This window comes from Streptomyces sp. NPDC005706 (genome assembly GCF_040631045.1).
Lineage (GTDB): Bacteria > Actinomycetota > Actinomycetes > Streptomycetales > Streptomycetaceae > Streptomyces.
Window position 1 is genome coordinate 514458 of record NZ_JBEXYS010000003.1, and the last position, 56379, is coordinate 570836.

Below are 56379 nucleotides of genomic sequence, written 5' to 3' on the forward strand. Positions count from 1 at the left end.
GGGCTCCGCCCACATCGGCTCGGCGACCTCCTCCTCGTAGCCGTCCCAGGCGACGAGGTTCGGGGAGAGGGAGACCGCCGGGACGCCCCAGCGGTGGGCGAGCACGCGGGCCGGGTAGGAGGTGATGTCGTGGAGCACCAGGTCCGGTTCGTCGCCCTCGTAGGCCGCGATGAGCTGCGGGAGCGCCTGGACGGCGTCGTTCAGGAAGGGCTCCACGTTGTCCAGCAGGGTGCTCCCCCAGGCCTCGGGATCGGCGTCGGGGCCGGGCAGCGTGGAGGTGTAGAGCACGGGCCGGGCACCGGTCGCGGCCACCTTCTCGGCGAAGACCGGCGGAATGGCGTACGTGACCCGGTGGCCGCGGGCGACGAGTTCACGGATCACTTCGAGGCTCGGGTTCACATGGCCGTGGGCGGCGATGGAGAACATGGCGATATGGGCGGGAGCGGTCATGACGACGAGGCTAAACGAGACGAGACGTCTCGTTCAAACGAATTACGCCCGCCGGCTCAGCGCTGGTAGCGGGCCAGCACCAGGTTGCCGTCCCGTTCCAGGCGTTCCCGCAGGCCGGCCAGGCCGATGGAGCCGCTGTAGTACTCCTGGAAGGCGGGGGTGGCGACCTTGTCCTTCCACTCCGGGTAGCCGCGCACGGACTGGGCGGGAGCCGGGCGCAGGTGGGCCGCGAGTGCGGTGCCGGTGGCCCAGCCGTTCTCCGCGGTGTGCAGGGCGGGGTCCTTCAGGGCCTCGGTGCCGGTGGGCAGCATCCAGTCGCCGAGGGCGAGGCGGACCATGTTCCGCGGCCGCAGCAGGAAGTCGATGAACTCGGCGGCCTCCTTCTTGTGCGGGCAGTCGGCGGCGACGGACAGGGTCTGCGGGCTGACGCCCTGGGTGAGCCCGCCGGCGCCGGCCGGCGCGGGCAGCACCTGCCAGTCGAAGCCCTTCGGCGCCTGCTGCGCGATCTGCTGGCGGTAGGAGAAGCCCAGCGGGACCATCGCGTACCGGCCGCCGAAGAAGCCGGGCAGGGTGTCGGAGCCGCCGCTGCCCAGCGTCGAGGCAGGAGCGCTGTGGTCGACGGCGACCTGGTCGTGGACCGTGCGCGGTACGACCGCGTCACCGGCGCCGAACCGGACGGTCACCTTTCCGTCGGCGCCCCGGTGGAAGAGCCGCCCGCCCGCCGCGAGCGAGAGGTTGAGCGTGGCGGAGACGGGTTCCTTCAGCGGCCAGGCCACGCCGTACTTGCCGGCTCCGCTGAGCCGCTCGGCGACCTGCCGGAACTCGGTCCAGCTCCAGGGGTGCCCGGCGGTCGGGATGCGCACTCCCGCCGAGCGCAGCCAGGCGGCGTTGGCGATCAGCACCCGGGGCTCCTGGAGGAAGGGCACTCCGTAGACGCCGTCCCCGAAGGTGGCCGCCCGCCAACTGCGGCGCGGGATGTCCGACTTGAGCCTGGCCGGCAGCAGGCCGGTGAGATCGGCGAGGTAGCCGCCGTACGCGAAGTCGGCGAGGTCGTCGGAGGCGTCGTGGATGACGTCCGGGGCCTCACCGCCCTCGAAGGAGGTGAGGAGCTGGTCGTGCACACTGTCCCAACTGCCCTGGACGTACTCGACCTTGATGTCCGGATGGGCGGCGTTCCACTCCTTCACCAGCTCCTTGTTGGCGGCCACGGACTCCTGCTGCCAGGCCAGGGACTGGAAGCGCAGGGTGACCGGGCCGCCCCGCCCGTGGCCCGTCCCGGAACAGCCCGCGAGGAGGAGCAGCAGGACGAGGAGTGCCGTGGCCGTCCTTCCCCGGCCGGCTCCGCGCGGTTGCCGCATCAGTTCTTCACCGCCCCTTCGAGCAGACCGCCCGTGATCCGGCGCTGGACGAGGGCGAAGACGAGCAGGGAGGGCAGCGTGGCCAGGAACGCGGCGGCGGCCAGCGGACCGAGGTCGGCGACGCCCTCCGCGCCGATGAAGTGGGTGAGGACGACCGGGAGGGTCTGCCTGCCGGGGCTCTTCAGCAGGACCAGCGCGAAGAAGAACTCGTTCCAGGCGGTGACGAACGCGAACAGCGCCGTCGCCGCGATCCCGGGCGCCAGCAGCGGCGCGGTCACCGACACCAGCGTCCGCAGTCGGCCGGCGCCGTCGACGGCCGCCGCCTCCTCCAGCTCGGCGGGCACGGCCCGGACGTGTCCGACGAGCATCCACAGCGCGAACGGCAGCGCCCACACCACGTACACCAGGACCAGCCCCACCAGCGAGTCGATCAGCCGCAGGTGCTTCAGCAGCAGGAACAGCGGGATGATCACCAGCACGAACGGGAACGCCTGGCTGACCACCACCCATCCGGTGGCCGCCCGGGACAGCGCCGAGCGGTGCCGCGCCATGACGTACGCCATCGGGGTCGCGATCAGCACGGCGACGACGGCGGCCCCGAGCGCCACCAGCAGGGAGTTCAGCGCGGCGTGCAGCAACGGCTGCTCGTCGAAGGCCTGCCGGAAGTTGGCCAGGGTGGGGTGGCGCGGGATCCAGGTGGGATGGAGACTGCCCAGCTCGCGGGGCGGCTTGAAGGCGGTGGACAGCAGCCACAGCAGCGGGAAGGCGAGGAAGACGAGATAGGCGAGCAGAGCGGCGTACTGACCGGCGCGGGCCGCGGGACGGGTCCTCATGCGTCCTCGCCTCCCCGCAGCCTGCCCACGAGGAACACCGCGAGCAGGACGGAGACGACCGCGACCAGGACGCATCCCATCGCCGCCGCGTAGCCGAACTGGCCGTAGCGGAAGGCCTCCTCGTAGGCGAACAGCATGGGCAGCCGGGTCTTTCCGCCGGGTCCGCCACTGGTGAGGACGTACACCAGGGCGAAGGAGTTGAGGTTCCAGATGAGGTTGAGCGCGGTGATCGCGAGGGCCACCGGTCTCAGGGCGGGCCAGGTGACCGCGCGGAACCGGCGCCAGGCGCCGGCGCCGTCCACCGCCGCGGCCTCGCGCAGTTCGCGCGGGGTGTTCTGGAGACCGGCGAGGAGGGCCACCGTGGTCTGCGGCATGCCCGCCCAGACGCCGACGACGATGACGGCGGGCAGCGCGGTGGCCAGCCCGCTCAGCCAGTCCCGGCCGCCGCCGAGGCCGAGGTCGCGCAGGGTCTCGTTGAGGACGCCGGCGTCTGGGTTGTAGACCAGCCGCCACATGATGCCGACGACGACCTCGGGCATGGCCCAGGGGACGATCGCGAGCGCCCGGGCGAACCGGCGCAGCCGCAGGTCCTGATCGAGCAGCAGGGCGAGGCCGAGCGCCAGCAGGAACTGCGGCACGGTCACCCCGGCCGCCCACACCAGCCCGATCCGGAACGACTCCCAGAACAGCGTGTCGTGCAGCAGGTCCCGGAAGTTGAGGGCGCCGATCCAGGCGGTGGCCGTCGTCCGGCCGGACTGGGCGTCGGTGAACGCCAGCGCGATGCCGTAGAGCAGCGGGCCCACGCTCAGCAGGAGGATCGGGATCAGGGCGGGCAGGACCAGGAACCAGGCGCCGTGGTCGCGGGTGGCGGCACGACCGGCCGGCCGCCGTGCCTCGGCCACTGCTGTCATGCGATCAGCCCCTCTGCCCGATCTCATTGGCGTGTTCATGTTCGTAAAGGCGCGGAACTCCGTCAAGGCACCGCGCACCTGGCCCGACCTGTGCGAATGGGAGACTGGCCGCGGGCCATGACGGCCGGGACGGTACGGAGAGGGCACGGAGGCGGACGATGGACGAGGCACGGGCGCGGGACGTACTGGCCGCGGCGAAGGTACTGCCGGGCCCTGCCGGAGACGCACGGCTCATCGCCCTCGGCGAGAACGCGGTGTTCGCGGCCGGTGAGCTGGTGGTCAAGGTGGGCCGTGACGCCGAGCTGCTGGACCGGGCCCGGCGCGAGCTGGACATCGCCGGCTGGCTGGCCGGGGCGGGCGTGCCCGCGGTGCGGGCGGCCGAGCCCGAGCCCCTGCTGGTGGACGGGCACCCGGTGACCGTGTGGCACCGGCTGCCGGATGCCGTGCGGCCCGCCGAGCCCCGTGATCTGGCCGGGCTGCTGCGCACCGTGCACGCGCTGCCCGCGCCGCCCTTCGCGCTGCCGCCCCGGGAACTGCTGGGCGGTGTGGAGCGCTGGCTGCGGCTCGCGGGCGGGGCGATCGACCCGGAGGACGCGGCCTATCTGCGCGAGCGCAGGGACGGGTTCGCGGCCGCGGCGGCGGCGCTGACGCCCCGTCTGACTCCGGGGCCGATCCACGGGGACGCGCTGACCCGCAATGTGCACGTGGGGCCCGACGGGCCGGTGCTGGTCGACCTGGAGACCTTCTCCGCGGATCTGCGTGAGCACGATCTGGTGGTGATGGCCCTGTCCCGGGACCGCTACGGGCTGCCCGCGCAGGCGTACGACTCCTTCGTCTCGGCGTACGGCTGGGATGTGCGCGAGTGGGAGGGGTGCTCGGTGCTGCGGGGCGCCCGGGAGACGGCGAGCTGCGCGTGGGTGGCCCAGCACGCGGCCGGCAACCCGAAGGCGCTGGCGGAGTTCCGGCGCCGGGTGGGGTCGTTGCGCGACGGGGACGAGGCTGTGCGGTGGTATCCGTTCTGAGGGGGCGGGTGTTGACGCCCCTGTCACGGGGGCGCGGTGGCCCGGCGTTCGTCGGTGCCCGGTGCTGGTGCTGAGGTCACGGTGTCGCGCGGCCCGGCGCTTACGGGGTGCCGCCGCGCCTAGCCGTGCCGCCCTGGGGGTCCCCCCAGGCCCTTGAGGCACTGGGGGAGGCACGCATGCCCGCAGCCGGGCGGGTCCAGTACCCACGGTTGCGCGAGCCCGGCCGTCCGCGGCCGGGTGACATGGCTGCCCGCGGCTACGCCGGCAGGTTGTCCGGGAGGTGGCGGATCGGCCAGGTGCCGTCGATCACCGCTGTCTCGTCACCCTTGCGGCGCAGGAAGGACTGGAAGTCGGCTGCCCATGCGGCGTACCAGTCGATCTGGCGGGTGTGGAGTTCCGCCGGGCCGAGGGCGGCGATCTTGGGGTGGCGGGTGGCTATCGCGGAGGCGAGGCGGGCCGCGGCCAAGGCGTCGGCGCAGGCGTTGTGGGCCGCGTCGAGGACTACGCCGTACTCCGCGCAGACCGCCTCCAGGTTCCGTTTGCCACGGCGGTACCGGTCGACCCAGCGGTCGATGGTGTAGGGGTCGATCACCGGGGCGGGGAACGCGCCGCCCAGTCGGTCGGAGAGGGACGGCAGGCCGTGGCGGCGCAGTTCGGCGGAGAGCAGGGTGAGGTCGAAGGCCGCGTTGTAGGCGACCACCGGAACACCCGTCTGCCAGTACGACACCAGCACGTCCGCGATGGCGTCGGCCACCTGGTCGGCCGGGCGGCCCTCGGCCGTCGCCCGTTCGTTGCTGATGCCGTGCACCGCGACCGCGTCGGCCGGGATCTCCACGCCCGGATCCGCCAGCCATTCCCGGCGCCCCAAGGGCTCACCGGCCCTGACCTCTATGACCGCGCCGGTGACGATGCGCGCCTCGTGCGGGTCCGTGCCCGTGGTTTCCAGGTCGAAGCCGATCAGCGGCTCCCGGTGCCAGCCCATGGGCGGCCCCCCTTCTTGTGGTGCTTTCCCCCAGTGGCTCCCACCATCGCACGCGGCACTGACAATCCGAGGACCGCGTTCCGCTTGCCCGCACGGACAGTTCAGGACACGGGGCGCGAATCGGCCCAGGACAGCTCGAATTCCTCACGGTACGTGGGGAAGATACCGGCATCACCCATGTCGTCCGACTTGAGCACCTTGCCACCGCCTCGCAGCACCAGCACCGGCGACTCCATCCCGCGGGCCCCGCGCAGATAGGACTGCACCACGGCGATGCCGTCCGCGCCGTCGCCGTCCACGAGGTAGGCGGTGAAGCGGGGCGTCTCGTCGTAGACCTGGATCTCGAAGGCCCCGGGGTCGCGCAGCCGGGACCGCACCCGGCGCATGTGCAGGATGTTCATCTCGACGGACCGGCTCAGTTCACCCCGCTTCATCCCGAGTTCGCGCTCCCGGCGCTTGACCGCGCTGGATGCCGGGTTGAGGAAGAGCAGCCGCACCCGGCAGCCGGACTCGGCGAGCCGGACCAGCCGGCGGCCGGAGAAGTTCTGCACCAGCAGGTTGAGCCCTATGCCGATGGCGTCGAGCCGGCGGGCGCCCCCGAACAGGTCCTCGGCCGGGAACTGGCGCATGAGCCGCACCCGGTCGGGGTGGACGGCGACGACGTCCGCGTACCGGTCGCCGACCAGGTCCTCCACCGCGTCGACCGGCAGCCGCCGCGCGGAGGGCACGTCACCGCCCGTGCCGAGCATCTCCAGCAGCCGGGCCGAGGCCCGCTCGGCCTGGTTCAGCACCGCCTCGGACAGGGCCCGGTTACGGGAGACGACGTTGCGGGTCACCTCCAGCTCGTCCAGGGCGAGTTCGACGTCCCGGCGCTCGTCGAAGTACGGCGCGAAGCACGGCCAGTGCTGCACCATCAGCTCCCGCAGCTGCGGCAGTGTGAGGAAGCTGAGCACGTTGTCGTCGGCCGGGTCGAGCAGGTAGCCCTTGCGGCGGCTGACCTCGCGGACGGCGGCCGCCCGCTGCACCCACTCCTGCCCGGCGGGACCGGCCGCGGCCACCACCCAGTCGTCGCCGTGGACGGGTTCGTAGATGGGCCGCAGCACGGCGGCCACGACCGCGCGCAGCCGCTGCTCGACCAGGTTCAGCCAGATGTAGGCCCGGCCCGCCCGCTGGGCGCGGACGCGCACCTCGAGCCAGGCGTCGGTGTCCCAGTCCAGCTCCGGCCCGATGGACCCCGTGGCGTCCATCGGGCGGGCCAGGGACACCGCGCCGGGCGGGACGTCTGTGGAGTTCCCCTCGTGACCCTCGTCACCAGGGGGCAGCTCCAGCCCTCCCGAGCCCACCCGCGCACCGCCTTCCGCCACCCCGGGCCTTCCCCACGTCAACGATCAAGGAAGGGTACTCCGGGAGCGGTCGGCGATGCAGCCGGATGGACAGGTCGGTTTCTCAACTACGCGGGCGCCAGTGGCCGTTCTGCCATGAGAGCTCGTCCGGAGTGAGCGGATTCATAGCAGTGACGTCACGTGGTGCGATGGCGAAGCCCTGCCAGTGGATCGGCATGGGCTGCTGGTCCTCGTCCCGGGCTATGTGGTGGAAGCCCACGTTCATCCAGACGACCGGGTGAGTGAGCGTCTGGCCGTTGACCCACTTGTCCACGGTCTTCGGGTAACCACGGGCGCAGTTCGGGTTGTTGCTCGCGAACTGCTCGCACTTGTTGTACTCGGTGAAGTACACGTCGTGCTTGGTGAAGCTGCGGCCCGGGTACCTCGTGGTCGGGCCGGGGACGATCTCGTACGAACGCGCGTGCCCGTCCTTGTTCTTGCCGGTCGCGCTGACCACCCGCCACCAGCGGTAGGTCTTGGAGTCGCCCGCGAGTTCCTTGGTGACCTTGGTGCGGGTGGTCTTGGCGGTGGGCGCCTGCCGGCCGGGGGCGGGCGCGGTGACGGCCGAGTCGTACTGCTCGACCTTGGTCTTCGAGGAACCGTCGAGCCCGAAGTCCAGCCGCCAGAAGACGTTGTGGCTGTGGCTGGTGGCGTAGGCCTTGGCGCCCTTGCCGATGGGCCAGCCGCGGCCGTCGCCGGCGTCGTAGTCCTCGTAGGAGAGGCTGCCGGTGGCGCCGACGTTCATGTTGACGGTGCCGTCGTCCTGGAAGCGCCACTCGGTCATGTACTCGTACCAGCCGACCTGGTTGACCGTGTAGACGAGCAGGTCCTTGCCCTGTGCCTGGAAGACCTTGTTGGCCGTGTCGCCCTGCATGCGGTAGGCGTGGCCGCGCGAACGCGTGGTGGTGCACAGGCCCTTGACGTCCGGGTGGTCCGGGTCCCAGGAGTCGGGGACGCGGACGGTCCTGATGGTGCCGCCGGGGCACTCGCCGGGCGCCAGGTTCACCAGGCCCTGGGCGAAGCCGAAGCCGGTCAGGTCGTCGTACTCGACACTGCCGTCGTCGTAGGGGACGTCGATCTGGGCGAGGCGGGCGCTGTTGAGGACCTTGATCGGCTTGGGCTCGCCCTTGGGCTGGTAGGAGACGTTCTCCAGGACCAGGCCGGCCTTGCTGTCGTAGCGCCAGCACATCCGCCAGGTGGTGCCGCTGGAGAGCTTCTGCTCGATCTTGTAGGCGGCGCTGCAGTCCGCGGCGGCGGCCGGGGCGGCCTGCGGCCGGGCGGCGGCCGGTCCGGCGCCGGCCGTCACGCCGGCGGCCAGGGCGGCCACGGTGAGGCCGACGGCCGCGCGCGTGCGGGCATGACTGATTCTGTTCTCACGCATGAAGAAGTGGCTCCCTTGCAGGAGATGCGAGTCGGAAAGGTGGACGGGCTGCCAGGCTCAGTGGCGTGCGAGCCGGCCGACCTTGCGGGCGCTGAGGTCGACGACCAGCCACCTGGCGTCGATCCAGGGGCCGTTCTTGACCTTCGGGAACAGCCGCACGCAGCGGTGCTCGCCGCACTTGTCGAGCACGGCCGGCTGCCCGCCCGGGGTGGCGCGGTAGACGGCGCCGTTGAGCCGGAGCTGGTCCGGGGAGGTCAGCTCGTGGCCGGTGGCGTCCCGGTAGTCCGCCTTGAGGCCCGCGCCGAGCGGGTCGGCGATCAGCAGCCTGGCCGCCTCGGCGTTCTCGTCCCGGCTCAGCGGCGGCTGGACGCCCTGGCTGGTGACACTGCTGACGACCTTGCCGGTCCCCAGGTCCACCGTCCTGGTGATGAGCGCGTCGCTCTTGTAGTCGTAGAAGCTCACGTCGGCCCGGCGCGGCGCTCCCGGGTCGTCGAGTTCGTCCGCCTCCGGGTCGGCCAGGTCGACGCTCAGGCGCTGCGGGCCCCGCTGCCCGTCGACGTTCTCACCGGCGCTGAGCATCCGCCCGCTCAGGGCGATGCTCTCGACCCGCCGGATCTCGTCGTCGGTCAGCGGGTCGCGGCCCGTGCCCTTCTTCCCCTCGGCCGGCGCCTGCTTCACGACGCCCGGCGGGACCTCGCCCGGTCCCTGCCCCGCCTGCTGGGCGGCCGGTGTGCCGCCGCCGCCCTTGTTCCCTCCCGTTTCGTCGGCCCCCGCCGTGCCAGGAAGGGTGACCGCCACCATCACAGCGGTCCCGGCCACCGCCAGGGCCGCGCCGGCCACCACCTTGCCGAGATGTCGGTGCACTGTCTCGCGCACATCTGCCCCCTACTCCCCCAAGATCCCCGGGAGTACGTGTATCCCCACTGATTCGGCACACGGCGGGTACACGAGTCGCCGTATGCACTGGTCGGCCCGTAAGAGGGCAGTAAGTCTCGGGAGGTTCCCTCACTTTCGGGGAGACTCGCAGCCAACGCGCCCCCAGCGGGGCCGCACACCTGGAAGAGTCGTGGTCATGCAGGTCTGGCCTGGAGAGGCGTATCCGCTCGGCGCCACGTACGACGGCGCCGGAACCAACTTCGCGGTCTTCACGGAGGCCGCGCACCGAGTAGAGCTGTGTCTGCTGCACGACGACGGCTCGGAGACGGCGGTGGAACTGCGCGAGAGCGACGCGTTCGTGCGGCACGCGTACCTGCCGGGAGTGATGCCGGGACAGCGGTACGGGTTCCGGATGCACGGCCCGTACGACCCCGCGCGCGGGCTGCGCTGCAACTCGGCGAAGCTGCTGCTCGATCCGTACGCGAAGGCGGTCAGCGGGGCCGTGTCGTGGGGCGAGGAGGTGTACGGCTACCACTTCGGGGCCCCGGACGAACGCAACGACCTCGACTCGGCGCCGCACACCATGACCTCGGTGGTGATCAACCCGTACTTCGACTGGGGCGACGACCGGCCGCCGCGCACCGACTACCACCACACGGTGATCTACGAGGCCCATGTGAAGGGCCTGACGATGACCCATCCCGGGCTGCCGGAGGAGCTGCGCGGCACGTACGCGGCGCTCGCCCATCCGGCGATCATCGAACACCTGACCAAGCTCGGGGTGACGGCGCTCGAGCTGATGCCCGTACACCAGTTCGTGAACGACCACCGGCTGGTCGACATGGGCCTGAACAACTACTGGGGCTACAACACCATCGGCTTCTTCGCCCCGCACAACGCCTACGCGTCCTGGGGCGACCGCGGCCAGCAGGTGCTGGAGTTCAAGTCGGCGGTGCGGGCGCTGCACGAGGCCGGGATCGAGGTGATCCTGGACGTCGTCTACAACCACACGGCCGAGGGCAACCACCTGGGCCCGACGCTGTCCTTCAAGGGCATCGACAACCCGTCGTACTACCGCCTCACGGACGATCCGCGCTACTACATGGACACCACGGGCACCGGGAACTCGCTGCTCATGCGGTCCCCGCACGTGCTCCAGCTCATCATGGACTCGCTGCGGTACTGGGTCACCGAGATGCACGTGGACGGCTTCCGCTTCGACCTGGCCGCCACCCTGGCGCGGCAGTTCCACGAGGTGGACCGGCTGTCGTCGTTCTTCGACCTGGTGCAGCAGGACCCGGTGGTCTCCCAGGTGAAGCTGATCGCCGAGCCGTGGGACGTGGGCGAGGGCGGCTACCAGGTGGGCAACTTCCCGCCGCTGTGGACCGAGTGGAACGGCAAGTACCGCGACACCGTCCGGGACCTTTGGCGGGGTGAGCCGCGGGCGCTCGCGGAGTTCGCCTCCCGGCTGACCGGCTCCTCCGACCTCTACCAGGACGACGGCCGCCGCCCGCTCGCCTCGATCAACTTCGTGACCTGCCACGACGGGTTCACCCTGCACGACCTCGTCGCCTACAACGACAAGCACAACGAGGCCAACGGGGAGGAGAACCGGGACGGTGAGAGCCACAACCGGTCCTGGAACTGCGGGGCGGAGGGCGAGACCGAGGACCCGGGGGTACTGGGGCTGCGCGCCCGCCAGATGCGCAACTTCCTCGCCACGCTGATGCTGTCCCAGGGCGTGCCGATGATCAGCCACGGGGACGAGTTCGCCCGCACCCAGCGCGGCAACAACAACGCCTACTGCCAGGACAACGAGGTGTCCTGGCTCCGGTGGCCGGAGCCCGTGGAGAAGGCGCCCGCGCAGGACGCGTCCGCCGAGGAGGACCTGCTGGAGTTCGTCCGCGCGATGGTGTGGCTGCGCCGGGACCACCCGGTGTTCCGGCGGCGGCGCTTCTTCCACGGGCGGCCGGTGGAGGGCACCCGCGACGAGCTGTCCGACGTGGCCTGGTTCACCCCCGAGGGCAGCGAGATGACCCAGCGGGACTGGGACTCGGCGCCCGCGTCCGCGCTGACGGTATTCCTGAACGGCAACGCCATCTCCGAGCCCGGTCCGCGTGGCGAGCGGATCACCGACGACTCCTTCCTGCTGATGTTCAACGCCTCGCCCGAGGCGCTGGAGTTCCAGGTGCCGGTCGACCACGGCCGGCAGTGGCAGGTGGTCGTCGACACGGCCCGCCCGGACGGCGTGCCGCCGGGCACGGGCCCGAAGGTGGCGGCCGGCGACCGCGTCACCCTGCCGGACCGCAGCCTGACCGTGCTGCAGCGGCCCACCTAGACCGTGCCCGTGGGGGGCGCGCGCACTCCGGCGTGCGCCCCCCACGTGCGCAGGGGATGACACGAAATCCGGCGCGCTGGGTACGTAGGGTTCCATGACTGCTGCGCGACCCGGACCCGAGGTACCCACCGCCACCTACCGGCTGCAACTGCAGCCCTCGTTCCCGTTCGCCGCCGCCGCGGCGGCGGTCCCGTACCTGGCGTCGCTGGGCGTCTCGCACCTGCATCTGTCCCCCGTCCTGGAGTCCGTCCCCGGATCCACGCACGGATACGACGTCGTGGACCACGCGCGCGTGCGCGGGGAACTGGGCGGCGAGGACGGGCTGCGCGCGCTGGCGTGGACCGCGCGCGAGCACGGGCTGGGCCTGGTGGTGGACATCGTGCCGAACCACATGGCCATGGCGCCCCGGCACAACCGGGCCCTGTGGGAGGTGCTGCGCGAGGGGCCCGAGTCGCCGTACGCGCGCTGGTTCGACATCGACTGGGCGGCGCAGGGCGGCCGGGTTCTGCTGCCGGTGCTCGGCGGGCCGGCCGGCTCCGAGCTGGACGGGCTGGTGGTCGACGGGGACGTGCTGCGCTACCACGACCACGCCTTCCCGCTCCGCGAGGGCACCGCGGACCTCCCGCTGCCCCGGCTGCTGGACGCGCAGTGGTACCGCCCGGTGTGGTGGCGGCTGGCCCGCACCGAGCTGAACTACCGGCGTTTCTTCAGCATCTCCGAGCTGATCGGGGTGCGCGTGGAGGACCCGGAGGTGTTCGACGCCACCCACGCCAAGATCCTCCAGCTCCTCCACAAGGGCGTGGTCGACGGGCTGCGCGTCGACCACCCCGACGGGCTCGCGGACCCCGACGCCTATCTGCGGCGGCTGCACGAGGCCACCGGCGGGCGCTGGACCGTGGTGGAGAAGATCCTCGCCGACGGCGAGCACCTGCCCGCCTCCTGGCCGGTGGCGGGCACCACGGGCTACGACGCCCTGCGCCACGTCGACGGCCTGTTCACGGACCGTACCGGGGCCTACGAGCTGCTCGGCCGCTACCGGGCGTTCGCGGCTCCGCAGACGGACCGGGGCGGCAACTGGGACGCCACCGTCCGGCGGGCCGCCTACAAGGTGCTCACGCACGAACTGGCCACCGAGACCGACCGGCTCACCCGGGTGGCCGCCCGGCTGTGCGCCGCCTCGCCGGACCTGTCGCTGCGCGACCGGGCGCCGTGGGCGCTGCGCACGGCCGTGGAGGAGCTGCTGGTGCGGATGCGGGTCTACCGGCCCTACGTCTCCCAGGACGCCTCCGCCGTCATCACCGAGCAGGCCGCCGAGGAGGCCCGGCTGGCCTTCGTGGTGCCCGAGGAGGCTGACGCGGTCGGCATCGTGCGGCGGCTGCTCGTCGGGGACCCGGGCGACGCCTCGGCCCCGGACCACGCCGACCGGGTGGAGTTCCGCACCCGGTTCGCGCAGACCGCGTCGGCACTGCGCGCCAAGGCCGTGGAGGACACCGCGTTCTACCGCTACGTGCCCCTGCTGTCGGCGGCCGAGGTGGGCGGCGATCCGGGCTCGCCCGGGGTCTCCCCGGAGGACTTCCACGCGTACTGCGCGCGCGTGCAGCGCGACTGGCCCGCCACCGGCACGGTCGTCACCACCCATGACACCAAGCGCAGCGCGGACGTGCGCGCCGCGCTGGCCGTGCTCACCGAGTGCCCGGGCAGCTGGGCGAAGGTGCTCGCCGAGGTGTCCCGGGCCGAGGAGGGCGCCCCCGACGGGCAGCTCGCCTGGGCGGCCTGGCAGACGGTGTTCGGGCTCGGCCCGGCGGAGGAGGAGCGGGTCCGGGAGGCGCTGCTGAAGCACGTCCGCGAGGCCGGGATGTACACGAGCTGGACCGAGCAGGAGCCGCCGTACGAGGAGGCGGTGGCTACCTTCCTCACGGCGGGGCCGTGCGGGCCGCCCGGCGAGCGGGTGGCCGCCCTGCGCAAGGCGCTGGAGCCGCACATCCGGGCGAACGTCCTGGGCACCGCGCTGGTCCAGCTCACGATGCCGGGGGTGCCGGACCTGTACCAGGGCACGGAGAGCGAGTACCGGGCGCTGGTCGACCCGGACAACCGGCGGCCGGTGCCGTTCCCGCCTCCGGTGCCCGGCGAGAAGGACGCGCTGACGGCGGCGGCGCTGCGGCTGCGCGCCCGCCGGCCCGGCGCGTTCGGCACGGCGGCGACGTACGCCCCGCTGGCGGCGGACGGACCGGCCGCGGAGCACTGCCTGGCGTTCACTCGTTCGGGTGAGGTGGTCACGGCGGTGACCCGGCTGTCGCTGCGGCTGGCGGAGTCGGGCGGCTGGCGGGAGACGCGGCTGGAGCTGCCGCCGGGGCGGTGGGCGGACGCGCTCGGCCCGGGGCGTGAGTTCACCGGGCACGTGCCGGTGGCGGACCTTCTCGGCCCGTTCCCGGTGGCCCTGCTGGAGCGGACCGGCGAGGGCTGAGGCGCGGCGGTGAACGCGTCCGGGCGCCCCCGGGAGGCTCCCGGCGCCGTTCTTGACAGTTCACCCACGCCGTGCGGCACTGGGAGGGCGAAGCCGGTTGGACAAGTCGGGGGTGAGTCTCCTGCCGGAGCTGCGCTATCCCAGCGTTCCCCAATTGGTCGCCTCCGCCCGGGCGCTGGCCGCCACGGAGCCCCGGCTGTGTGCGCTCAGGCAGGTGGGCGCCTCGCGGGCCGGCCGGCCCCTGCACCTGTTGTCGGTGGGGCACGCCCGCCGGGCGGTGCTGGTGGTGGCGGGCGCCCACGCCAACGAACCGACGGGCGGCTGCACCCTGCGGACGCTGGCCGAACGGGTGCTGGACGCACCGGAGTTGCGGGCGGGCACCTCCTGGCACTTCCTGCTGTGCGCGGACCCGGACGGCGCGAGCCTGCATGTCACCCCGGCGCCGCGCAGCCTGCTCGACTACCACCGTGGGTTCTACCGGCCCACGGGCGCGGAGCAGCCCGAGTGGTCGCCCGCGGTGCTGCCGCCGGACCTGCTGCCGCCCGAGACGCGGGCCCTGACCGGGGTGATCGACGAGGTGCGCCCGTACCTCCAGGTGACGCTGCACGGCACCGATCTCGGCGGCAGCTGGGTGCAGTTGACGAGGGACGTGCCGGGACTCGCCGAGCCGTTCGCCAAGTCGGCGGCCGAGCTGCACATACCGGTGGAGACGGGCGCCTCGGACGCGGCGGGCTGGCCCGCCTCGGGGCCCGGGGTGCACGTGATGCCCGGCCCCGACAGCGGCGTCGCCTACCCGAGCCTGCCGGACGACGCCCGGCGCAGCACCTGGTACCACGCCCACCGCTACGGCGGCCTGACGGCGGTGGTGGAGGTCCCGATGTGGGCCAGCGACCTGGTGGGTGACCCCGCTCCGCACCCGGCACCGGCGGCGGCGATACGGCGGCTGGCGGCGCGGCTGCTGCGGGACGCGCTGGAGGTCGAGCGGGTGTTCGACGACGCGCTGCCCCGGCTGGGGGACACGGACGGGCCGCTGCTGCGGGCCGCGCGCTGGGTGCTCGACCTGATACCGGGCCTGGCCCGGGACTGGGTCCAGACCCCGCCGGCCGCCACGACGATGGCCTACGTCGGCAGTGTGGACGCCTTCGGGCGGCGGCTGCCGCTGCGGGCGGCGGCGATGCTGCTGCGGGTGCTGCGGGAGACGGACGACCGGGCGGTCCCCGCTCTGGAGCGGCTCGTCGCCTTCTGGTGCGAGGCCTACGCGGCGCGTTTCAAGGCCCGCTGGGTGCCGTTGGAGGACCAGGTGGAGCACCAGTCCCGGACCGTGCTGGTGGCGGCTCAGCAGGCCCGGGAGCGGGCGGGGTGAGACTTCGCCGGGGCGCGGGCGGCGTACGGCGTCCGCGTCGCCCGCGCCCGGGCGGTCCGCGGGGCGGGTCGCGTCCGACCGGGTCGGTCCGCCCTGTTCGCCGTACCGCCCGGCCGGCCGTCCCGCCCGGGTCACTCGTCCAGGGCGAAGACGGAACCCGTGCGCGCGTTCATGACGCACGTACCGGCGTACGTCTCCTGGAACTGGACCGGCCGCCCCTTCCACTCCCCGTGCGCGCGGGCGGTCACGGGGGCGTAGATCATCGGGCAGAACACGTCCTTCCGCGGGATGCGCGCGATGTCCCCGCCGGCGGCGGCGAGCCCGGCGCAGGCGGCGGCCGCGTGCGGGTGCCCCTGGGGCGGGTCGCACCGCAGCAGGGTGCCGTGGGATTCGGTGGAAGGGCTCTCGCCGTGGGTGACGGTCAGGTAGAGCCAGTCGCCGGACGGGGTGGCGCGGGAGGCGGCCTGGGCCGGTCCCGCGAGGAGGAGGCCGGCGGCGGCCAGCACGGCGCCGGCGGCCGCGGTCGCTCGGGTGATGTACGTCATGCCCGGTGCATCGGCACGGCGGCGCGCGTTCCCCACCCCCACTCACCCGAACGGAACCGCGCGGGCGGAGCCGTGAGCGGGGCCGGTCAGGTGTCCCGGTGTGCCGCCAGCCGGAAGACGGTCCGGCCGAAGGCGACCTGGTCGCCCTCGCGGACCACGACGGCGCCGGTCACCCGGCGGCCGTTGACGGTGGTGCCGTTGGTGGAGCCGAGGTCCCTGAGGATCCACATGCCGCCCTGGCGGCGCAGTTCGGCGTGCACCCGGGAGACGGTGTCGTGGTTCAGGCGCAGCCCGTTGGCGGGATCACGTCCGATGCGCAGCGGGTGGCCGCCCGCCGGGTGCGGCAGCAGCAGCTTGGGCAGCCGCTCGGCCTGCCAGGCCCGGCGCAGCCGTACGGAGAAGCCGGAAACGGCCTCGACGGTGCCGAACAGCACGCGAGAGAAACGGTTCTCGCGGGGCAGGTCGGCGGTGAGGGCCGCGAGTTCGTCCGCGCCGTGGGCGGCGAGGGCAAGTTCCATGCGGTGCACGAAGGTGTCGTGCGACAGCCGTCCCATGGCGACGCCTTCCCGCAGCACCCGCAGCGCCTTGTCGCGCTCCGCGTCGGACGGCCGCGCGGGTCGCAGGGGGAACTCGAAGGACGACGTCACGCTGGTGATTGTCAGGGGTGTGAACCCCCGGTGTCCAGAATCGGGGAAAACGGTGCCGACGTACCCGTACCCGCGCGACACCCGCCGGGAAAGCCCGGATTCGAAAGCGGATTGATCGCTTTCGCGGCACGATGGAGTGGCTACATCACGGTGAGCAGACGAAGGGGAACCGTCCGTGCAGTTCGAGGTGTGGGCACCGCAGGCAGACCGTGTGACGCTCCATTGCGACGGCGTGACAGGCGCGTTGGAGCGCGATCCGCAACGAGCCGGCTGGTGGCGGGGGGAGGCCGGGGCGCGGGACGGCTCGCGGTACGGGTTCGCGCTGGACGACGGACCGGTGCTGCCCGACCCGCACTCGCGCCGGCAACCGGACGGCCCGGACGGCCTGAGCGCGGTCGTCGACCACGGGCGGTACGCGTGGCGGGCCACGTGGGCGGGGCGCGGGCTGCCGGGGGCGGTGCTCTACGAACTGCACGTGGGCACGTTCACCCGCGAGGGCACCCTGGACGCGGCCGCGCCCCGGCTGGAACACCTGGTCGAACTGGGCGTCACCCACGTGGAGTTGATGCCGCTGTGTCCGTTCCCCGGGCGGCACGGCTGGGGGTACGAGGGGGTGTCGCTGTGGGCGGTGCACGAGCCGTACGGCGGCCCCGAGGCACTGAAGCGGTTCGTGGACCGGGCGCACGAACTCGGTCTGGCCGTGGTCCTGGACGTCGTGCACAACCACCTGGGCCCTTCGGGCAATTATCTGCCCCTGTTCGGGCCGTACTTCACCGACACGCACCACACGCCGTGGGGCTCGGCGGTGAACCTGGACGCGCCCGGCTCGGACGAGGTGCGCGCGTTCCTGGTGGGCAGTGCGCTGGCCTGGCTGCGGGACTACCGGCTCGACGGGCTGCGGCTGGACGCCGTGCACGCGCTGTACGACACGCGCGCGTGCCACTTCCTGGAGGAGCTGTCCGCGGCCGTCGACGTCCTCGCGGGCGAACTGGGCCGCCCCCTGTCGCTGATCGCCGAGTCGGACCTGAACAACCCGCGGTTCATCACCCCGCGCGCGGAGAACGGTCTCGGACTGCACGCCCAGTGGAACGACGACTTCCACCACGCGGTGCACACCGCGCTGACCGGCGAGTCCCAGGCGTACTACGCCGACTTCGCGCGGGACCCCCTCGACGCGCTCGCCAAGACGCTCACCGGGGGCTACTTCCACGACGGGACGTACTCGAGCTTCCGCGGGCGCGTCCACGGCCGGCCGCTGGACCGGACCCGGGTGGCCGGGCACCGGCTGCTGGGCTACAGCCAGACCCATGACCAGATCGGCAACCGGGCGCAGGGGGACCGGCTCTCCGCACACCTCTCCCCCGGCCTGCTGGCCTGCGCGGCCGCCCTCACGCTGACCGCGCCGTTCACGCCGATGCTGTTCATGGGCGAGGAGTGGGCGGCGGGCACCCCCTGGCAGTTCTTCACCGACCACACGGACCCGGAGCTGGCCGGGGCCGTACGGCGGGGCAGGCGCCGGGAGTTCGCGCAGCACGGCTGGGCCGAGGAGGACGTACCGGACCCGCAGGACCCGGCGACCCGGGACCGGTCCTGCCTCGACTGGTCGGAGCCGGAAAGCGAGCCGCACGCGCGCGTGCTGGCCTGGTACCGGCGGCTGATCGCGCTGCGCCGGGAGCAGCCGGACCTGACCGATCCCGACCTCGCCGACACGAAGGTGGCCCACGACGCCGGGGCACGCTGGCTGGCGTTCCGGCGCGGGGACGTCCGGGTGGCGGTGAACCTGGGCAAGGAGGAGGCCGCGATCCCGCTGGGCACCGGCCGGGTGGAGGTCCTCGCCGCGTGGGACCCGGTGCGGGCGCCGGGCCCGGACGGACTGCTGCAGGTGCCCGGGGAGTCGTGCGTGGTGCTGATCCAGCCCTAGCCGCTACGGCGGGGTTTCGTCGTCGTCCTTGAACTCGGTCACCCGCTCCAGCAGGATCGGCTCCCAGGCGCGCCGCAGCCGGCTGCGCAGCAGCGGCAGGGAGCCGGGGGCGCGGCCCTCCAGGTGGCCGGCGAGCCGCAGCACGGTGTCGCAGCGGGCGAGCCACAGGCCGCGCAGACAGGGGCGGGGGCCGTACCCGGCGAGGGTGGCGGCGCGCACGGCGGCCGGGGAGCCGACGGCCACGGCGAGCCCCGCGATGTCCTCGGCGGGGTCGCCGAGGGCCGCCTCGGTCCAGTCCAGGACGCCGCGCACCCGGCCGTCGGCGCTGACCACCACGTGCTCACCGGTGAGGCCGTGATGGGTCAGGACGGCGGTGCCGTGCTGCGCGGCGAGCTGGGCGGCGCCGGGCGGGGTGAGGTGCAGCCGGGTGGCGTCGAACTCGTCGGCGGTGGCCAGCCGTTCGGCCGCCTGTACGGCCATGCGGCGCAGTGCGTCCAGGGAGCGCGGGGCGGTGCGCGGCACCCCGAGCGCCTCGGCCTGCCGTACCGGCACCGCGCGCAGCCCGCCGAGCAGCCCGGCGAGGTCGGCCTCGCCGACGGCGGAGACGTCGTGCTCGTCGGCGGTGCCGCCGGGCACCACCGTGTCGAGGGTGTAGGCGAGTCCGGGCGCCCAGTCGCCGTGGGCGACGCTGACCGGGACGGTGACGGGCACGTGCGGGCGGACCAGGTCGCGCAGGCGCAGTTCCCGGCGGCGCCGCGCCGAGGCGTCCTGGTCGGGGGCGAGGCGCAGCACCTGCCGGGTGCCGACCCACCAGGTGTGCTCGTGGCCCTCGCCCACGGAGTGGACGTCCGGCCCCCCGTCCTCGCCGGTGTTCCGGCCGGTGCTCTCCTTGAGCAGCGAACGGACCAGTCGGCGGACGGTGTCCGCGGTGGGTGTCGGTGCCTGGGTCATGGGTCGCGCGCAGCCGTTCCGATCCGTCGTCGAGGGTGTGTCTCCCGGTCCCCTCAGTCCACTATGACCATCTCACGGGTGGTGTTGTTGAGACGGCGGCCGCCGTCCCCGGTCACCGTGACGATGTCCTCGATGCGCACGCCGAAGCGGCCGGGCAGATAGATGCCGGGCTCCACCGAGAAGCACATGCCGGGCACCAGGGGCTGTTCCTCGCCCTCGATCATGTACGGCGGCTCGTGCGTGGTGACGCCGATGCCGTGCCCGGTGCGGTGGATGAAGTACTCGCCGTATCCGGCGTCGGTGATGACCGCGCGGGCGGCGCGGTCGACCTCCTGGCAGGCGACGCCCGGCCGCACGGCCCGGAATCCGGCCTCCTGCGCGGCGCGGACGATGTCGTGGACCCGGCGCTCCTCCTCGGTCGGCTCGCCGACGTGCACCGTGCGCGTGGTGTCCGAGCCGTAGCCGTCCTTGAGTCCGCCGAAGTCGAGGACGACCATGTCGCCGGGCTGGATGACGCGGTCGCCGACCTCGTGGTGCGGGTTGGCGCCGTTGGGACCCGAGCCGACGATGGTGAAGTCGACCTGGGAGTGCCCGAAGCGGCGCAGCAGGTCGGCGAGGTCGTGGCCGACGCCGGACTCGCGGCGGCCGGCGAAGGGCACCTTGCGGATCTCCTCGAACGCCTGGTCGGCGGCGGCTCCGGCGGCCGCCAGCAGGTCCAGTTCGGCGGCGTCCTTGACTCCGCGCAGCATGGGCAGGGCGTCGGTGAGGGCGGCGTAGGAGGTGCCGGGCAGGGTGCGCTGAAGCCCCAGCAGATGCATCGCCCAGGTGTTGTCGCTGATGCCGAGGCGTCCGTTCGCCGCGAGGAGGGCGGCCGTGACGGCGTAGGGGTCCTTGGCGTCGGTCCAGTCACGCAGGGTGAGCACGGACGCTGCGGGCGACCGCTCGGCGTCCGGGGCCTCCAGGGTGGGCACGACGAGCACGGGGTCGCGTCCCGGGGTCAGCACCAGCACGGTGAGCCGCTCGGTGACCGCGGTGGGCGTGTAGCCGGTCAGCCAGACCATGTCCGGTCCCGGTGCCACGAGCAGTCCGGCGAGGCCGGCGTCGGCGGCGGAGCGCGCGGCGCGCTCCATGCGGGCCCTGTAGTCGTCGGCGTTGAAGGGCGCGGGCGTACTGCCGGTCATTCCGGGGCCTCCGAGCGCGGTCGAGTGACGGGGCGAAGGTGTTCCGGGCAGCATCCTGCCCGGCTGGGCCGGGCGGCGCGAGCCGATGACGAAGTCCGCGCGGAGCGGTAGGCGGGCGCCGGGGCCCGGCACAGGACCGTCAGCGGCCCCGGTACGGGGGTGACCTGCGGCTTCCGGGCGCCCCGGCGGCGCGACGCGAGCATGCCGGGGCAACGCGCCCCCGGCGGGACGGTGCGGCCCGGATGCGCGGCGCGCGGCACGGGCCCGGTCAGGTCGGCTCAGGTGAGGTCAGGTCACGACGCCCGGTACGACGGTCAGCTGCTGGTAGCCGCCGCCGCTGCGGCGGACGGTGAGGGTCACCGTGGCCCCGGGCCGGGCGTGGGACACGGCGCGGGCCAGGTCGGCGGCGGTGTCCACGCGGGCGGCGCCGAACTGCAGCAGGACGTCGCCGCGTACCAGGCCCGCCGTGTAGCCGGGGCCGGGCACATGGACGCCGGTCACGAGCGCGCCCGCCTTCGGGGCGTCCCCGGCCTCCACGCCCAGCGTCGCACCGGTGGCCGGGGCGCCGGCGGGGCCCGGGAAGGGGGCGGGGGCGCTGCCCGCCTTGGCGACGGGGGCCGTTCCGGCCGGGTGGTCCCGCGGCGGGGCCTGCCGCCGCAGCTCGGCCGGCCGCCTCATGCCGATCACGGTGGCGCCCACCGTGCCGATGCCCACCCCGCAGAGCAGCACGACGGTGCCGGTCAGCAGCCCGAGCAGCAGGGTCCGGAGCCGCCGGCCGCGCCGGCCCGCGGCGTGCGGCCGGCCGACGGTGGGTTCCGCGGCGGTTTCCTGCCGCCGCTCCCGGCCGGGCATCGGCTTGGGCCGCAACGCTGTCTGTTCCATGGTTCACTCGCCTCCGGATGGTGCCTACCCGGGGCGCAGGGCCGCGACGAGACACGAACGAGTGAGACTGGCCGGAGGGTGGCGCGGGGTAGCCATGGGACCGGTGCCCGGACGCCGGCCGGCGCGTGAGCCGCCGGCCGGGTGGCCCACGGCTCACGTCCGGTCCGTCAGCCCGGGGACAGCACCGGCACTCCGGGGGTACGGCCCGGCAGGAAGCCGTGGGCGCGCCGACCGAGCCACTCGGCCTTGTAGCGGTCGACCTCCCGGTGCCAGTTCAGGATGCCCGCCATCCAGTTCTGCAGGTCCAGGACATAGCCGTCCATGACCGCCCGCGCCTCGCCGGAGAGCTGGAAGTCCTCGTACAGCACCGGCAGTTCGTGCGCGACGACATGTTCGAACTGCCGCATCCGCTGGGTCGTCAGGTCGTGGACGACGCCGAGCGCGGCCGGGTAGTCCACGCCGAAGAAGTTCTGCACGACGAGCACGGCGTTGTGGATCTCGCCCTCGTACTCGATCTCCTTCTGGTACGAGAAGATGTCGTTGAGGAGGCAGGCGTAGTCGATCGCGGCGTTCTCCAGGGAGCGCACCGGGCCGCTGCGGTAGACCTCGGACGGGACCGCCGGGCCGTGGCCCATGCGGCACATGCTCAGGGTGAGGTCGGAGCCGAAGGTCGAGCGCCGCATCTCCAGGTAGTCGACCGGGTCGGGGACGCGGTGCAGCGCCTGGTTGGACAGCTCCCACACCCAGCTCTCGGTCATGGTGTCCACGGCCGCCTTGAGGGTGCGCCGCTGGTCGGGCGTCATCTCCGCCGTCGTGCGCGCCCACAGGTCGGTCAGGCCGCGCTCCATGGCGCTCATGGGGACGGCGGCCGGTTCGCCCTCCACCGGCATGCAGGCGGAGAGCCGGGCCGTGGTCAGCCGGGCGGCGGCCAGGTCCCGGCGGTGGCCGTACACCAGGGGGTAGTAGTCGTCGCCGTACGTGCCCCAGGCGAGCCACTGGGCGCTGAGGCCGAGGGCCTGCGGGGTGGCGTCCGGGTCGAGGCCGGCGGAGCAGAGCGCGAGATCGTACGCGGCGAGCTTGTCCTCGTCCCAGACGCCCTCGCCGAGGATGCCGATGCGGTGCGACCACTCGACGAGGCCCCGGCGGGCGGTGTCCAGATGGGGGCTCAGCGCCAGCTCGTACGGCATGTGGAAGTCGGGCAGCCGGGACGGGCCGACCTTCTGGTACGGCACGTGCGAGTGGGCGCGCAGGCGCTCCGCGGCGGCCGCGGCGAGCAGCGCGCCGACGTCGGCGGCGGAGGCGCCGGGGCCGCTCGGCGGCTGCCAGGGGGAGACGGACCGGGCCCCCGCGTTCATGTAGCGGCTGGAGCGCAGGTGCCATTCGTGGCCTCCGGACTGCCAGTCCTGGAGTCCCTTGGCGTAGGCGGCCACCGCGGCGACCTCACCGGGCGCGAGTCCCTTCTCCAGGGCGACGGCGGGCACTTCGGTGAGCGCGGTGTGCTCGAACTGGTGCAGACGTGAGGTGAGGATGTCGTTGACGGTGTCGGCGGCCTCCTGGGTGGTGCAGCCGAAGAACGTCTCCAGCACGAGGACGCCGTTGCTGTTCTCGCCCTCGTCCTCGACCTCACGCTGGTAGGAGAAGAGGTCGTTGCGCAGGTGGACGGCGTCGGAGAAGGTCTCCATGAGCACCCTGAGCGGCCGGGTGCCGGCGACGGCGGCGGGCACCTCGGCGGTGGCGTACTCCACCAGCCCCGCCGACCAGGGGGCGCCGCCCACCTTGCGGCGCATCTCGATGTACTCGACCGGGTTGGCGATCCGCCCCTCGTTGATGTTGGACAGCTCCCACAGGGACTCGTTGAGCAGGTGCTCGGTGGCGACGGAGAAGCGGCGGCGCCAGTCGACGGACATCGTCGGCACCGTGCGCCGCCACAGGTCGGCGAGGCCCGCCTCGACCGGGTTCTCCGGCTCCGGCACGGGCGCGGCGGGGTCGAGCGGCATGAACAGGGACAGGCGGTCCAGGTGGGCCTTTCCGGCGGCGCGGTCCTGGGTGTGTTTGTACATGTCCAGGAAGTGGTCGTCGAAGAAGAACACCCACACGTACCAGTCGGTGATCAGGGAGAGGGCCGGTCCGTCGCAGTCGGGGCGGGTGTAGGCGCACAGGAGCCCGTAGTCGTGCGCCTCCAGGTCGGCCTGATCCCAGATCCCGGAGCCCTCCAGCATGCCCGTCTCGCGCGCCCACGCCGTCGAGTGGGCACGTGCCTCGTCGAGGTGCGGGTTGAGCCGCGCGGGATACGGCATGTAGAAGTGCGGGAGTTCGAACGGCTGCGTCATGGCGGGCCCCTACCCGGCGCCCGGGAGGGCCATCCGGGGCACGGCGCATGATCACACCATCGCGTGAAATGCCATGGAAAGGGACAACTGGCGCGGAGGCCGGTGCCGTTGGCCGCATGTGACGCGGGTGTGCGCCGCGCGCCCGTCCGCCCCCTTGCCGGGTGACCCCGGCGCGGGCCACCGTGGGAGGGTGACGACCCTGACGCGAACGGACCCGGGCGGGCCGGCGTGAGCGTGCGCGAGGCCCCGCCGGTGCCCGATGTCTTCGACCCGCGCCGGTACGCCGCCGGGGTGCCCCACGCCGACTACCGCGTCCTGCGCGACCACCATCCGGTGGCCTGGCAGGAGGAGGCGGAGGTGCTGGGCTGGCCGGCCGGGCCCGGGTTCTGGGCGGTGACCCGGCACGCCGACGTGGTGCGTGTGCTCAAGGACCCGGCGACGTTCTCCTCGCACCTCGGCGCCACCCAGATCCGGGACCCCGACCCGGACGACCTGCCCTTCATCCGGCGCATGATGCTCAATCAGGACCCGCCGGACCACGGCCGGCTGCGGCGGCTGGTGAGCCGGGCGTTCACACCGGGGCGCGTCGACCGGTTCGCGGCGGTCGCGCGGGAGCGGGCGCGCACGCTGCTCGCGCGGGCGCTGCGGGAGGCGCGCTCGGGCGACGGCACGGTCGATCTGGTGGCCGCCGTCACCGACGAGTACGCCCTGCTCAACCTGGCCGATCTGCTCGGCGTTCCGGAGAGCGACCGTGGTCTGCTGCTGCACTGGACGCGGCGGGTGATCGGCTACCAGGACCCTGACGAGGCCGCTCCCCCGGTGCTGGACGGAACGGGCAGGCCGGTGAATCCGCGGTCACCGGCCTCGCTGCGGGACATGTTCGCGTACGCCCGGCAACTGGCCGCGCACAAGCGGCGGTCCCCGGCCGACGACATCCTGACGACCCTCGCCCACGACGAGGATCTCGCCGGCACCGAACTGGAGATGTTCTTCTTCCTGCTCACCGTCGCGGGCAACGACACGGTGCGCGGCGCGGCTCCCGGCGGGCTGCTGGCGCTGATGGAACACCCGGACGCCCACCGGCGGCTGCGCTCCGGAGAGGTCGGACTCCGCCCCGCGGTCGACGAGTTGCTGCGCTGGCATCCGCCCGTGCTGACCTTCCGGCGGACGGCCGCGCGGGACACCGAGCTGGCGGGGCGCCGGATCCGGGCGGGCGAGAAGGTCGTGGTCTTCCACGCCTCCGCCAACCGTGACGAGCGGGTCTTCGCCGATCCCGGGCGGCTGGACCTCACCCGCTCGCCCAACCCGCACGTCTCCTTCGGGGACGGCCCGCATGTCTGCCTGGGCGCCCATTTCGCGCGGCTCCAACTGCGGCTGCTGCACGAGGAGGTGCTGCGCGCCCTGCCCGGCCTCCGGCCGGCCGGTCCGGCGCGGCGGCTGGTGTCCAACTTCATCAACGGCGTCAAGTCATTGCCCGCGTACGTCGTTTGACGCGTTCACCTGGATCAGCGCGTGGGTGCCGGCGGTGCGCCAGCGCTGGCCCTCCGCGGCGACCAGCGCGGCCTCGGTGGCCGGGGTGAGGCCGGTGATCACGTCGGACTTCAGGGTGCGCAGGGCGGCGACCGGGCCGGGGAAGCCGGCGGTGGCGTCCTGGAACGACGTGGTCGGCGGCCACCGCCGGTCGCCCACCAGACGCCGGTAGTTGAGGTCGCCCTTGACGACCGTCAGGGTGGCCGGGGCGAACTCGGCCCGCAGGTCGTCCGGCAGGCCGGCGTACGGCAGCGGGGCGCTGGAGAAGGGGTGGGCGCGCACCGTGACCCGCCCGTCGGCCATGGCCGCCCAGAGCAGCCGCCCGTACTCCCCCGCCGCTCCGGGCGCCGCGACGAGCCGCCGCATGGCGTCGACCACGTCGGCGGTGGTGGCGTCGGAGACGTAGTACGGGTACGGCTTGACGTGCAGCACCGCCCGGCCGATCCGGCCCGCGCCGAGCAGGTGGGCGATCAGCAGCAGATCGGGGACGAGTTCACGGCCCGCGTTGTCCGCGACCAGGCAGAGCGTGCCGGCGCCGGCGGGCGGCAGCAGCGACCACAGGATCTCGCTGTCGTCGGCGACCAGGGCGGGCACCGGTCCGGCGGCCTCGGCGTCCCCGGCGGAGAGACGGAAGCCGAGGTCGGCGCGGTTGCCCCAGAGCGAGCCGTGCAGCAGGGCGCGGGCCCGTTCCGGCTCCGGCCGGTCGCGCAGCGCGTCGAGCGCGGCCAGTTCCTCGCCGGTCTCCGGGGCGTCGAGTTCGGCGTGCTTGAACGGGCGGAAGGGATCGACGCCCTGCCAGGGGCCCGGGCCGAAGTAGCCGACGGCCTCGAGCAGCAGGCGGTAGAAGTAGCTCTCGGACCACAACCACGGCACGTCGAACCAGGACCGGCCCACGTGGTCGTCCAGGCCCCAGGCACGCCACCGCTCCACGTCGCCCGCATCCTCGGGCAGCGGTTCGAGCACACCGTCGAGGCAGCTCTTCAGCAGCTCGTCCAGCGCCCGGTGCTGCCCGGGACCGTAGGGGAAGGCGTCCCGTACCTGCCGGATGATCGCGGGGTGCCGCTCGGCCAGCACGCTGTGCGGGAACGAGCCGGGTTCGTGTCCGAGGAGCACGGGCGCGGCGGGGGTGTCTGGCATGCCCGTCACCGTACCGCGCTGGTCAGCCGGTTCTGATCTCCCGCTCCAGCTGCGTGGCGAGGGTGAGGTAGCGGGGTCGGCGGTGCACCGGCACCACGCCCCGGATCATGAAATACCACATCTCGGCCACTCGTCGGGGCAGCCGTCCGACCGGTTCGAGGGAACGGCCGGCGACCCGGGTGCCGATGAAGAAGCAGACGAGGGAGTGCGCGACGACGCCCACGTCTATCTCGGGGTGCACATCGGCCTCCCGGACGGCACCGCTGAACTTGCGGCCGGCGAACTCCAGCCACTCGGTGAACGGATGCCGCATGGGCGGCCGCACGGGGACGTCCGTGGTGGCCAGGCGCAGTCCGGCGCGCGGCACCGGGTCCTCGACGGCGAGCCGGGCGACGGCGAACGTGGTGCGCATCAGGGATTCCAGCGAGGAGTAGCCGCGGCCCTCCACGTCGTCGACGACCTTCTGCGCGGCCCTGGACTGAAGGTCGAGGATGGCGTGGGCCAGGTCCTCCTTGGCGGCGAAGTGGAAGTACAGCGCCCCCTTGGTGACCTTCGCATGCCCCACGATGTCACTCAGGCTGGTGCACTCGTAGCCCTGCCGGTCGAACAGGTCGGCCGCGGCCGTGATGATCGTCGCCCGTGTCTGCTCCGCACGTAACTGCCTCGCCATCGAATGACCCCTCCTCGCGGCTCGACCGAACGGGACACGCGGTTTGTTTTGCCTCACGCACACGATAACTCACGGAACAGCCACGGGAGTCGGCCAGTCGGAAATTCGTCGAGGACAGTTTTCGCCCAACCGCACCGGCACCGCCTCGACCTTGCGTTCCGCAAACGGTTTCCGTCAGGAACCTCCTGTTCCGCTACTCCGATGGTTTCCACAAGCCAAGTACCGGCACGGTCGGCCCCGTTGACGGGCACGCATCCGGACAGACGGCCTCCCGGCCTGCCGCCTGCGGCGACGCGGGCGAAAACAGCCGACGCGGTCTGTGATGAACGCGGCGTTCGCGTCCGCCGTACTGGATGCGGCAGACCTCGTTCCCGCGCCCGCCGAGGAGACGTCCCGGATGACTCGGATGACCGCCCGCCTGAGCGTCACGGCGGCCGCAGCCGTGGCCCCGCTCCTGCTCCTGCCGTGGGTGGCGGGGTCCGCCCGGGCCCACGGCGCCCCCACGGATCCGGTCAGCCGGGTGTACGCCTGTTCGCCCGAGGGCGGCGCCGCGAACCGGTCCGCGGCCTGCCGGGCCGCGGTGTCCGCGAACGGCGCTCCGTTCACCGCGTGGGACAACCTGCGCGTGGCGGGCGTGGCGGGCCGGGACCGGCAGGTGATCCCCGACGGCAGGCTGTGCAGCGGGAACCTGCCCGCGTACCGGGGGCTCGACCTGGCCAGGACGGACTGGCCGGCGACCCGGCTGGCCCCGGGCGGGCGGCTGACGATGACGTACGCCTCGACGATCGCGCACACCGGCACGTTCCGGCTGTACCTCACCCGGCCGGGCTACGACCCGGCGAAGCCGCTGACCTGGTCCGATCTGCCCACGCGCCCCTTCGCGGAGGTCAAGGACCCCCCACTGACGAACGGGGCGTACCACCTGAGGGCCACCCTGCCGAAGGACCGGACGGGACGTCAGATGCTGTACACGATCTGGCAGAACAGCAGCACTCCGGACACCTACTACTCCTGCTCCGACGTGGTGTTCCCGGAGCAGGCCGGCGCGGCGGCGAAGGCCCCGAAGCCCGCCGGGACCCCGGAAGCACCGGTGAGCGCGCGGCCCACGCGGAAGCCGGCCGCCCGTCCCTCGGCACCGGCCTCCGCCTCCGCTCCCGCCGGGACGCCGGGCACCCCGTCGGTCGACGCCGGTGACGGCACACCGGTGGCCGAGGAGACCCGCGCGGACGCGGGCCCCTCGGCTCCGTTGGTGGCGGGCGGCGCCGCCGCGGTACTGGCGCTCGTCGCGGGCACGGTCCTCGTCCTGCGGCTACGGCGGCGCTGAACGCCTGCTACTCGGTGCTCAGTTGACGTACACCCGGGCACCGGCGTCGGTGACGGGGGCGTACTTCGCGGTGAAGTAACCGCTGGCGAAGCACAGGGACGAGCCGGAGAACTTGGTGAACTGCTGGTTGGTGAAGGTGATGCTGCTGTCGGTGTTGCTCGCCGTGCCGGTCAGGCCCGCCGCCCGGTAGACGCAGGTGACGGTGCCGAGCAGGGTGCGCAGCTTGACCGTGGTCTGGATGGTGGAGCCGCTGGGCGGTGAGACGGTGAGGGTGCCGGCGGAGGTGACCGTCGCGGTGTAGGGCAGGTTGTCGATCACGATGCTGCTGACGCCCAGCACGCCGGTGACGTTGCTGGTGCAGCTGCCGGCGTCGAAGCTGTGGCCGGTGACCGACTCGGTGGCCGTGCCGGGGGCGGCCGGGTTGTCGGCGACCGTGGCGGTGAACTGCGAGGTCTTGCAGCTCACGCCGCTGGTGCCGGTCGCGCTGGAGTAGAGGGTGGCGGAGGTGCCGGAGGCCAGCGGCGCGGTCAGGGTGTCGCCCACGGCGGCGGCGGCACCGCCGGTGCCGCCCGTGGTCAGGACGGCGCCGCCGGCCGCGGACGACGGGACGGCGGTGGCGACGGTGAGCGCGGTGGCGGCTCCGGCCAGGGCGAGGAGGGTGCGCGTACGCATGGGGGTGCCTCTCTTCGAAGTGGGGGTGATGTGGGGTGAGGTGGGGGGTTGAGGGTGCCGTCGAAAGGGATGGGGCCTGGCGGCGTACCGGGGCGTGACGCCCCTGCCGGTCCGCCACCGTTGCCGGTCCGTGACGCCTTCTCCGTACGTGACGGACCGGCAGCGGCGGCCGGCCGGTGAACCGGCACGAGGCCGGGAAAGGGCCTGCCGACCGGGCCGGACGGCCGGACCACGGCAGGGCAGGGCGAGGCGGGGCGCGAAGGGCGGTGGAGCGTGCCGGGCCGGCGTGATGCCGGGCGGAGCGGTGATCAGAAGGGGCCGGGAAGGCGGCCGTTGCCGCTCGGCGGATCCGGCGCCACGGATCCAGGGGAGACCAGGCAGAGTTTTAGACCTGATGGACCATCAACGTCAAGGCCTGCAACAGGAGTTGCCGTCCGGTCGCACCGTCGACACTCTATTTTCACAACTCCCTTGACCCTTCAAAGTAACCGGCGGTAACTTCCGAGAAGGCTACTGACGCGTAACGAGAAAGCCCTTGCACCCGCCGGGAGTGCGAGGAGGCGTACGCGCGACAGCCATGTCCGCGCCAGGACACCGCGCCACTGGAGCCCGATCCGCATCGATCCATGCCCATGGGAGCAGACACATGGCCTCGTCACCGGACTTCTCGTCCGTCGGCAACACCCCCGAGAACACCGCAAGCGGTTCCCCCGAAGCACCGGACACCCCCAGACGGGGACGGGTCCGGGCGCGCCGGGCCGCGATGATGGCGGTGCCGGCCACCCTGGTCGCCGCCGGCCTCGCGATCCTGACCGCGCAGGGTGCGCTGGGCGTGCAGTTCGCCATCTCCGGCATGCCGTTCGTGGTCACCGCGGACAAGCTGGAGGGCACCGGGTTCGAGCAGTTCGGCGCCCTGGACAACATGATCGAGAACAGCCCCAACCAGGGGGACACGGGCGGCCAGGAACTGGTCGTCACCTCGGTGGTGAAGGACGGCACCCTGACCAACCTCTGCCAGAGCGTCGACCTCGGCGGCATCCAGCTCGTGCTCACCGCCGGCGGCGGCGCCAAGCCGGTCAGCGTGTCGAACCTGGCCATCGACTCGGACGACATCAAGGGCAACGCCACGTTCGACGGCATCGAGATCGGCCGGGACGCCAGCACCTTCGACAAGGCGGACGTCCAGGGCCCCGAGGGTGTCTACGGACAGCAGGCCGACAAGGTCGTCATCACCGACCTCTACCAGCACAACTACGCGGCCACCGCCGCCGTGTTCAAGCTGCCGAACCTGCACATGCGGTTCGACGGCGACGGCTGCCCCCGGTGAACCGCTTCCGGCAGTGGAGGGGGCGCCGGCCGTTCGCGGGCGGTCTGCTGCTGGTGCTGGGCGGTGCCGAGATCCTGGTGACCATGAAGGCGCCGCTCCCGGTGATCCTGCACATCGGCATGCAGGGCCTGGCGGGCTATCTGCTGCCGGTGCTGATGACGATCTGCGGTCTGCTGATCCTCTTCAGCCCGGGCCAGCGCCTCTTCTACTCCCTCACCGGGATCCTGCTGTCCCTGGGGAGCTGGCTCACCTCGAACCTGGGCGGCTTCCTGGTCGGCCTGCTGCTCGGCGCCGTCGGGAGCTGCCTCACCTTCGGCTGGCTGCCCGACCAGCCGCCCCGGACGAGCCGCCGGCGCCGTGCGCAGACACGGGCGGCGGCCCAGGGCGCCGGGGAACCGGTGCGGGCCTCCGGGGAGCCGGTGTGACTCCCCGGAGGGGGGCGGTCAGCTCAGGCCGGCGGAGGCCAGCCAGGCCTTGGCCACGTCCAGCGGGTCCTTGTTCTGCGACTGCACCTGGGTGTCCAGGTCCAGCAGGGTCGCCGTGTCCAGCTTGGCGGAGACGGCGTTGAGCGCGTCGGCGCCCTTCTGGGAGAGTTCACCCTTGCGGACGAGCGGCTGCACGTTCTCGAAGCCGAACAGGTTCTCCGGGTCCTGGAGGACGACGAACTTCTCCTTGGCGATGGCCGGGTCCGTGGTGAAGATGTCCGCCGCCTGCACCGCGTTCTTCTTCAGCGCGGCCTGGGTGAGCGGGCCGCCCGCGTCCAGCGCCTTGAAGGACTTGAACTCGAGCCCGTAGACGGACTTGAGGCCGACCAGGCCCTGCCGGCGGGTCTGGAACTCCGGTGAGGCGCCGATGGCCAGGTCCTTCGCCACGTCCTTCAGGTCGGCGATCGAGGACTTCCCGCTGAGGCCGTACTTCTTGGCGGTGGCCGCGTTGACCGTGATCGAGTCCTTGTCCTCGGCGGGCGAGGGCTCCAGCAGGGTCAGCTTCGAGTGCAGCTTGGCCTCGATGGCCGAAGTGGTCGCCTCCAGCGTCTTCGGAGCGGCCTTCGGGTCCAGGTAGGCCAGCAGGGCGCCGTTGTACTCGGGCAGCACGGTGACGGAGCCGTTCTTGAGCAGACCGTAGGTGGTCTCCCGGCTGCCGATGTTCGGCTTGTAAGTGACCTTGATTCCCTTGGCCTTGAGGGCTTCGCCGTAGATGTCCGCGAGCAGGATGCTCTCGGCGAAGTTGTTGGATCCGACGACGACGCTGTCGCCACTCGCGTTGCCGTCCGTCAGGGGGTTGTCGGCCTTGCCGTCGGAGGAGCCGCATCCCGCCAGCAGCGCCGTCGCCGCCGCGAGGGCGACAACGGCCGCGCCTCGGTTCCTCCGGATTGACCTGCTGATGCGGTTGATGGAAGTCACTCGACGATCCAATCCAGCCGGTTCCGACTCAGTCAAGTGATCTCCGGTCACCGATTGGCTTCGATCCGCGACCGGTCGGGGGCGCATGGTGACGGGCCGCCGGCTCAGCCGCTCCTGCGCACTCCCGGCGTGACCGCGATCCGGGACACGGCCCAGAACACCCCCAGGGTCGCCAGCGCCATCCCGACGACCAGGGTGGCGCCACCGACGACCTTCTCGTAGTCCCGCTGCGCCAGCCCGTCGATGATGTACCGGCCGAGGCCGCCGAAGCTGACGTAGGCGGCGATGGTGGCCGTGGAGACGACCTGGATGGCCGCCGTCCGCAGCCCGCTGAGGATCAGCGGCAGCGCCACCGGGAGTTCCACCTGGAACAGGATCCGCGCCTCCGGCATCCCCATGCCCCGCGCGGCGTCCACCGGCGGCGGGTCCACGGAACGGACCGCCTCGTAGGAGGTGACCAGGATGGGCGGCACGGCGAGCGCCACCAGCGGGATCATCACCGGCAGCAGACCGAACCCGAACCAGGTGAACATCAGCACCAGCAGGCCGAAGGTGGGCAGCGCCCGGGCCGCCGTGGCGATGGACGCCAGCGCGTTGCCGCCGCGCCCGTGGTGGCCGGTGACGAGTCCGACGGGCAGCCCGATCACGGCGGCGATCCCGACGGCCTCCAGGGAGTACAGGATGTGCTCGCCGACCCGGGTGGGGATACCGTCCTGGCCGTGCCAGTGGGCGCCGTCGCCGAAGAAGGCGTGGGCGAAGTCGAATACGTTCACCGGGTGGCACCCTTCCGCGGCATCCAGGGGGTCAGCAGGGCACGGACCAGGACCAGCGCGGCGTCCACGAGGACGGCCAGCACCGCGGTGGTCAGCACGGAGTTCACCGCGAGCGGCGGCCGGTGGTAGATCTGCGCGTCGTTGAGCAGGTTGCCGAGCGCGCCCTGGTTGCCGATGAGCATGCCGACGCTGACGAGGGAGATGCTCGACACGGCCGCGACCCGCAGTCCCGCGATGATGGCGGGCACCGCGATGGGCAACTGCACCTGGAGATAACGCCGTACGGGCCCCAGCCCCATGGCGGTGGCGGCGGCCAGGGTCTCCGGCGGCACCGAGCGGACGCCGTCCACGATCGCGGGGACCAGCACCACCAGGCTGTACACCGCCAGCGGGATCATCACCGTGGTCTCGGTCATGCCGGTGTAGTCGATGAGGAGCACGAAGAACGCCAGCGAGGGCACGGCGTAGAGCACCGTGGTCACTCCGAACACGGGCGCGTAGAGCCAGCGGAACCGCACGCAGAGCTGGGCGACGGGCAGCGCGACCAGCAGCCCGGCCAGCACCGGCAGCAGCGCCTCGCGCAGGTGCAGGCCGATCAGGCCGAAGTAGCCGTGCTGGAGGTCGCTCGGGATGTCGAAGAAGCTGTTCATCGTGCGGCCTTCGCGTCCTGGCGGTCCTCGGTGTGGGCCGCGCGGATCGCCTCGCCGATGGCCTGCTGCGAGACCACGCCGACGGCCCGGCCCTCGCCGTCCACCGCCACGGCCCAGCCGGACGGTGACAGCACGGCCCCGTCGAGCGCGGTGCGCAGCGAGTCGGCGCCGGGCAGGAAGGGCCGCCCGTACGGCAGCAGCCGGTCCCGGTCGATCCGCCCGGCGGTGAGCTCGTCCGGCGCGCCCCAGCCCAGCGGCCTGCCGTCGGCGTCCGTCACGAGGCGGTAGGGGGCGGGGCCGCCGGCGGCGAGCCGTTCGGCGTCGGCGTCGAGCGGGACGACGGGCCCGGTCTGCAACTCCAGTCCGGCGGAGGAGAAGAAGGACAGCCGGCGGATGCCCCGGTCGGCGCCGAGGAAGTCCTCCACGAACGGGTCGGCGGGGGCGCTGAGCAGTTCGGCGGGCGGCGCGAACTGGGCGAGCCTGCCGCCGGTGCGCAGTACGGCGACCGTCGTGCCCAGCTTGATCGCCTCGTCGATGTCGTGGGTGACGAAGACGATGGTCTTGCCCAGTTCGTTCTGGATGCGCAGGAGTTCGTCCTGCAGCCCCTTGCGCACGACCGGGTCGACGGCGGAGAAGGGCTCGTCCATCAGCAGCACCGGCGGGTCGGCGGCGAGGGCGCGGGCCACGCCGACCCGCTGCTGCTGGCCGCCGGAGAGCTGGTACGGGTACCGCTTGGCGAGCGAGGTGTCGAGTCCGACCCGCTCCATCAGTTCGGCCGCCCGGGCGCGCGCCTTCTGCTTGCCCCAGCCGAGCAGGCGGGGCACGGTGGCGATGTTGTCGACGATGGTGCGGTGCTGGAAGAGACCGGCGTTCTGGATGACGTATCCCATGGAGCGGCGCAGGGTGTTGACCGGCTGCTGCCGGATGTCCTGGCCGTCGAGGAGGATGCTGCCCTCGGTGGGGTCGACCATCCGGTTGATCATCCGCAGCGTCGTGGTCTTGCCGCAGCCGGAGGGGCCGACCAGGACCGTGATCGCGCGGTCCGGGATGTCGAGGGAGAGCCGGTCGACGGCCACCGTGCCGTCCGGGTACCGCTTGGTGACTGCGTCGATCCGTATCAAGACGTTGCGTACCCTTCGGTTCTGGCGAAGCCTTTGCCGTTGCCGGGAGAGTCTAGACGTCGGACGTCGCGGCACGTCGGCGGGCGAGTGCCCGCCGCGCGGAGGGTTCGTCGTCCCGCCCGTACCGGGTGTCCGGTCGCGTCAGGAAGAGGTCCCGGGCGGCCGGCTGCGACGGGCCGGCGGTCAGCGTTCGGCGGCGGCCCCGGCCTCGCGGGGCGCGGGCAGCGCGGCGGCCTGGTCCTGGAACTGCTGGAGCCCGGCGCGGAACTCGGCGTCGTTCAGCTCGCCGCGCAGCGCCTGCGCCGCCGTGATGTCGCGCATCCAGGCCGTGGACAGGCCGAAGAAGTAGTCGAAGCCCTTGCAGCCCGCGGCGGCGGCCAGGAAGACATAGCCCCAGCTCTGGATGTCCGCGCCGGTGGCCGTGCCGGCCAGCGGGATCACGGTGCCGGTCGCCGCGAGGACGATCATCAGGGCGCGGACGAGACGGGAGCCGAGTCGTTTGAGGCGCTTGTCCCGCAGGTACCACTCGATGGCGTCCTCGGCCTCCTGCTCGGCCCAGACCCGCAGCGACCGGACCGACTCCAGTCTCTCGTGCGGCGTACCGAAGGTGAGCTCCGGGAAGGCCCTGCCCCGCAGATCCCTTCTGCCCGCTCGGCCGCCACCCGGCCGGGCCCCGGTCACGGCGGACGCGTCACCGCGGCGCCATGGACCGGGGGGGCCGGGCCGGTCAGCCCTCGGCGGGCGCCAGCCGCAGCGAGACGCTGTTGATGCAGTACCGCTGGTCGGTCGGGGTCGGATATCCCTCGCCCTCGAAGACATGGCCGAGGTGCGAGCCGCAGCGGGCGCAGCGCACCTCGTTGCGGACCATGCCGTGGGAGCGGTCCTCGATCAGCTCGACGGCGTCTGTGTCCTTGGGGTCGTAGAAGGACGGCCAGCCGCAGTGCGAGGCGAACTTGGTGTCCGAGGTGAACAGTTCGGCGCCGCAGGCACGGCAGGAGTAGACGCCCTCGGTCTTGGTGTCGGTGTACTCACCGGTGAAGGCCGGCTCGGTGCCGGCCTGGCGCAGTACGGCGTACTCGGCCGGGGTCAGCTCCGCCCGCCACTGCTCGTCCGGCTTCTCGACGCTGTACGACATGAGTCTCAGCCCCTTCACTGCTGCGACAGGCGGTCCAGGATCTTCGGGCCCAGGTCGGTCACGTCTCCCGCGCCCATGGTGAGAACGAGATCACCGGGCTTCGCCATTCCCGAGATCACCGCGGGGATCTCCGCCTTGTCGTGCACGGCGGTGACGTCGGCGCCGGCCGCGTGCGCGGCCTCGATGATCAGCTCGCTGGTCACCCCGGGGATCGGGTCCTCGCGGGCGGGGTAGATGTCGAGCACGACCGAGGCGTCGGCGAGCGCCAGCGACCGGCCCATCTCCTTGCCCAGCTCCTGGGTGCGGGAGAACAGGTGCGGCTGGAAGACGACCAGGATGCGCGCGTCACCGGCGGCGGCGCGCATGGCCTCCAGGTCGGCCGTCATCTCGGTGGGGTGGTGGGCGTAGGAGTCGATGACCTGCACCCCGGCCGCCTCGCCCTTGAGCTGCAGGCGCCGCTTGACGCCGGTGTACGCGGCGAGCGCGGACGCGAGGCCCGCGGCCGGGACGCCGAGCGCGGCACCCGCGGTGAGCGCGGCGACGGCGTTGAGGGCGTAGTGCCGGCCGGGGACGGAGACGGTGAAGGTCAGCTCCTGCCCGTCGAGCACCGCGGTCACCTCGCTCCGCAGCCCCTGCGGGACGATGGAGAGCACCCGCACGTCGGCGTCCTCGGCCTCGCCGTAGGTCACGCAGCGCACCGTGCCGGCCAGCCGCCGGGTGAGTTCGCGGGCGCCCTCGTGGTCGGCGGAGATCACCAGCGTGCCGCCGGGCACGACGCGGCCGGCGAAGGTCTCGAAGGACTCGTAGATCTCGTCCATCGAGGCGTAGTTGGCGTGGTGGTCCAGCTCGACGTTGAGGACGATGGCGACCTCGGGCGCGTACTTGTGGAAGCTGCGGTCCGATTCGTCGGCCTCGGCGACGAAGATGTCGCCCTCGCCGTGCAGCGCGTTGGAACCGGGGGCGTCCAGGTCGCCGCCGATGGCGTACGACGGCCGCAGGCCCAGCTCGCCGAGGGAGACGGCCAGCATGGACGTGGTGGTGGTCTTGCCGTGGGTGCCGGCCACGGCGATCGGCCGCAGCCCCTCCATCAGCGCGGCGAGCGCGTCGGAGCGGTGCACCACCGGGATGCCCAGCTCGGCGGCGCGCAGCAGCTCCGGGTTGTCCTCGCGGATCGCGGACGACACCACGACACAGCTCGCGTCGTCGGCGAGGTGCCCGGCGGCGTGCCCGATGTGCACGGTCGCGCCGAGTGCCCGCAGCGCCTCCGCGGTCGCCGACTCCTTGGCGTCGCTGCCGGCCACCTCGGCGCCGCGCTGGGCGAGGATCTTGGCGATCCCCGACATCCCGGCGCCGCCGATGCCGATGAAGTGCGGTCGGTCCATGGCGGCAGGAAGTCCGGGTGCCATGCGCGTTTCTCCCAAGATCCGGTACGGGCTGAGCGTGCCTAGCCTATGCGCTCGCGCCCGGCCCCCTTCGCAGCGGGCACGGCGCCCCCGGTCGCCGCCGTGTCACTCCTCGCCGTGCGCGAACAGCTTCAGCACCGGCACGCCCACCTTGTGCCGGGCCCGGGAGGCCCAGTCCCGGTGGAAGAACTCCTCCACGTAGTGCGGAGCGGTCAGCACGATCACCTCGTCCGCGCCCACCTCGGCGACGAGGGTCTTGAGCGCGTCCAGCGGATGGTCGTCGACGAGCCGCCCCTGCGCCTCGCTGCCCGCGGCGCGCAGCGCCCGCAGGGAGACCGCCAGCGCCTTCTCGGCGGGCTCCTTCGCCGCCTCGCCCTCCGGCGTCCTGCCCTCGCGGACGGCGTCGTCCAGTTCGCCGAGCGCGATGTCGTCGATGGCCCGCAGCAGGCGGTCCTGGTCACCGCGCGGCTGGAGAAGCACGCGGAACGAGACCGGCTCGTCCCCGTGCAGGGTGGTGACGAACTCCACGTCGACCGACGACAAGGCCTTCTCGATCATCAGAACGCTAGTGAACACCCGGCGCCTCTCTCCTCCCGTGGGCCCGGCAGGGCCCTGCGGAAACCATCCTGCCCCGTGATCGCGCGGGTAGACCGGACTTAGGGGCTGTCCGGTGGATCACACCGGACAGCCCCAGTGTGCCCTCCGCGGAGCGGAACGGAACGGAGCGTTGCCCCGCATTCAGGACCGGCTGTACCGGCTGAACAGGAATCCATCCTCCTCGAGCAGGGACACCAGGCCGAAGCGGCGCGGGACGGCGACGGACGGTCCCCCGGTGATGCGCTGCGCGTCCCCGGCGGTGAGCATCGGCGAGACGGTCAGGCACAGCTCGTCCAGGACACCGGCGGCCACCAGCTGGCCGAGCAGTCTGGGACCGCCCTCGGTGAGCAGCCGGGTGTACCCGAGGCCGGCGAGGGCGCTCACCGCGCGGGCGGGGTCGACGCCCATGCCCTCACCGGCGACGACCACCCGGGCGCCGGCCTTCTCCGCGGCGGCGACCCGGTCCGGGGCCGCCGCGGCGCCGGTCAGGATCAGGGTCGGTACCAGAGGCGAGGTGAACAGCGGCAGGGAGAAGTCCAGCTCCAGGCCGGCGGTGACGACGGCGATCGCCGGTGCCGGGCCCTGGCCCGCGGCCTGCCGGGCCGCCGCGAACTCGGCCCGCGCGCGTGCGGGCCGGTAGCCCTCCTGCCGTACCGTCTCCGCGCCGACCACGATCACGTCCGCGAGCGCGCGCAGGGTGCCGAAGACGCGCATGTCGGCCGCGCTGGAGATGGGCTGGGAGTGCCCGCCGTGCTGGGCGGCGCCGTCGAGGGTGGAGACCATGTTGGCGCGCAGCCACGGCCGCGGGCCGCCGGCGGCGGGCTCCGGGTAGGCGTAGGCGGCGGCCAGCTCGGCGAGGCTCCACTCCCGGGCCCGGTCTGGTGTTTCGTCGGTCACAGGGAACAGGCGTCGCATGTCGTGCAGTGTGACACGGCGCTTAGCATGGGTAACCGTGTCGTCCTCCACCGCAGCCCATGGCTCAAGCCCCCTGACCGACGCGGGTCCGCTGTCCCTCACCGCCCGCGAGCCGCACGTCCCGGCGGACCGGCTGGTCGCCGAGATGGTGCCGCCGCCGCGCTTCGACTCGGTGCGCTTCGCCACCTACATCCCGGACCCGAACCAGCCCAGCCAGACCGAGGCCGTACGGGTGCTGGAGGGCTTCGCGGCCGGGCTCGGCGGCGCGCACGCCACGGGCGCCGGCAAGCGGGGCTTCCTCGGTTTCGGCCGGGCCAGGGCACCGAAGACCCCGGCGGGCCCCCGCGGGGTCTACCTGGACGGCGGCTACGGCGTCGGCAAGACCCATCTGCTCGCCTCCCTGTGGCACGCCACCCCGGCCGAGCCGGCGCTCAAGGCGTTCGGCACCTTCGTGGAGCTGACCAACCTGGTCGGTGCCCTCGGCTTCCAGCAGACGGTGCAGACGCTCAGCAACCACCGGCTGCTGTGCATCGACGAGTTCGAGCTGGACGACCCGGGTGACACCGTGCTGGTCTCCACGCTGCTCGGCAGGCTGGTCGAGGCGGGCGTGGCGCTCGCCGCCACCTCCAACACGCTGCCCGGCAAGCTCGGCGAGGGCCGGTTCGCCGCCGCCGACTTCCTGCGCGAGATCCAGGGCCTCTCCGCCCACTTCCGCGCCCTGCGGATCGACGGCGAGGACTACCGCCACCGGGGTCTGCCCGAGGCTCCCGCGCCGTTCACCGACGAACAGGTGACGAAGGCCGCGTACGCCACGCCGGGCGCGTCGCTGGACGACTTCCCGCATCTGCTGGAGCACCTGGCGAAGGTGCACCCGAGCCGGTACGGCGCGCTGACGGACGGACTGAGCGCGGTGTGCCTCACCGACGTGACGCCGGTGCCGGACCAGTCGACGGCGCTGCGTCTCGTGGTGCTGGCGGACCGGCTGTACGACCGTGAGGTGCCGGTGCTGGCCTCGGGGCTGCCGTTCGACCGGCTGTTCAGCGACGAGATGCTGAACGGCGGCTACCGCAAGAAGTACTTCCGCGCGATATCCCGGCTCACCGCGCTGGCCCGGGACGCCAAGGGCCTCGTCGCCTCGTAGTCCCGTTTCCACCCGGTGTTTCCGCTCAGTCCTGTAATCACATAATCCGTCGCCTTACGGCCCGACCGATATTCGATCGGGCCCCAGCGGGTCAAGAGCCGGTTCACGCCATCGCACCCGCGCTTTTCACGCTCTCTTGCGCGCGTAACCCTCAGTTAACCCTGCAAAGGACTTTGCGGGGTTAACGTGTTTCTTGACCATCCATTGACCAATGGATGGTGCGCACAAGAGGCGTGAAGTTGCGGAAGGGGGGCGCATGTTCCGAGGTAGGAACACCCGGACCACGCTCACCTTGCTCACCGCCGCCCTCCTCGCGCTTCAGTTCTTCACCTCCGCGGGAACCTTCGCAGCCGCGCACACCTTCGGTGAGGCAGAGGCCAAGGCCTGGACCGGAATGGCGTCCTCCGCGCAGCGGCCGGCCGAGCAGGCTGACCCGTACCGCGAGCCGGGCCGCCCGAAGGAACCCACCGGCACCCCGCACACCCGGGACCGGCACCGCGCGCCCGCCGCCGGGTGCGCGCGGGAGCACCCGCTCATATCCCGGCGGACGGCCGCCCCGCGGTCACCGGCCCCGGCCGGCGATCCGCACCGCCGCGCCACGAGATCCTCCAGAGCCCACTCCCCCGCGGCCCTACAGGTCTTCCGCCGCTGAGAGCCGGCTCGTCCCCCCACGACCGTCGTGCAAGCCCGACGCGCCGGTGCGGCGCGCCAGGAGGAGACCACACGCATGCAGCCCCTCATCGACAACGCCCGTACGTTCGGACAGCGCCCTGAGGAGTTCGCCGAGCTCGCCGAAGGCCAGTCCCCCCAAGTCCTGTTCATCACCTGCTCCGATTCCCGGGTCGTCCCGGCCCTGATCACGGGCGCCCGCCCCGGCGAGCTGTTCGAGCTGCGCACCGCGGGCAACATCGTCCCGCCCTACGCCTCGCAGCGGCCCACCGGCGAGGCCGCCACGATCGAGTACGCCGTCGAGGTGCTCGGTGTCCACGACGTCGTCGTCTGCGGCCACTCGCACTGCGGTGCCGTCGGCGCGCTGGTGCGCGGCGACGACCTGACCGCCGTACCTGCCGTGCGCGACTGGCTGGCGCACGCCGCCGCGCGCCCGGCCGGCGCCCCCGAGGACCCGGAGGTCGCCGAGGGCGTCCAGAGCCACGTCCTCACCCAGCTGCTCCGGCTGCGCTCGTACCCGTGCGTGGAGCGGCGGCTGGCGGAGGGCAGGATCGACCTGCACGCCTGGTACTACGAGGTGCACACCGGCGCCGTACGGACGCACCGCCCGCAGACCGACACCTTCGAAGCCCTGTGAGCGCGCCCATGACGAAGTCACGGCTCATATCCCGCTTCCCCCATCTGCGGCAGGACTTCGCCGCCTCCCTCGTTGTCTTCCTGGTCGCGCTGCCGCTGTGCGTGGGCGTGGCCGTCGCCTCCGGGGCGCCGGCCGAGCTGGGACTCGTCACCGGCATCGTGGGCGGCCTCGTCACCGGGCTGATGCGCGGCAGCAGCCTGCAGGTGTCGGGGCCGGCCGCCGGACTGACCGTGCTCGTCTTCGAGGCCGTCAAGGAGTTCGGGCTGCCGGCGCTCGGTGTGATCGTGCTCGCCACCGGTCTGCTCCAGGTGCTCATGGGCGCGTTCCGGCTCGGCCGGTACTTCCGGGCCATCTCGGTCTCCGTGGTCGAGGGCATGCTGGCCGGAATCGGACTGGTGCTGATAGCCGGCCAGCTGTATCCGGCCATGGCGGCCAAGGCCCCCGACTCGGGCCTGGGCAAGGTGGCCGGACTCCCCCGGGCGTTCCTGGACGCCCTCGGCGACGGACCGGCGCTCGCCTCGCTCGCCCTGTGCGCGGGCACCGTCGCGGTCCTGGTGCTGTGGCGGCTCGCGCCGGCCCGGGTGCGTACGGTGCCCGGCCCGCTCGCCGCGGTCGGCCTGGCCACGGCGGCCGCGGCCGTCCTGAGCCTGCCGGTGGCGACCGTCGAGGTGAAGGGGCTGCTGGGCTCGGTGCAGCCGCCGCCGCTGAGCGCGTTCGCCGGCCTGGCGGGTCCCGGGCTGCTCGGCACGATCGTCGCGTTCACGCTGATCGCGTCCGCCGAGTCGCTGTTCAGCGCGGCCGCCGTGGACCGGCTGCACGACGGGCCGCGCACCGCGTACGACAAGGAGCTGATCGCGCAGGGCGCCGGCAACACGGTGTGCGGGCTGCTCGGCGCGCTGCCGATGACCGCGGTGATCGTGCGCAGCGCGGCCAACGTCCAGGCGGGCGCCCGCACCAAGGCGTCCCGGGTGCTGCACGGCGTGTGGCTGCTGCTGTTCGCCGCGCTGCTGCCGGGCGTGCTCGCGCTCATCCCGATCCCGGCCCTCGCCGGCGTCCTGATCCACGCCGGTGCCAAGCTGGTGCCGGTCCGGGCGCTGGCCGCGCTGTGGCGCGAGCACCGGGGCGAGGCGCTGATCCTGGGCGTCACCGCGGTGTCGATCGTGGTGGTCAGCATGTTCGAGGGTGTGCTCATCGGCCTCGCCCTCGCGGTCGTCAAGACGGCCTGGGAGGCCTCGCACCTCAGGCTGGAGGTCGTCGACAAGGGCGCGGGCCCGGTCGAGGCGTACCTGTCGGGCAACGCGACCTTCCTGCGGCTGCCGAAGATCCTCGACAGCCTGGAGTCGCTGCCCCAGGACCGTCCGGTACGGCTGGACCTGTCCGGCCTGCACCACCTGGACCACGCCTGCCGCAGGGCCCTGGAGAACTGGGCCGAACGGCACAGCGCGGCCGGTACCGAGCCGGTCCGGGTCACCGCGCCGGCCCTCCCGGCCGCGCGGTCCGCACCGGGCGAGGCGGCCGGGGCGACGGCGGCCTGAGCCCGCGCCCACCGCCCACGGACCGGGGTGCCGACGCCCCTCGGCACCCCGGTCCGCACCCGGCCGTCCGGCCCATGGCTTCCGCCCTGACGCGGGCATATGGTTGCAGCAGCGGACAAAAGGCAGGCCTCTCGGTGAGGAGGTCATCATGCTCCAGGAGCTGCTGGGGGCGGCCGCGGCCGCCGCATCCGTCGGTGCCGTCTACCTCGCGATGGCGGCGCGCGTCGTCAAGCAGTACGAGCGGGGGGTGCTGTTCCGGCTCGGGCGGGTCATGGGTGACGTACGCGATCCGGGCCTGACCCTGGTGATCCCGTTCGTGGACCGGCTGCACAAGGTCAACATGCAGATCGTGACCATGCCGGTCCCCGGCCAGGAGGGCATCACCCGGGACAACGTCACCGTGCGGGTGGACGCCGTCGTGTACTTCCGGGTGATCGACCCGGCGAGCGCGCTGGTGAAGGTCGAGGACTACAAGTTCGCGGTGTCCCAGATGGCGCAGACCTCGCTGCGCTCGATCATCGGCAAGAGCGACCTGGACGATCTGCTTTCCAACCGGGAGAAGCTCAACCAGGGGCTGGAGCTGATGATCGACAGTCCGGCCGTCGGCTGGGGCGTCCAGGTCGACCGGGTGGAGATCAAGGACGTGTCCCTGCCGGACACCATGAAGCGGTCGATGGCCCGCCAGGCCGAGGCCGACCGGGAGCGCCGGGCCCGGATCATCAACGCGGACGCCGAGCTGCAGGCCTCCAAGAAGCTCGCCGAGGCCGCGGAGCAGATGTCCGAGACCCCGGCCGCGCTCCAGCTGCGCCTGCTGCAGACGGTGATGGCGGTGGCGGCCGAGAAGAACTCCACCCTGGTGCTGCCCATCCCGGTGGAGCTGCTGCACTTCCTGGAGAGGGGCCACCAGCTCGGGCAGCTGCCCACCCCCAACGGTGACGCGGGACAACGCCAGGCCCCGCGGCAGCCGGAGACCTGAGCCGGAGGAGCGGGACGTGAGGCGGGCGGGGCCGGGTACCCGGCGGCCATGCGCGAGATGCGACAGGTCACCGACTCGTACTGGCTGCGGACCGCCCCCGGGCCGTCCTGTCCCGCCCTGACGGAGGACATCGACGTCGACGTGGCCGTCGTGGGCGCCGGCATGGCCGGGCTGAGCACCGCCCACGAACTGGCCCGGGCCGGGCTGCGGGTGGCGGTGCTGGAGGCCGGCCGGGTGGCGGCCGGGGTCACCGGGTACACCACCGCGAAACTGACCGCGCAGCACACCCTGGTCTACGACCGGCTGCGGCGCACCCGCGGGCCCGAGGGGGCGCGGCTGTACGCCCGCTCCCAGTCGGAGGCGATCGAGCACGCGGCCGCGCTGGTGACCGGGCTGGGCATCGACTGCGAGTGGGAGCCCCGGGACGCCTACACCTTCGTCCGGGACGGCGAGCGGGTGGCCGAGGTACGGGCGGAGGCGGAGGCCGCGCGGGAGGCGGGGCTGGACGCCTCGTTCACCACGGAGACCGGGCTGCCGTTCCCGGTGGCGGGCGCGGTACGGGTCACGGGGCAGGCGCAGTTCCATCCGCTGAAGTACCTGCGGGCCGTCACGGCCGATCTGCTCGCGCGCGGCGGACAGGTCTACGAGAACACCCGGGTCGTCGGCCTGGCGGAGGGCGGCGAGCCCTGCCGGCTGACCACCGAAGCGGGCCGTACGGTGACCGCGCGGGACGTCGTGATCGCCACCCACTACCCGGTCTTCGACCGTGCGCTGCTCTTCTCCCGCCTCTCCCCCCGCCGGGAACTGGTCGTGGCCGGGCCGCTCGGCGACGGGCCCGATCCCGGGGGCATGTACATCACGCCCGAGGAGAACACCCGCTCGGTGCGCACGGCGCCGTACGGGGAGGACGGGCAGCGGCTGCTCGTCGTCACCGGTGAGCACTTCACCCCGGGCACCGCAGACCCCGAAGCGGGCTTCGGCCGGCTCACCGAGTGGGCCGAGAAGCACTTCCCCGGGGTGGCCCTGGAGTACGCCTGGGCCACCCAGGACAACGACTCCTCCGACACCGTGCCGATGGTCGGCCCCTTCCACCCCGGCGCCCGTCACACCTACGTCGCCACCGGCTTCGGCGGCTGGGGGCTGAGCGGCGGCATCATGGCCGGGCTGCTGCTGACGGCGCTGATCACCGGGGAGGACCGCCCGTGGCGCGACCTGTACGACCCGCGGCGGGTGAAGTCGGTGCTGCGGGAGGCGCCGTCGCTGCTGAAGAACCAGGCCGAGGTGGCCCGGCACTTCGTGGGCGACCGGCTGCGCTCCCCGGCCTCCCCGCACGATCTGGCGCCCGGCGAGGGCGCGGTGGTCCGCGTCGGCGGCAAGCACCTCGCCGTGCGCCGTGACGAGGAGGGCATCCTGCACGCGCTCTCGGCCCGCTGCACCCACCTCGGCTGCCTGGTCGCCTTCAACGGGGCCGAGCAGGCCTGGGAGTGCCCCTGCCACGGCTCGCGCTTCGGCGTCGACGGCCGGGTGATCCAGGGCCCGGCGGTGCGGCCGCTGGAACAGCGGGACCTGTGAGGGGGCTCCCGCCGCCCGGGTGACTCCACCGGAGCGTCATTAGTCATATGAACTGAAAACTGTCCAATAAATCCTATTTTCATACGGTGATCGCATCTCTACGCCGCCTCACCGCCCTCTGCGCCCTCGGCGCGGCCCTCGCCGCCTGCGGAACCGCGGGCAGCCCCGGGCCCGCCCGTCCGGCCCACGCCGATCCGGCCCCCTCCGCCTCCCCGTCCGCTTCGCGGCCCCCGACCCTCGCCCAGGGCCCGGGCGGCCTGACCCCGGTGTTCGAGCACGGCCCGCGCAATCTCGGCAAGACCGTCGCGCTGACCTTCGACGCCGACATGACCGCCGACGAGGGGCCCCGCGCCGCCTCCGGCGAGCACTTCGACAACCCGGACCTCATCGGCACCCTGCGCCTGCTGAAGGTCCCGGCGACCGTCTTCATGACCGGCCGCTGGGCCGAGCAGTACCCGGCCCAGGCCCGCACCCTCGGCCACGACCCGCAGTTCGAGGTGGCCAACCACTCCTACAGCCACTACGCGTTCACCGACGACTGCTACGGCCTGCCGACGGTCGGCGCGGCCGGGATGCGAAAGGAGGTCGAGCGGGCGTACGCCTCCCTGCGCGCGGCGGGCGTGTCGCACCCGATGCCGTACTTCCGCTTCCCGGGCGGCTGTTACGACCGCCAGGCGCTGCGCGCGCTGAGCGCGACCGGAGTCACCGCGGTGCAGTGGGACGTGGTGAGCGGCGACGCGTTCGCCACGGACGCCGACGCGGTCGTCCGGCAGGTCCTGGACGGCGTCAAGCCGGGCTCGGTGGTCGTCATGCACTGCACCCGCAGCGCCGCCCCCACGACCGAGCGCGTGGTCCGCGCGGTCGTCCCGGAGCTGCGGCGGCAGGGCTACCGGTTCGTGAAGGTCTCCGAGCTGATCGGGGAGACCGACGGGCACCGGTGACTGTGGCGGGAGCCCACGGAGTACCCGGAGTCGTACAAGGGCGTCACCCTGTGCCCGCGCTGCGAGTGGCAGGAGGCCCAGCGCACCGCCTGCTCGGGCTGAGCGGCGGGCGGTGCGCCGGGCCCGGCCGCGGGGCCGGGCCGGCCCCTCGTAAGCTGGGCCCTTGTGAGTCATGCCCCCGCCGCCCCCGGTGACAGTCCTTTCCAGGCCGAGCGCAACCCGCGTGACGAGGCGCCGCAGTTCGTGCTGCCGCTCGTCGTGCGGATCGAGAAGAGCGCTCCGCCCGCCCGTACCGACGCCCTGGAGACCGCCGCCCGCGCCGTGCTGCTGTTGCTGAGCGACGGCCGGGCCGCCGGGGACGGCGAGTGGGCACAGGCCGTGCGGAACTGGGAGGACGCCCGGATCCGCAAGGTCGTGCGGCGGGCCCGGGGCGCCGAGTGGCGGCGGGCCGAGGCGCTGCCCGGGATCACGGTGACCGGCAAGTCCGCCGAGGTACGGGTCTTCCCGCCGGTCCCGCTGGACGGCTGGCCGAAGGACCTGGCGAAACTCCAGGTGTCGGGTACGGAGCTGGACGATCCCGAGCCGCCGGCCGGCGCCGAGCGCACCCGGCCGGTGCTGTGGCTCAACCCGGAGCTGGAGATGTCGGCGGGCAAGACCATGGCCCAGGCCGGACACGGCGCCCAGCTCGCCTGGTGGGCCCTGCCCCCCGAGGTCCGTGCCGCCTGGCGCGACGAGGGCTTCCCCGTGTCCGTACGCACCGCCGCTCCCGGCGACTGGCCCGGGCTGACCGCCGGCGGCCTCCCCCTGGTCCGCGACGCGGGTTTCACGGAGATCGCCCCCGGTTCCTGCACGGTCGTCGCCGACCATCCCGCGCTGCGCCGGTAGCCGCCGGGCAGCTCGGCCGGTAGCCGCCGGGAACCTCAAATGTTGCTCTGAACGCGGTCCGGTCATGGTTCGGGGACGCCCGGCGGGGCCATACCCCCGTCATTCGGAGGAGGGGGTGCGGGCATGCCGCGACTGGGGACGGGGATCGGCTGGCGGCCGGAGATCGCGGACGCCGTGGAGGCCATGCCGGGCATCGACTGGGTGGAGGTCGTGGCGGAGAACGTCTGCCCCGGCCACCTCCCGAAATCGCTGCTGCGGCTGCGCGAAAGGGGCGTGACCGTGATCCCGCACGGCGTCTCCCTCGGCCTCGGCGGGGCCGAGCGACCCGACCCGGGGCGGCTGACGGCGCTCGCCGAGCGGGTGGCCGCGCTCGGCGCGCCCCTGGTCACCGAGCACATCGCGTTCGTCCGGGCGGGCGGAGCGCTCACCGCGTCCCCGCCCCTGGAGGCGGGCCATCTGCTGCCCGTGCCGCGCACCCGGGACGCGCTCGACGTGCTGTGCGAGAACGTGCGGATCGCGCAGGAGGCGCTGCCCGTGCCGCTGGCCCTGGAGAACATCGCCGCGCTGTTCTCCTGGCCGGGCGAGGAGCTGACCGAGGGGCAGTTCCTCTCCGAACTGGTCGAACGCACCGGCGTACGGCTGCTGATCGACGTGGCCAACCTGCACACCAACCACGTCAACCGGGGCGAGGACCCGGCGGCGGCGCTCGCCGGACTGCCGGTGGAGGCCATCGCGTACGTGCACGTCGCGGGCGGCGTCGAACGCGACGGGGTCTGGCACGACAGCCACGCGCACCCCGTGCCGCGTCCGGTGCTCGACATCCTGACCGGCCTCGCGTCCCGTGTCGCGCCGCCCGGGGTGCTGCTGGAGCGGGACGACGACTTCCCCGAGCCGGCCGAGCTGGAGCGGGAGCTGGACACCGTCCGGGCCGCCGTGGCGGCGGGGACGGCGCGCCTCGCGGGCGGCGCGGAGAAGCCGGGCGGCATCGACGACCCTGCCGTCGCCGGTGGCCCGGCCGTGGCCGCCCCGGCTCCGGACCGGTCCGAGGTGCGGCAGCGGCTCGGTGTCGCGCAGGCCGCGGTGCTGTCCTCGCTGGTGGCCGGGACGCCGGTGCCGGAGGGGTTCGACCGGGCGCGGATGGGCGTGCAGGCGCGGGCCCTAGCCGCGAAGCGGGCGGACGTGGTGGCGAAGGTGGCGCCCGAACTGCCGGTGATCCTCGGGGACGGATACCGGCAGGCGTTCCTCGAGTACGCCCGGAGCCTGCCGATGAGCGGCGGCTACCGCCGGGACGCGCTGGACTTCGCGGGGCACCTGCTGAAGCTGGGCCGCCCGCGGGACCCGGGGACCCGGCGTGAGCTGCGGGAGTGGTGGCTGCACCGCGCGGGCCCGGCGCCCCGCCCCCGGCGCCTGGCGGCACGGGCGCGGGTACTGCTGCGCGGGGCCTGATCCGCCGGTCCGCCCCGGCCCACCGCCGTGAACCGTTCGTCCCGGCCGCCGCAGTAATATGCCAACCCCGCACCCGGCACACCGGAGTGCGGTGCAGGAGGCACCATGCGACCGCGACCCCCCGTCAAGGGCCGAGGCATATTCAGCGGCACCGGGCTCATCATCACGGCCCTCGCGGCGACCGCCGCGGCACTGCTCTTCCCGCTCTGGTCGTACGCCGACCGGCCGGGCGGTGCGGCCGGCGCTCAGGTTCTCGGCGCGCGCACCGTGACGACGCCGTACGGCCCGCTGTCCGAGCGGGACAGGGACTTCGTGACCAAGGTCCGGCTGGCGGGGCTGTGGGAACTGCCGGCCGGCCAACTCGCTCTGGAGAAGGGCACCACCCAGGCCGTACGCGACGCGGGACAGCATCTGGTCGACGGGCACACCTCGCTCGACGCGCACGACCGCACCGTCGCCTCCCGGCTCGGCGTGCCCCTGCCCGACGAACCCAACGCACAGCAGGAGCAGTGGCTCGCCACGCTGCGGAGCGCGCGCGGCCAGGACTTCGACCGGCAGTTCGCCGCGCTGCTGCGCCTGGCGCACGGCCGGGTGTTCTCGCTGGTCGCCGAGGTCCGCGCGGGCACCCAGAACTCGCTGGTCCGCGATCTGGCCGACGACGCCAACACGACCGTGCTGGACCACATCAAGGTCCTGGAGGCGACCGGGTACGTCGACTTCTCCGCGCTGGCCCGGGACCTCGCGGCCACCCCCTCCCCCGTGCCCACGCCCCCGGTCGGCGACGCCGGTTCCGCGGTCCCGGTCGCGCCCTCGCCGTCCGAGTCGTACTCCATGCCGCCCGCCGCCTCCAGCCCGTTGCCGGTCGACGCCCCCTGACCTGCGAGTCAAACGGAACGTCACGCACCGGCGACACTCGGTCCGGATACTGGAACGGGCATGGTGTTTCCGAGGCGCCTGGCATAGAAACACGTCATGTTCTGGGTCCTTCTGCTGCTTCTGGCCTGGGCGTTCGCGGGCGTCGCGTGCACCCGGCTGTGCCTGGCCGCGGTCCGCTCGGCGGACCTCGACACCGAGGGCGTCCCCACGGACCGGGAGCGCGATCTGACGCTGTACGAGGCGGCGTTCCTGTCCGGCGGGCCGGCTCGGGTCGCCGACGTGACCATGGTCTCCATGGCCCGGCAGCGGCGGCTGCTGCTCGCCCACACCGGCTGGGCCACGGTGGTGGACCCGCGCGGCCGCGACGACATGGAGCGGTCCGTCATAGGGGCGATCGGCCCCGAGGGCCAGTCGAGGATCGCTCCGGTGCGGGCCGCCGCGGCCGGCGCCGAGGCCGTACGGCGGCTCGCCGACGGGCTGGTGCGCTCGGGACTCGCGGTGCCGGACGGCGCGCGGACCACGGTCGCGGACGGCGTCCGCCAGGTGCGCGCCGCCACACTGGCCGTGTGCGCGCTGGCGCTGGCCGCCCTGCTGATGCCCGCTCAGACCGGGATGCCCCGGTTCCTCGTCGCGCTGTGGTTCGCGCTGCCCCTCACGCTCACCCTGAGCTGTCTGGCCATCGCCCGGATCGAGGCGCACCCCCACTCGCGCTGGGCCTCCCCCGCCGGACAGCGGCTGCTGGGTGGCCTGCCCCGGCGGCCGGCCCGTGACGGCGACGAGCGGTCCTTCCTGACGTCCGTCGCCGTGCGGGGCGTCCGGGCGGTCGGCGAACCGGAGCTGCGGGCGGCCTTCGCCCACCGCGACCAGCCCCGGGGGGAGTGAGACCGCCCGTAGGGGGCGCACCGGGGGCATTCCCGGCGACACCGCCGCCCGGTGCTTGCCTTCACCGGGAGCCGAACGAAACATCCCTTGTGTGATCGTCGGGCCGTGGCAGCCGTGCCATCGCCGCCGCGCACCGGAGGGATACGCGATGAGAGCTGCCGCCCTGTACTCGGCCGCAGGGTCCCTGCTCCTCGCGGCCCTGGCGGCGGCCCCGGCGGACGGCGCCGCCGGTGCGCCGGGCGGGGCCGAGACGCGCGGTACCGCGGTGGCCGTCCAGCGGGCGCGGGAGGCCGGCATCGGGTTCACCGGGTGCGACGGCCGGGACGCGCCGCGGAGCCTGGAGTGCGGCACGGTGCGCGTCCCGCTGGACTACGCGAAGCCCGACGGCAAGCAGATCGAGCTGACCGTCAGCCGGGCCCGGGCCACCCACAAGGACCCGCGCAACAGCAAGCGGAAGGTGCCCCGGCAGGGCGCCCTCGTCTACAACCCGGGCGGCCCCGGCGCCTCCGGCATGTACTTCCCGATGGTCCGCACCCTGCCGGTGTGGCAGCGGATCGCCGCCGCCTACGACCTCGTCGGCTACGCCCCGCGCGGGGTGGGCCGTTCGGCGCCGCTGTCCTGCGTCGAACCGAAGCTCTTCCTCCACGCGCCCAGCGACTCGCCGGCCCACCCCTCGGAGCGCTACAAGCGGCAGCGCATCGCCCGGGCCAAGGCGTACGCGCGCGGCTGCGCCAAGCGCTCGGGGAGCGGGCTGCGGTACTACAACTCGCTCAACAACGCCCGTGACCTGGACGTCCTGCGGGCGGCGCTGGGCGAGGACCGGCTGACCTACATGGGCGCGTCGTACGGCACCTACTTCGGCGCGGTGTACGCGACGCTGTTCCCCTCGCACGTCCGGCGGATGGTGCTGGACTCCGCGGTGGACCCGGCCCCGCAGAAGGTCTGGTACCGCGCCAACCTCGACCAGTCCGCCGCGTTCGAGGACCGCTGGACGGACTTCCGCGAGTGGATCGCCCGGCACGACGACGTGTACCGGCTCGGCGACACCGCGGCGAAGGTGCAGGACAGTTACGACACCGCGCGCGGCCGGCTGGCGGGGAAGGCGGCGGGCGGCAAGGTGGGACCGGGCCAGCTCCAGAACGCGTTCCTCCAGGCCGGGTACCACGACGACTTCTGGCCGAGCCGGGCCGCCGCGCTGTCGGCCTATCTGAGGGGCGACGCCAAGGCGCTGGTGGAGCTGGCCGCGCCGGACGCGGGCACGGCCGCCGAGGCGGAGAACTCGAGCGCGGTCTACACGGCCGTCGAGTGCAACGACGCGCCCTGGCCGACGGACTGGAAGGTGTGGGACCGCGACAACACCCGGCTCGCTCGCAGCGCACCCTTCGAGACCTGGGACAACGCGTGGATGAACCTGCCGTGCGCCTACTGGCCGGCCCCCCGGCAGCGGCCGCTGGACGTGCGGACGGGTCCCGGTGAGCTGCCGCCGGTGCTGATCCTGGCCGCCGAACGGGACGCGGCCACCCCGTACTCGGGCGCGCTGGAGATGAGCCGGCGGCTGGCCGGCTCGGCGCTGGTGACCGAGCGGGACGCCGGTACGCACGGCATCGGGGGCGGTCCCAACAAGTGCGTCAACGGCCACCTGGACGACTACCTGCTCGAGGGCCGCGTCCCGGGGCGGCGCGCCGCCTGCGCACCGCGCCCGGAACCGAGGCCGAAGGCCCCGGTCTCCCCCACCACCGGGCGCCCCGGACGGGACGCCCTCAAGGGAAAGGCTTCCTAGGCCAGCCCCGCCACCAGATCGGCGATGTCCTTCCGCCGACCGGTGAAGAAGGGGACTTCCTCACGGACGTGCCTGCGGGCCTCGGAGCCGCGCAGGTGGCGCATCAGGTCGACGATCCGGTACAGCTCGTCGGCCTCGAAGGCCAGCATCCACTCGTAGTCGCCGAGCGAGAACGAGGCGACCGTGTTGGCGCGCACGTCGGGGTAGCCGCGGGCCATCTTGCCGTGGTCGGCGAGCATGCGGCGGCGGTCCTCGTCGGCCAGCAGGTACCAGTCGTAGGAGCGCACGAAGGGGTAGACGCTCACGTAGTTGCGGGGCGTCTCGTCGGCGAGGAACGCCGGGATGTGCGAGCGGTTGAACTCGGCGGGGCGGTGCAGCGCCATGTTCGACCACACCGGCTCCAGCGCGCGGCCCAGCCTGGTGCGCCGGAAGAGGTTGTACGCCTCCTGGAGCTGGTCGCTGGTCTCGGCGTGCCACCAGATCATCAGGTCGGCGTCGGCACGGAGCCCGGAGACGTCGTACGTGCCGCGGATCGTCACGTCCTTCGCGGCGAGCTGGTCGAACAGCTCCTGTACCTCGTCGGCGTAGCCCGCGCGGTCCTCCGGGAGCACGTCCTTCAGCTTGAAGACGGACCACAGCGTGTAGCGGATGACCTCGTTGAGGTCCTTGGCCAGCTTGCCCTTGTTCGGGATCCTGCCGGTCTCGGTGGTGGGGGCGTCGTCACTCATGTTCCTATTCTCCCGCTCCGCCGTGCAGGCTCTGCACCGGGTCGGCCGTCAGCTCGCGCACACCGCCGAGGTCGCCGCCGAGCTGGTCGACGGCCGCGTGGGCGCTCGCGACACAGGCCGGGATGCCGACGCCGTCGTACTGCGCGCCGCACACCGCGAGACCCGGCAGCTTGGCGACGTGCTCGCGGATGCGCGCCACGCGCGCGTGGTGGCCCACCGGGTACTGGGGCAGCCCGTCGGTCCAGCGGGTCACGCGGGTCTCCAGGGGCGTGGCGTCCAGGCCGGTGGCCTCGCGCAGGTCGTGCCGGGAGACGGCGACGAGCGCGGCGTCCTCGCGCTGGAGGATCCCGGTCTCGCCGTGCCGGCCGACCGAGGTGCGCAGCACGACGACGTCCGGGTCCTGCTCGGCGATCCAGCCCCATTTCCGGGAGGCGAAGGTGGACGCCTTGATGGTGCGGCCGTCGACGGGCGGCACCAGGAACCCGCTGCCCTCGGGCAGGGCGAGGCCGGTGCGGCGGTAGGCGAGGGTGATCAGGGCCATGGAGGCGTACTCGACGGCGGTGAGTTCGGCCGCGGCCTCCGGGGACTCGGCGCTCAGCAGCGCGGCGGCGGCCGGGGCGGGTACGGCGACGATCACCGCGTCGGCGTCCAGCACCCGCTCCCCCGCGGTGACCAGCCAGCGGCCGGACGCCTCCCGGCGCAGACCGGTCACCGGTGTGCGGCAGAGGATGTCACCGCCGAGGGCGCGCACCGACTCGGCGACCGCGAGCGGCAGCCGGCCCACGCCGCCCTCGATGCCCATGAACACCGGCTCGGTCCGCCGGTTCGCCTCGGCCTCGGCCTGGATGCCGCGCACCGCCTCGGTGAGGGAGTCGTGGTCGCGGGCCGCCCGGAAGAGCTGCGGGACGGCCGAGCGCATCGAGATGCGGTACGCGTCGCCCGCGTACACCCCGCCCAGGAGGGGTTCCACCAGACGGTCGACGACCTCCCGGCCGAGCCGCGCCGCCACGTACTCGCCGACCGCCACGTCGTCGCCGATCTCGGTGCGGGGCAGTTCGGCGTCGCGCCCGATGCGGGCGAGGCCCTCGTCGGACAGCACGCCGGCGAGGGCGTCGGCGGTGCCGGGGACGCCCATCACATGCCCCTTGGGCATGGGGCGCAGGGCGCCGCGGGTCCAGATCGAGGCGGTCGCGGTGGCCGGCGGCTGGAGCCGCTCGGCGAGGCCCACCTCACGCGCGAGGGTGACCGCCTCGGGGCGGCGGGCAAGCATCGACTCGGCGCCCAGGTCCACCCGGACGCCCGCGATCTCGCCCGGGAGCAGCTTGCCGCCGACCCGGCCCGAGGCCTCGAGCACGGTCACCCGGGCGCCCCGCCGCAGCAGCCGGTGGGCGGCCGCCAGCCCCGAGATCCCGGCTCCGATGACGACGACATGCCCCGAAGGCGTACCCGTTGCGCTCATGTCCTCCACTCTCTCAGACCCCGCCGGCAGGCCCGGCCCGGGCCGGTGTCCGGGACGAGTCCGGACCGTGACCGCTTCGGAACCGCCGCGCCCCAACGTCCCGGCCCGCCCGGGCGTCGAAGGAGCGTCAGAGGTCATTCACCGTCGTGTCTCACCGCTCCCGGGGGTACCACCATGCGCACACCACGTCCCGTACGACCCGTCCGGACCCTGACCGGGGTCCTGCTCGCCGCCTGCCTGGCGCTGGCCGGGTGCAGTGCCGCGGACGACTCGGGCGGCGAATCCGCCAAGTCCGCCGCGGACTCCGCGCAGCGGCAGGCGGGCGCCGGCGGCGGCGAGGCGGACGACGCGAAGTCCGCGCGCCGGGCGCCCGCGGCCGCCCCGAGCGCCGTCATCCGCACCGCCTCGCTCACCGTCGAGGTCAAGGACGTGCCCAAGGCCCTGGACCGGGCCCGTACGACCGCCGAGGACGCGGGCGGCTACGTCGGCCGCGAGAACACCGGCCGGGACGCCGACGGCCACGAGTACACGCGCGTGGTGCTGCGGGTGCCGTCCGCGCGGTACGACGAGGTCCTCGGCGATCTGCAGGGCGCGGGCCGGCTCGTCGAGCGCACCGCGAAGGCGCAGGACGTCACCGACCAGGTCGTGGACGTGGAGAGCCGGGTCAAGTCGCAGCGGGCGAGCGTGGCCCGGATCCGGACGCTGATGGACCGGGCGACCAAGCTGAGCGACGTCGTCACCCTGGAGGGGGAGCTGAGCAGCCGGGAGGCCGACCTGGAGGCGCTGCTCGCCCAGCAGGCGTCCCTGAAGGACCGCACCAGCCTCGCGACCATCACCCTGTCGCTGTCCGGGACGCCCGTGAAGAAGGCCGCAGAGGACGACACGCCCGGCTTCGTGGACGCGCTGTCGGGCGGCTGGCACGCCTTCGTCACGATGCTGCGCTGGATCGCCCTGGTCCTGGGCGCGCTGCTGCCGTTCGCCGCGCTCGCCGCCCTGCTGGCCCTGGTGTGGGCGCGGCTCGTCCGGCCGCGGCTGAGGCGCCGCCCGGAGCCCGTCCCCGCACCGGTGACCGCCGCGCCGGGCCCGCTGCCGCATGCGCGCCCGGCGCCGGACCCGGCGCGCGAGCCCGGCCAGGACTGACGCGCGGGCCCGGCCGGGACCGAAATGGCCGCGCACCGTAGCGTGTTCACATGAGCATCGACGGTGGGCGGGACGGCAGGCGACGGCTGGTGGTGATCGGCGGCGACGCCGCGGGGATGTCCGCGGCGTCGCAGGCGCGCCGGATGTCGGGGCCGGACGAACTGGAGATCGTGGCCTTCGAGCGGGGCCACTTCAGCTCCTACTCGGCGTGCGGGATCCCGTACTGGGTGGGCGGTGACGTGCCGGAACGCGATCAGCTCATCGCGCGCACCCCGGCGGAGCACCGCGCGCGCGGGATCGATCTGCGGATGCGCACCGAGGTCGTCGAGATCGACGTGGCCGGGCAGCGGGTACGCGCGCGTGACGTCGATTCCGGCACGGAGTCGTGGACGTCGTACGACCAACTGGTCATCGCCACCGGTGCCCGTCCGGTCCGCCCCGACATGCCGGGTGTGGACGCGCCCGGCGTGCACGGGGTGCAGACCCTGGACGACGGCGAGGCGCTGCTGGACTCGCTGGAGCGTACGTCCGGCCGTCGCGCGGTGGTCGTGGGCGCCGGCTACATCGGTGTGGAGATGGCCGAGGCGCTGATCAACCGGGGCTTCGAGGTGACGGTCGTCAACCGCGGCAGGGAGCCCATGTCGACCCTGGACCCGGACATGGGCCGCATGGTGCACGGGGCCATGGAGGGCCTGGGCATCACCATGGTGAACGACGCCGAGGTGACCAAGCTGCTCACCGGCGAGGACGGCCGGATCCGCGCGGTGGCCACCGAGGACGCCGAGTACCCGGCGGACATCGTGGTCCTGGGCATCGGTGTGCGCCCGGAGACCTCGCTCGCCCGTGCGGCGGGACTGCCCCTCGGCGCCCACGGCGGGCTGCTCACCGACCTCGCGATGCGGGTGCGCGGCCACGAGAACATCTGGGCGGGCGGCGACTGCGTCGAGGTGCTGAACCTGGTGTCGGGGCAGGAGCAGTACGTTCCGCTGGGCACGCACGCCAACAAGCACGGCCAGGTCATCGGCACCAACGCGGGCGGCGGCTACGCCACCTTCCCGGGCGTGGTCGGCACGGCGGTCAGCAAGGTCTGCGACCTGGAGATCGCCCGCACCGGCCTGCGCGAGAAGGACGCCCGGCGGGTGGGCCTGCGGTTCGAGACGGTCACCATCGAGTCGACCAGCCGGGCCGGCTACTACCCCGGCGCCTCCCCGATGACGGTGAAGATGCTCGCCGAGCGC

At 73.2% G+C, this 56379-nt stretch carries 51 protein-coding genes (2 of these 51 running past the window's edge); 23 read left to right on the forward strand and 28 right to left on the reverse strand.

The annotated features are described in order from the left end of the window. The 4 genes in view from mgt to ABZ478_RS08795 are tightly spaced (at most 56 nt apart) and all read right to left on the reverse strand, a layout consistent with a single transcriptional unit that may run on beyond the window. A protein-coding gene (gene mgt, locus ABZ478_RS08780; protein ID WP_359546619.1) for a macrolide-inactivating glycosyltransferase crosses the window boundary here: on the reverse strand, positions 1-450 show its start. It extends 747 nt beyond the left edge of the window; only the first 450 of its 1197 coding nucleotides appear in the window; it begins with the start codon at positions 448-450; its stop codon lies beyond the left edge, outside the window. A gap of 56 nt (positions 451-506) precedes the next feature. Then, entirely contained in the window at positions 507-1808 is a 1302-nt protein-coding gene (locus tag ABZ478_RS08785) for a sugar ABC transporter substrate-binding protein (RefSeq protein ID WP_359546621.1), read from the reverse strand. Beyond that, on the reverse strand, positions 1808-2641 hold the full coding sequence (locus tag ABZ478_RS08790; protein WP_358935184.1) for a carbohydrate ABC transporter permease: 834 nt from the start codon (positions 2639-2641) through the stop codon (positions 1808-1810). The genes ABZ478_RS08785 and ABZ478_RS08790 overlap by 1 nt, the downstream gene beginning before the upstream one ends. Further along, complete coding sequence (locus ABZ478_RS08795) at positions 2638-3552, reverse strand: sugar ABC transporter permease (protein WP_358935181.1); 915 nt, start codon at positions 3550-3552, stop codon at positions 2638-2640. The genes ABZ478_RS08790 and ABZ478_RS08795 overlap by 4 nt, the downstream gene beginning before the upstream one ends. A gap of 158 nt (positions 3553-3710) precedes the next feature. Between ABZ478_RS08795 and ABZ478_RS08800 the strand changes: the two genes are divergently transcribed. Then, a complete protein-coding gene (locus ABZ478_RS08800) occupies positions 3711-4574 on the forward strand; it encodes an aminoglycoside phosphotransferase family protein (protein ID WP_359546623.1) in 864 nt (287 codons plus the stop codon). 256 nt (positions 4575-4830) lie between these two features. Here the strand turns inward: ABZ478_RS08800 and ABZ478_RS08805 are convergent, their stop codons facing one another. The 4 genes from ABZ478_RS08805 to ABZ478_RS08820 form a co-directional block, all read right to left on the reverse strand. Further along, on the reverse strand, positions 4831-5556 hold the full coding sequence (locus ABZ478_RS08805; RefSeq protein WP_359546625.1) for a 3'-5' exonuclease: 726 nt from the start codon (positions 5554-5556) through the stop codon (positions 4831-4833). Positions 5557-5657: 101 nt separating this feature from the next. Then, positions 5658-6899 carry an SAV2148 family HEPN domain-containing protein gene (locus ABZ478_RS08810; RefSeq protein WP_358935286.1) on the reverse strand — a complete coding sequence of 414 codons (1242 nt, stop codon included), beginning with the start codon at positions 6897-6899 and terminating at the stop codon, positions 5658-5660. 103 nt (positions 6900-7002) lie between these two features. Further along, on the reverse strand, positions 7003-8319 hold the full coding sequence (locus ABZ478_RS08815) for a copper amine oxidase (RefSeq protein ID WP_359546627.1): 1317 nt from the start codon (positions 8317-8319) through the stop codon (positions 7003-7005). A 57-nt stretch (positions 8320-8376) separates the two neighbouring features. Next, a complete protein-coding gene (locus ABZ478_RS08820) occupies positions 8377-9195 on the reverse strand; it encodes a Tat pathway signal sequence domain protein (protein WP_359546629.1) in 819 nt (272 codons plus the stop codon). A gap of 196 nt (positions 9196-9391) precedes the next feature. Here ABZ478_RS08820 and glgX point away from each other — a divergent pair, with 196 nt between their 5' ends. From glgX to ABZ478_RS08835, 3 genes are all read left to right on the forward strand, one after another. Further along, complete coding sequence (gene glgX / locus ABZ478_RS08825; protein ID WP_359546631.1) at positions 9392-11533, forward strand: glycogen debranching protein GlgX; 2142 nt, start codon at positions 9392-9394, stop codon at positions 11531-11533. Positions 11534-11627: 94 nt separating this feature from the next. After that, on the forward strand, positions 11628-13997 hold the full coding sequence (gene treY / locus ABZ478_RS08830) for a malto-oligosyltrehalose synthase (RefSeq protein WP_359546633.1): 2370 nt from the start codon (positions 11628-11630) through the stop codon (positions 13995-13997). 112 nt (positions 13998-14109) lie between these two features. Next, a complete protein-coding gene (locus ABZ478_RS08835; RefSeq protein ID WP_359546635.1) occupies positions 14110-15360 on the forward strand; it encodes a M14 family zinc carboxypeptidase in 1251 nt (416 codons plus the stop codon). 131 nt (positions 15361-15491) lie between these two features. On the opposite strand, the gene ABZ478_RS08840 is transcribed toward ABZ478_RS08835, so the two are convergent. Further along, the gene (locus ABZ478_RS08840) at positions 15492-15905 is read right to left on the reverse strand and encodes an SSI family serine proteinase inhibitor (protein WP_359546637.1); all 414 of its coding nucleotides are present in this window, start codon (positions 15903-15905) and stop codon (positions 15492-15494) included. A gap of 86 nt (positions 15906-15991) precedes the next feature. Further along, the gene (locus tag ABZ478_RS08845; protein ID WP_359546639.1) at positions 15992-16552 is read right to left on the reverse strand and encodes a DUF1707 and FHA domain-containing protein; all 561 of its coding nucleotides are present in this window, start codon (positions 16550-16552) and stop codon (positions 15992-15994) included. 175 nt (positions 16553-16727) lie between these two features. On the opposite strand from ABZ478_RS08845, the gene treZ reads away from it, so the two are divergent. Beyond that, complete coding sequence (gene treZ, locus ABZ478_RS08850) at positions 16728-18473, forward strand: malto-oligosyltrehalose trehalohydrolase (RefSeq protein ID WP_359546641.1); 1746 nt, start codon at positions 16728-16730, stop codon at positions 18471-18473. Positions 18474-18476: 3 nt separating this feature from the next. Here treZ and ABZ478_RS08855 read toward each other — a convergent pair whose 3' ends face one another. The 4 genes from ABZ478_RS08855 to cyc2 form a co-directional block, all read right to left on the reverse strand. Beyond that, positions 18477-19424 carry a phosphotransferase gene (locus ABZ478_RS08855; RefSeq protein ID WP_359546643.1) on the reverse strand — a complete coding sequence of 316 codons (948 nt, stop codon included), beginning with the start codon at positions 19422-19424 and terminating at the stop codon, positions 18477-18479. A 53-nt stretch (positions 19425-19477) separates the two neighbouring features. After that, entirely contained in the window at positions 19478-20605 is a 1128-nt protein-coding gene (locus ABZ478_RS08860) for an aminopeptidase P family protein (RefSeq protein ID WP_359546645.1), read from the reverse strand. 288 nt (positions 20606-20893) lie between these two features. Further along, the gene (locus ABZ478_RS08865; RefSeq protein ID WP_359546647.1) at positions 20894-21487 is read right to left on the reverse strand and encodes a PDZ domain-containing protein; all 594 of its coding nucleotides are present in this window, start codon (positions 21485-21487) and stop codon (positions 20894-20896) included. Between the two features lie 167 nt (positions 21488-21654). Further along, a complete protein-coding gene (cyc2, locus tag ABZ478_RS08870; RefSeq protein WP_359546649.1) occupies positions 21655-23817 on the reverse strand; it encodes a germacradienol/geosmin synthase Cyc2 in 2163 nt (720 codons plus the stop codon). Positions 23818-24045: 228 nt separating this feature from the next. Here cyc2 and ABZ478_RS08875 point away from each other — a divergent pair, with 228 nt between their 5' ends. After that, a complete protein-coding gene (locus ABZ478_RS08875; RefSeq protein WP_359546650.1) occupies positions 24046-25308 on the forward strand; it encodes a cytochrome P450 in 1263 nt (420 codons plus the stop codon). On the opposite strand, the gene ABZ478_RS08880 is transcribed toward ABZ478_RS08875, so the two are convergent. Both ABZ478_RS08880 and ABZ478_RS08885 read right to left on the reverse strand, forming a co-directional pair. Further along, positions 25285-26484 (reverse strand): damage-control phosphatase ARMT1 family protein, encoded by a 1200-nt coding sequence (locus tag ABZ478_RS08880; protein WP_359546652.1) that lies wholly within the window; start codon positions 26482-26484, stop codon positions 25285-25287. The two genes, ABZ478_RS08875 and ABZ478_RS08880, sit on opposite strands and share 24 nt — an antisense overlap. A gap of 22 nt (positions 26485-26506) precedes the next feature. Further along, positions 26507-27154: a ScbR family autoregulator-binding transcription factor gene (locus tag ABZ478_RS08885; RefSeq protein WP_359546654.1), complete on the reverse strand. Its 648-nt coding sequence runs from the start codon at positions 27152-27154 to the stop codon at positions 26507-26509. A 397-nt stretch (positions 27155-27551) separates the two neighbouring features. Here ABZ478_RS08885 and ABZ478_RS08890 point away from each other — a divergent pair, with 397 nt between their 5' ends. Then, entirely contained in the window at positions 27552-28478 is a 927-nt protein-coding gene (locus ABZ478_RS08890; RefSeq protein WP_359546656.1) for a lytic polysaccharide monooxygenase, read from the forward strand. Positions 28479-28496: 18 nt separating this feature from the next. Here the strand turns inward: ABZ478_RS08890 and ABZ478_RS08895 are convergent, their stop codons facing one another. Next, complete coding sequence (locus ABZ478_RS08895; RefSeq protein WP_359546658.1) at positions 28497-29150, reverse strand: Tat pathway signal sequence domain protein; 654 nt, start codon at positions 29148-29150, stop codon at positions 28497-28499. Positions 29151-29796: 646 nt separating this feature from the next. Here ABZ478_RS08895 and ABZ478_RS08900 point away from each other — a divergent pair. Beyond that, positions 29797-30477 carry a DUF6230 family protein gene (locus ABZ478_RS08900; RefSeq protein WP_359546660.1) on the forward strand — a complete coding sequence of 227 codons (681 nt, stop codon included), beginning with the start codon at positions 29797-29799 and terminating at the stop codon, positions 30475-30477. Then, positions 30474-30902 (forward strand): DUF6114 domain-containing protein, encoded by a 429-nt coding sequence (locus ABZ478_RS08905; protein WP_359546662.1) that lies wholly within the window; start codon positions 30474-30476, stop codon positions 30900-30902. The genes ABZ478_RS08900 and ABZ478_RS08905 overlap by 4 nt, the downstream gene beginning before the upstream one ends. A gap of 18 nt (positions 30903-30920) precedes the next feature. Here ABZ478_RS08905 and ABZ478_RS08910 read toward each other — a convergent pair whose 3' ends face one another. The 9 genes from ABZ478_RS08910 to ABZ478_RS08950 form a co-directional block, all read right to left on the reverse strand. Continuing rightward, positions 30921-31880: an ABC transporter substrate-binding protein gene (locus ABZ478_RS08910; protein WP_359546664.1), complete on the reverse strand. Its 960-nt coding sequence runs from the start codon at positions 31878-31880 to the stop codon at positions 30921-30923. 104 nt (positions 31881-31984) lie between these two features. After that, entirely contained in the window at positions 31985-32653 is a 669-nt protein-coding gene (locus ABZ478_RS08915) for an ABC transporter permease (RefSeq protein ID WP_359546666.1), read from the reverse strand. Then, positions 32650-33303, reverse strand: a complete 654-nt coding sequence (locus tag ABZ478_RS08920) for an ABC transporter permease subunit (protein ID WP_359546668.1) — start codon at positions 33301-33303, stop codon at positions 32650-32652. Before ABZ478_RS08920 ends, ABZ478_RS08915 begins: the two co-directional genes overlap by 4 nt. After that, on the reverse strand, positions 33300-34424 hold the full coding sequence (locus ABZ478_RS08925) for an ABC transporter ATP-binding protein (RefSeq protein WP_359546670.1): 1125 nt from the start codon (positions 34422-34424) through the stop codon (positions 33300-33302). The genes ABZ478_RS08920 and ABZ478_RS08925 overlap by 4 nt, the downstream gene beginning before the upstream one ends. Before the next feature lie 183 nt (positions 34425-34607). Next, positions 34608-35105 (reverse strand): SLATT domain-containing protein, encoded by a 498-nt coding sequence (locus ABZ478_RS08930; protein ID WP_359546672.1) that lies wholly within the window; start codon positions 35103-35105, stop codon positions 34608-34610. A gap of 46 nt (positions 35106-35151) precedes the next feature. After that, the gene (gene msrB, locus ABZ478_RS08935) at positions 35152-35559 is read right to left on the reverse strand and encodes a peptide-methionine (R)-S-oxide reductase MsrB (RefSeq protein WP_359546674.1); all 408 of its coding nucleotides are present in this window, start codon (positions 35557-35559) and stop codon (positions 35152-35154) included. 14 nt (positions 35560-35573) lie between these two features. Continuing rightward, positions 35574-36965, reverse strand: a complete 1392-nt coding sequence (gene murC / locus ABZ478_RS08940) for a UDP-N-acetylmuramate--L-alanine ligase (RefSeq protein ID WP_359546676.1) — start codon at positions 36963-36965, stop codon at positions 35574-35576. 102 nt (positions 36966-37067) lie between these two features. Next, the gene (locus ABZ478_RS08945) at positions 37068-37538 is read right to left on the reverse strand and encodes an indole-3-glycerol phosphate synthase (protein ID WP_359546677.1); all 471 of its coding nucleotides are present in this window, start codon (positions 37536-37538) and stop codon (positions 37068-37070) included. 162 nt (positions 37539-37700) lie between these two features. Beyond that, the gene (locus ABZ478_RS08950; protein ID WP_359546679.1) at positions 37701-38474 is read right to left on the reverse strand and encodes a pyrimidine reductase family protein; all 774 of its coding nucleotides are present in this window, start codon (positions 38472-38474) and stop codon (positions 37701-37703) included. Positions 38475-38511: 37 nt separating this feature from the next. Here ABZ478_RS08950 and zapE point away from each other — a divergent pair, with 37 nt between their 5' ends. The 12 genes from zapE (at position 38512) to ABZ478_RS09010 (ending at position 51814) form a co-directional block, all read left to right on the forward strand. After that, positions 38512-39615, forward strand: coding sequence for a cell division protein ZapE (gene zapE / locus ABZ478_RS08955; RefSeq protein WP_359546681.1), 1104 nt, complete (start codon positions 38512-38514; stop codon positions 39613-39615). A 256-nt stretch (positions 39616-39871) separates the two neighbouring features. Further along, a complete protein-coding gene (locus ABZ478_RS08960; RefSeq protein ID WP_359546683.1) occupies positions 39872-40267 on the forward strand; it encodes a hypothetical protein in 396 nt (131 codons plus the stop codon). Positions 40268-40342: 75 nt separating this feature from the next. Then, the gene (locus tag ABZ478_RS08965; RefSeq protein WP_359546685.1) at positions 40343-40921 is read left to right on the forward strand and encodes a carbonic anhydrase; all 579 of its coding nucleotides are present in this window, start codon (positions 40343-40345) and stop codon (positions 40919-40921) included. A gap of 8 nt (positions 40922-40929) precedes the next feature. Continuing rightward, positions 40930-42456 (forward strand): SulP family inorganic anion transporter, encoded by a 1527-nt coding sequence (locus ABZ478_RS08970; protein WP_359546686.1) that lies wholly within the window; start codon positions 40930-40932, stop codon positions 42454-42456. Positions 42457-42604: 148 nt separating this feature from the next. Next, positions 42605-43432, forward strand: coding sequence for a slipin family protein (locus ABZ478_RS08975; RefSeq protein ID WP_359546688.1), 828 nt, complete (start codon positions 42605-42607; stop codon positions 43430-43432). Between the two features lie 48 nt (positions 43433-43480). Continuing rightward, a complete protein-coding gene (locus ABZ478_RS08980; protein WP_359546690.1) occupies positions 43481-45004 on the forward strand; it encodes an FAD-dependent oxidoreductase in 1524 nt (507 codons plus the stop codon). 86 nt (positions 45005-45090) lie between these two features. Further along, a complete protein-coding gene (locus ABZ478_RS08985) occupies positions 45091-45945 on the forward strand; it encodes a polysaccharide deacetylase family protein (protein WP_359546691.1) in 855 nt (284 codons plus the stop codon). Between the two features lie 165 nt (positions 45946-46110). Continuing rightward, complete coding sequence (locus ABZ478_RS08990; protein WP_359546693.1) at positions 46111-46830, forward strand: aminoacyl-tRNA hydrolase; 720 nt, start codon at positions 46111-46113, stop codon at positions 46828-46830. 123 nt (positions 46831-46953) lie between these two features. Further along, on the forward strand, positions 46954-48276 hold the full coding sequence (locus tag ABZ478_RS08995; RefSeq protein WP_359546695.1) for a DUF692 domain-containing protein: 1323 nt from the start codon (positions 46954-46956) through the stop codon (positions 48274-48276). A gap of 105 nt (positions 48277-48381) precedes the next feature. Then, entirely contained in the window at positions 48382-49152 is a 771-nt protein-coding gene (locus ABZ478_RS09000) for a DUF4142 domain-containing protein (RefSeq protein WP_359546697.1), read from the forward strand. Positions 49153-49248: 96 nt separating this feature from the next. After that, a complete protein-coding gene (locus ABZ478_RS09005) occupies positions 49249-50034 on the forward strand; it encodes a TIGR04222 domain-containing membrane protein (RefSeq protein WP_359546699.1) in 786 nt (261 codons plus the stop codon). A gap of 148 nt (positions 50035-50182) precedes the next feature. Further along, positions 50183-51814: an alpha/beta hydrolase gene (locus tag ABZ478_RS09010; protein ID WP_359546701.1), complete on the forward strand. Its 1632-nt coding sequence runs from the start codon at positions 50183-50185 to the stop codon at positions 51812-51814. Here ABZ478_RS09010 and hemQ read toward each other — a convergent pair. Further along, a complete protein-coding gene (gene hemQ, locus ABZ478_RS09015) occupies positions 51811-52542 on the reverse strand; it encodes a hydrogen peroxide-dependent heme synthase (protein ID WP_359546703.1) in 732 nt (243 codons plus the stop codon). The two genes, ABZ478_RS09010 and hemQ, sit on opposite strands and share 4 nt — an antisense overlap. 4 nt (positions 52543-52546) lie before the next feature. Then, positions 52547-54001 (reverse strand): protoporphyrinogen oxidase, encoded by a 1455-nt coding sequence (gene hemG, locus ABZ478_RS09020; RefSeq protein WP_359546705.1) that lies wholly within the window; start codon positions 53999-54001, stop codon positions 52547-52549. 174 nt (positions 54002-54175) lie between these two features. Between hemG and ABZ478_RS09025 the strand changes: the two genes are divergently transcribed. Next, positions 54176-55141 carry a DUF4349 domain-containing protein gene (locus ABZ478_RS09025; protein ID WP_359546707.1) on the forward strand — a complete coding sequence of 322 codons (966 nt, stop codon included), beginning with the start codon at positions 54176-54178 and terminating at the stop codon, positions 55139-55141. 50 nt (positions 55142-55191) lie between these two features. Next, a protein-coding gene (locus ABZ478_RS09030; RefSeq protein ID WP_359546709.1) for an FAD-dependent oxidoreductase crosses the window boundary here: on the forward strand, positions 55192-56379 show its 5' portion. The gene runs 213 nt beyond the window's last position; only the first 1188 of its 1401 coding nucleotides appear in the window; the start codon lies at positions 55192-55194; its stop codon lies beyond the right edge, outside the window.

What these genes read in the sequence shown, in the direction of transcription:
- ABZ478_RS08975 (WP_359546688.1), top strand. Translation starts at nt 42,605, where the DNA reads ATGCTCCAGGAGCTGCTGGGGGCGGCCGCGGCCGCCGCATCCGTCGGT.
- ABZ478_RS08855 (WP_359546643.1), bottom strand. Translation starts at nt 19,424, where the DNA reads ATGACCCAGGCACCGACACCCACCGCGGACACCGTCCGCCGACTGGTC.
- ABZ478_RS09000 (WP_359546697.1), top strand. Translation starts at nt 48,382, where the DNA reads ATGCGACCGCGACCCCCCGTCAAGGGCCGAGGCATATTCAGCGGCACC.
- ABZ478_RS08950 (WP_359546679.1), bottom strand. Translation starts at nt 38,474, where the DNA reads ATGCGACGCCTGTTCCCTGTGACCGACGAAACACCAGACCGGGCCCGG.
- ABZ478_RS08800 (WP_359546623.1), top strand. Translation starts at nt 3,711, where the DNA reads ATGGACGAGGCACGGGCGCGGGACGTACTGGCCGCGGCGAAGGTACTG.
- ABZ478_RS08880 (WP_359546652.1), bottom strand. Translation starts at nt 26,484, where the DNA reads ATGCCAGACACCCCCGCCGCGCCCGTGCTCCTCGGACACGAACCCGGC.
- ABZ478_RS08840 (WP_359546637.1), bottom strand. Translation starts at nt 15,905, where the DNA reads ATGACGTACATCACCCGAGCGACCGCGGCCGCCGGCGCCGTGCTGGCC.
- hemG (WP_359546705.1), bottom strand. Translation starts at nt 54,001, where the DNA reads ATGAGCGCAACGGGTACGCCTTCGGGGCATGTCGTCGTCATCGGAGCC.
- hemQ (WP_359546703.1), bottom strand. Translation starts at nt 52,542, where the DNA reads ATGAGTGACGACGCCCCCACCACCGAGACCGGCAGGATCCCGAACAAG.
- ABZ478_RS08970 (WP_359546686.1), top strand. Translation starts at nt 40,930, where the DNA reads ATGACGAAGTCACGGCTCATATCCCGCTTCCCCCATCTGCGGCAGGAC.
- ABZ478_RS08995 (WP_359546695.1), top strand. Translation starts at nt 46,954, where the DNA reads ATGCCGCGACTGGGGACGGGGATCGGCTGGCGGCCGGAGATCGCGGAC.
- ABZ478_RS08785 (WP_359546621.1), bottom strand. Translation starts at nt 1,808, where the DNA reads ATGCGGCAACCGCGCGGAGCCGGCCGGGGAAGGACGGCCACGGCACTC.
- ABZ478_RS09025 (WP_359546707.1), top strand. Translation starts at nt 54,176, where the DNA reads ATGCGCACACCACGTCCCGTACGACCCGTCCGGACCCTGACCGGGGTC.
- ABZ478_RS08895 (WP_359546658.1), bottom strand. Translation starts at nt 29,150, where the DNA reads ATGCGTACGCGCACCCTCCTCGCCCTGGCCGGAGCCGCCACCGCGCTC.
- ABZ478_RS08865 (WP_359546647.1), bottom strand. Translation starts at nt 21,487, where the DNA reads ATGGAACAGACAGCGTTGCGGCCCAAGCCGATGCCCGGCCGGGAGCGG.
- ABZ478_RS08790 (WP_358935184.1), bottom strand. Translation starts at nt 2,641, where the DNA reads ATGAGGACCCGTCCCGCGGCCCGCGCCGGTCAGTACGCCGCTCTGCTC.
- murC (WP_359546676.1), bottom strand. Translation starts at nt 36,965, where the DNA reads ATGGCACCCGGACTTCCTGCCGCCATGGACCGACCGCACTTCATCGGC.
- ABZ478_RS08920 (WP_359546668.1), bottom strand. Translation starts at nt 33,303, where the DNA reads ATGAACAGCTTCTTCGACATCCCGAGCGACCTCCAGCACGGCTACTTC.
- ABZ478_RS08980 (WP_359546690.1), top strand. Translation starts at nt 43,481, where the DNA reads ATGCGCGAGATGCGACAGGTCACCGACTCGTACTGGCTGCGGACCGCC.
- ABZ478_RS08900 (WP_359546660.1), top strand. Translation starts at nt 29,797, where the DNA reads ATGGCCTCGTCACCGGACTTCTCGTCCGTCGGCAACACCCCCGAGAAC.
- glgX (WP_359546631.1), top strand. Translation starts at nt 9,392, where the DNA reads ATGCAGGTCTGGCCTGGAGAGGCGTATCCGCTCGGCGCCACGTACGAC.
- ABZ478_RS09005 (WP_359546699.1), top strand. Translation starts at nt 49,249, where the DNA reads ATGTTCTGGGTCCTTCTGCTGCTTCTGGCCTGGGCGTTCGCGGGCGTC.
- ABZ478_RS08960 (WP_359546683.1), top strand. Translation starts at nt 39,872, where the DNA reads ATGTTCCGAGGTAGGAACACCCGGACCACGCTCACCTTGCTCACCGCC.
- ABZ478_RS08815 (WP_359546627.1), bottom strand. Translation starts at nt 8,319, where the DNA reads ATGCGTGAGAACAGAATCAGTCATGCCCGCACGCGCGCGGCCGTCGGC.
- ABZ478_RS08805 (WP_359546625.1), bottom strand. Translation starts at nt 5,556, where the DNA reads ATGGGCTGGCACCGGGAGCCGCTGATCGGCTTCGACCTGGAAACCACG.
- ABZ478_RS08795 (WP_358935181.1), bottom strand. Translation starts at nt 3,552, where the DNA reads ATGACAGCAGTGGCCGAGGCACGGCGGCCGGCCGGTCGTGCCGCCACC.
- cyc2 (WP_359546649.1), bottom strand. Translation starts at nt 23,817, where the DNA reads ATGACGCAGCCGTTCGAACTCCCGCACTTCTACATGCCGTATCCCGCG.
- treY (WP_359546633.1), top strand. Translation starts at nt 11,628, where the DNA reads ATGACTGCTGCGCGACCCGGACCCGAGGTACCCACCGCCACCTACCGG.
- ABZ478_RS08965 (WP_359546685.1), top strand. Translation starts at nt 40,343, where the DNA reads ATGCAGCCCCTCATCGACAACGCCCGTACGTTCGGACAGCGCCCTGAG.
- ABZ478_RS09010 (WP_359546701.1), top strand. Translation starts at nt 50,183, where the DNA reads ATGAGAGCTGCCGCCCTGTACTCGGCCGCAGGGTCCCTGCTCCTCGCG.
- ABZ478_RS08860 (WP_359546645.1), bottom strand. Translation starts at nt 20,605, where the DNA reads ATGACCGGCAGTACGCCCGCGCCCTTCAACGCCGACGACTACAGGGCC.
- msrB (WP_359546674.1), bottom strand. Translation starts at nt 35,559, where the DNA reads ATGTCGTACAGCGTCGAGAAGCCGGACGAGCAGTGGCGGGCGGAGCTG.
- ABZ478_RS08890 (WP_359546656.1), top strand. Translation starts at nt 27,552, where the DNA reads ATGACTCGGATGACCGCCCGCCTGAGCGTCACGGCGGCCGCAGCCGTG.
- ABZ478_RS08885 (WP_359546654.1), bottom strand. Translation starts at nt 27,154, where the DNA reads ATGGCGAGGCAGTTACGTGCGGAGCAGACACGGGCGACGATCATCACG.